This window comes from Pseudomonas sp. NBRC 111123 (assembly GCF_001320205.1).
Classification (GTDB): Bacteria; Pseudomonadota; Gammaproteobacteria; order Pseudomonadales; family Pseudomonadaceae; genus Aquipseudomonas; species Aquipseudomonas putida_J.
On sequence record NZ_BCAZ01000015.1, the window covers coordinates 54,518 to 108,371 of the forward strand.

Here is a 53,854-nt window from a genome sequence, read left to right on the forward strand (position 1 = left end):
GATCGCCATCCCCACCGACACAACGCTCGACGAGGCAGAGGCCGCCAAGATCTTTGCCGCTGTCGGCGCCTGGAACCAGCAGAAAGCAGCATGAAACGCATCACCGCACGCGTCCGGCACGGCCAGCGCCAGCAACACATCAATCTGCCGCCCAGCGGCTTGGGAGGTATCCGCCATGGCGAAGACGCCAGCCCAACACAAGAAGGATCAGCGCGAGCGCGACAAGCTGTCTGCCGAGGAGCGGGAGGCACTGCTTCTGTCACGCCGCATTGTCACGGACCTCTATCACAACACTGACAACGCGCTTATGGGAAGGGAGCGGTGACCGAAACGCCGTACCTATTCCCGCCGTCGAAGAACGCTGAGTATGTAAAACAGACGTCTGACCTGCACAAACAGTGGGTGCCGGTGCTGAACGATTTGGGGATCAGACGTCGCCCCCCATACAACTGCCGCCATACCTATGCGACAATATGCTTAATGTCCGGCCTCAACCCCGCATTTATCGCCCAACAGCTGGGTCACAGCGTTCAGATGCTGCTGTCGACGTATGCCCGTTGGCTCAACTCAAGCTCCGACTGGAGCGAGCTGGAAAAACTCAAGATTGGTATCAAATCGGTATCAGCTGAAAATCCAGCGTCGTAAGTTACTGATAGGTAAGCCCTTTGATCTCCACCGCCAACATCACCATGCAGTTCGGCTCCAAGCCGCTGTTCGAAAACGTTTCGGTCAAATTCAACAACGGCAACCGCTACGGCCTGATCGGTGCCAATGGTTGCGGCAAGTCGACCTTCATGAAGATCCTCGGCGGCGACCTGGAGCCGTCCGGCGGCCAGGTCATGCTCGAGCCGAACACGCGCCTGGGTAAACTGCGCCAGGACCAGTTCGCCTACGAAGAATTCACCGTGATCGACACCGTGATCATGGGCCACGGCCAGCTGTGGAAGGTCAAGGCCGAGCGCGACCGTATCTACTCGCTGCCGGAAATGACCGAGGAAGACGGCATGGCCGTCGCCGAGCTGGAAACCGAGTTCGCCGAAATGGACGGCTATACCGCCGAATCCCGCGCGGGAGAACTGCTGCTGGGCCTGGGTATTCCGCTGGAGCAGCACTTTGGCCCGATGAGCGAAGTGGCGCCGGGCTGGAAGCTGCGGGTGCTGCTGGCCCAGGCGTTGTTCTCGGACCCGGACGTGCTGCTGCTCGACGAACCGACCAACCACCTGGACATCAACACCATCCGCTGGCTGGAAACCATTCTCACGGCGCGTAACAGCACCATGATCATCATTTCCCACGACCGGCACTTCCTCAACAGCGTGTGCACGCACATGGCTGACCTGGACTACGGTGAGCTGCGCCTGTTCCCAGGCAACTACGACGAGTACATGACCGCGGCCACCCAGTCGCGCGAGCAGCTGCTGTCGGACAACGCCAAGAAGAAAGCCCAGATCGCCGAACTGCAGACTTTCGTCAGCCGCTTCTCGGCCAACGCCTCCAAGGCCAAGCAGGCCACTTCGCGCGCCAAGCAGATCGACAAGATCCAGCTGGCCGAGGTCAAGCCTTCGAGCCGTGTCAGCCCGTTCATTCGTTTTGAACAGACCAAGAAGCTGCACCGCCAGGCGGTGGTCGTCGAGAAGATGGCCAAAGCCTTTGATGACAAGGTGCTGTTCAAGAACTTCGACATCACCGTCGAAGCAGGCGAGCGCGTCGCGATCATCGGCCCCAACGGTATCGGCAAGACCACCCTGCTGCGCACCTTGGTCGGCGAGATGACCCCGGATGCAGGTTCGGTGAAGTGGACCGACAGCGCCGAAGTGGGCTACTACGCCCAAGACCACGCCCACGATTTCGAAGACGACATGACCCTGTTCGACTGGATGGGCCAGTGGACCAGCGGTGAACAGGTCATCCGCGGCACCTTGGGGCGCATGCTGTTCTCCAACGACGAGATCCTCAAGTCGGTGAAGGTGATTTCCGGTGGTGAGCAAGGCCGCATGCTGTTCGGCAAGCTGATTCTGCAAAAGCCGAACGTGCTGGTGATGGACGAACCGACCAACCACCTGGACATGGAATCGATCGAAGCGCTTAACCTGGCGCTGGAAAACTACCCGGGCACCCTGCTGTTCGTCAGCCATGACCGCGAGTTCGTGTCGTCGCTGGCAACCCGCATCATCGAGCTGAGCGCTGATGGTGTGGTGGACTTCAGCGGGACGTACGACGATTACCTGCGTAGCCAGGGCGTCGTGGTCTGAGGTAGTTGACCTGGCCTGGCCGCCTTGTGGTGGCTGGGCCGCCCCCTTTGCGGGCAAGCCCGCGAAGAATCCACCGCCCACTCCACGGGCAACCACTCTGCGACGAATGATTCGTTAGCCTGCTTTCAATTCCTTCGCGCAGCGGCCATGATTACGGCACGCCCAACCGCCCGCCCGCGAAAGAGCCCATGACCGCGCAACAGCCCGCCCCCGCCAGCAGTACCTTCAGCATCACCCTGCAGATCCTGTCGATCGTCTTCTACACCTTCATTGCCTTCCTCTGTATCGGCCTGCCGATCGCGGTGCTGCCCAGCTATGTGCACGACCAGCTGGGCTTTGGTGCCGTGATTGCCGGGGTGACCATTGGCCTGCAATACCTCGCCACCCTGCTCAGCCGCCCCTTTGCCGGCCGTGTGGCAGATACCTTGGGGGGCAAGCAGGCGATTCGCTATGGCCTGTTTGGCATCGCCGGTTGCGGGGTGCTGACGCTGCTTTCGGCCTGGTCGCTGCAGGTGCCGCTGCTGAGCCTGGCACTGCTGCTCGGCGGCCGTGTACTGCTGGGGCTGGCCCAGGGGCTGATTGGCGTCGCGACCTTGAGCTGGGGCATCAGCCAGGTCGGCCCTGAACACACGGCACGGGTGATCTCGTGGAATGGCATTGCCTCGTACGGCGCCATCGCCATCGGTGCGCCAGTCGGTGTGCTGGCGGTCGCTGGCCTGGACTTCAGCGTGCTCGGCCCTTCCCTGCTGGTGCTGGCGGTGCTGGCCTTGCTGGTGTTGCGCAAGCGCCCGGATGTGGTGGTGACGCGCGGCGAGCGGCTGCCATTCTGGTCGGCGTTCGGCCGCGTCGCACCTTGTGGTCTGGGGCTGACCCTGGCATCCATCGGCTACGGCACCCTGACCACCTTCGTCACACTTTATTATCTGGAACGCGGCTGGGTCGGTGCAGCGTGGTGCCTGAGTGCCTTCGGCCTGTGCTTCATCATTTCGCGGCTGTTGTTCGTCAACGCGGTCAACCGCTTCGGTGGCTACAACGTGGCCATGGCCTGCATGGCCACCGAAGTACTCGGCCTGAGCCTGCTGTGGCTGGCACCCTCGCCGCCCTGGGCGCTGGTCGGTGCAGGGCTGACGGGCTTTGGCCTGTCGCTGGTGTACCCGGCACTGGGTGTCGAGGCAATCAAGCAGGTGCCAAGCAGCAGCCGCGGCGCGGGGCTGGGGGCTTATGCTGTGTTCTTCGACATGGCGCTGGCCATCGCCGGCCCGGTGATGGGCGCGGTGGCGGTGCATCTGGGCTATGCCTCGATCTTCGGCGTCGCAGCCCTGCTGGCCTTGGCCGGGGTCGGCCTGACGCTGCTAATGGCGCGGCGCGGACGTCGCGGCTGAACGCTCGGCCGGCTCTGGTGCGCCCAGGGCCTGGGTGAAGAAGGCGGCCGTGTCGCGCTGCAGCGAATGGTGGATGTGGCGCCGGTCGACGCCGTCGGCGTCCTTGCACAGGGCCGGCATGCGCGCATGCTGCTCTTCGTCACAGCGGGCCATGAACACGAAGTGCCCTGCCCCGGCCAGCAAACGGTAGTCCGGGGTGATCGGCAGCTTGCGCGCCAACTCCTCGGCGTTGCGGTCCACCGCCACCAGTTGGTCGCTGTCGCCGCTGTAGATCAGCGCGGGCACCTTCACGCCGGCCAGGGCATGGCGGCCGAACATCAGGCTCAGGGGTGCCATCAGCATCACCGCACCTACCCGTGCGTCAGCCTTGGGCGCCAGTTCGCTGCGGTCGGCAATCAGCACGCCGTGGGTCTTGCAGGCATCGGCGTCGCCCGGGCGCTCCAGGCAATAACGGCGCAGGCGATCCAGGTCGGGCTGGGCGCCGGACAAGATGAGTGCGGTTTCACCGCCGGCCGAATAACCGATCACACCGACCTTGCCGTCATTCAGATAAGGGCCAAGCAGCGTGTCCTCTCGGGCGGCGGTAATCGCCTCGCTGACCTGCAAGGGCCGACCATAAAGATTGCTCAGCGTGCCCAGCCGGCTGTGGTCACGGGCGTTGTCGCCCGGGTGCACGACCGCTACCACAACGAAGCCCTGGCGGGCCAGGGAGGTGGCCAGGTAATGCAGTGCCAGCGGGCTGCCGGTGTTGCCGTGGGACAGCACCAACAGCGGAAACTGCCCGAGCGCTACCGGGGCCTCTTCGGCGACGTCGATGGGGTAGCCGTCGATGCGGATATTGCGCGGTGTGCCGTGTGATGGGTAGAACGCCAAAGCCTGCATCGGCCTGGCATCGACCGGGTCGTCGAGGGTCATGTGGTGCAGCCCGGCCACCCAGGGCGCAGCCTCAGCCTGGGCCAACAGGCCGCCGAGCAGCAATGCCAGCAAACAGCGGGGAGTGTTCATCGGTCAGCTATCGCGCAACGAGCACCAGAATAGCGTCAGCATAGAACCGCTGCGGCCGCCGGCAGATGAAAACTGAATGAAAAAACCGGCTGGCGCACGGGGCACCAGCCGGTTTTTTGCCGCCAGGCAATCAGGCCGCAGCGAACAGCTCGTTGGCAATCTGCGCCTGGGCGGCATCGATGGCCTGGGTACGCTGTTCCGGGCCATAGGCCAGGCCGTGGGCGCGGACCACGTCCAGGTCGGTGATGCCGATGAAGCCGAGGAATACCTTGAGGAAGTCCTCATGGCCAACGCCGGTCGGCTGGCCTGCGTGCAGGCCACCGGCGGTAGAAACCAGTACCACTTTCTTGTCGCCGCACAGGCCTTCCGGGCCGGCTTCGGTGTAACGGAAGGTCTTGCCGGCTACGGCAACGCGGTCGATCCAGGCCTTGAGCTGGGTCGGCACGCTGAAGTTGTACATCGGCGCACCAATCACCACGGCGTCGGCGGCGAGGAATTCTTCCAGGGTTTCGGCGCTCAGCTTGGCTTCGAATGCCTGGGCGGCGTCGCGGGCTTCTTCCGGAGTACCGGCTGCCACCAGGGTGGCGGACGAGAAGTGGGCGATGGCGTCGGCGGCCAGGTCACGGTAAACCACTTCGATGCTCGGGTCTGCGGCTTTCCAGGCATCGACCACTTCGCGGCTCAGTTGGCGAGAGGCGGAATTGTCGCCCAGGATGCTCGAATCGATATGCAACAGTTTCATGGGACTCTCCAGTGAGTGAAGACCGCGGCGGTGGGCGATCACGATGGGGTTCATCCTACCGGGGTGTCGAATGGCTGATAAGTCGGTAAAAATGCGTTAGTTCGTCCCACTGGTGGGACAACCGATAAAAATTGATCCGTGTATAGTCACGCCCACAACGCTCTACCTTCCCGGAAATACCCGTCATGGCCGTCGCCACTCCACCTGACCTCGCCAGTGCGCAACACCCGATCCAACCACTGGCCCGTACCTACCCACGAGGCCTGGTAATCGAGCCCCACCTGCATGATTGGGGGCAGTTGCTGTATGCCGAAAGCGGCGTCATGTGGGTCGACACGCCAAGAGCAGCCCTGCTGGTACCGCCCCATCGAGCCGTCTGGATCCCCCCGCAGCTCCATCACGGCATTCGTGTGGTGTCCGACCTCGAGATGCGCAACATCTACCTGCGCGAAGAGCTGGCCATCCGCATCGGCAGCGAGCTCTCGGTCGTGGAAGTCAGCCCATTGCTGCGCGAACTGATCAGGCGCAGGGTCAGCCTGGGGCCTGAAACCGACGAAAGCTACCGGGATGCGCTGGAGGGTTTGCTGGTGATCGAACTGCGGCGCGCCCGCAGCGCATCGCTGCAGGTGCCCATGCCTGCCAATGGCGATCGACGGTTGCGCAGCCTGTGCGAAAACGTCTTGCGCACGCCCTCGCTGGACCTGTCGTTCGAACAGCATGCCCAGGCCATCGGCGCCAGCACCCGAACATTGGCCCGGCTGTTCAACGTGGAACTTGGCCTGGGCTTCACCGAGTGGCGACGCCAGGTACAACTCGCCTACGCGTCTGCGCGGTTGCTCGATGGCGCCGCAGTGAGTGCGGTCGCTGACGAACTGGGCTTCAACCTGGGCAGCTTCAGCGAGATGTTCCGGCGCTCGGTAGGGGTCGCACCTTCCGTCTACGCCACCCACCATCTGCAGCGTTCAAGCCAGACTGTCTGATACGCGTAACTATCTGGCAGGCACGTCAAAACGGCCCACCTTAAGCTGGGACGCATCATCCACTTGAGGTAACGCATCATGAAGGCTCTGCAGTTCACGGCTACCGGCAGCATCGACCACCTGGCGCTGGTCGATCTACCTACCCCCGTTGCCGCTGCCGATGAGGTTCTGGTCCGGGTCAAGGCTGCAGGCCTCAATCCCAGCGATGTGAAGAATGTCCTTGGGCGCTTCCCCTACACCACGCTGCCTCGCGTCCCTGGGCGGGACTTCGCCGGCATTGTCGAGCAGGGCCCGGCTGACATGATCGGCCAGGCCATATGGGGTACGGGCAGAGGCCCTGGCTTCCTGCGCGATGGCTCCCATGCCGAGTTCCTCACCCTGCCGGCAAGCGGCGTGGCATTGAAGCCGAACAGCCTGTCGTTCGCCCAGGCGGCGGCTATCGGCGTACCGTTCACCACCGCCTACGACGCGGTCGAGCGCACCGGCATCAAGGCGGGTACGACCTTCCTCGTCATGGGTGCAAATGGCGCCGTAGGCACGGCGGCGCTGGCCCTGGCGAAAGTCCGTGGGGCACGGGTACTGGCCGCCGTGCGCAGGCCAGAGCAGGCCGCGGCCCTTGAAGCCAAGGGCTACCCGGCGATCGTCCTCGATTCTGCTGAATCGTTGGGCGCACAGGTGGCTGAAGTGTTCCCGGGCGGTGCTCAAGTGGTGTTCGATACCACCGGGTTCTGGCTGCCGGCATCGGTATCCGCGCTGGCCAATTTCGGGCGTATCGCGATCATTGCCGCCCCCGTGGACGGCATGGTCAATTTCCCGGCACTGGCGCTGTACCGCAAGGGTGGCGTACTGGTGGGCGTGAACTCCCTGCTGTATGACACCACCCAGTGCGCGGCAATGCTCAAGGACTTCGGCCATTATTTCGACGAGGGTTCATTGCCGGCACCAGAAGGTGTTCGGGAAGTCGCGCTGGTTGATGGCATCGCCGAATACAAGGCGGTTGAAGGGGGGAGCAGCGACAAGACCGTGCTGATTCCCTGACACCCACTGCAGACCCGCCGGATCACTTCCCGCGGGTCGTTTACCCTTGCACACCAGCACACATCGGACTCAGGCATAATGGCGCCCTATTCCCCTAAGGTCGGTCGAAAGTGCCCATTGGTGATCCCCGCAATTTGAGTGACCTCTTCTATTTCGCAAAGGTCGTGGAAGCCGGTGGTTTCGCTGCGGCAGGTCGCCTGCTCGGCATTCCGAAATCAAGGTTGTCCAGACGTATTGCAGAGCTGGAGGAGCGGCTTGGCGCCCGCCTGCTTCAGCGAACCACGCGTAAGTTGCAACTCACCGCACTGGGCGAACGCTATCTGCGCCACTGCCAGGCGATGCTGCTCGAGGCAGAACAAGCCGATGAAGTGATCGCCAGCGCGACCAGCGAGCCACGCGGCCCACTGCGGGTAAGCAGCCCTATCGGCCTGGCCAATCAGTTTCTCAATCCCCTGGTGCGGGACTTCCTTACGCGATACCCGCACGTCCAGCTTGAGCTGCTGCTGGTCAATCGCCGCGTCGACCTTATCAATGAGGGGATCGATGTCGCACTTCGCGTGCGCGAAGCAGAGGACGAAGAACCCAACCTGGTCACCAAGCGATTGCGCGAGGCCCGCACGGAAGTTGTAGCATCACCCGAATTCAAGGCGTCTCACCTCGTCGCACACCCCAAAGAGCTGACGGCGCTGCCTTTCCTGGGTGCACTGGACGCCGATCGGCTCGCCAGAATGCGCGTGTTCAACGAAGCCGGCGAGCGCTGCGAAATCGCCATGCCGGCCCGCCTGGGTGTGGAAGATTTTGTCATGCGCAAGGAGGCGGCGATGGCCGGCCTGGGCTTCACGGTGTTGCCGTTGATGCATTGTGAAAGCGAGCTTGCCAGCGGGGCGCTGGTGCGCATGCTGCCCGACTGGCGCTGCGCGCCTGCCTGGCTCCAGGCAGTCTACCCGCACCGGCGTGGTGTTTTACCAGCTGTCCGGGCCTGGCTGGATCACCTTGAGCATGCATTCGATCTTTGTGCTGACCGGCCCCTGTAAAGGAGAACGTCATGTCCTGGCAGAAAATGACCGAAGAGCAGGTGGCAGCGTTCTGCCTGAGCCTGCCAGGTGCGCGGGAAGACTACAAATGGGGCGGCATCCGGGTATTTTCCGTGGCCGGCAACAAGATGTTCGCAGTGCTCGACCTGGCTGGGGCGGGGTTGTCGTTCAAGGTCGCCGACGAACTGTTTCTGGGCTACTGCGACCGCCCTGGCGTGCGGCCGGCGCCTTATCTGGCCCGTGCCAAATGGATCAGCATGGAGCCGCCCTACCCCATGGGCCGGGATGAACTGTGCGACCTGCTGCAGCGCTCGCACCAGCTGGTGGTGCGGCGGCTGCCGAAACGGCTGCAGGCAGGCCTGCTGAGCTGATCAGTTGAACGGCAGGAACCGGCTGCCCAGGAACAGGTAGTCGAGCCAGAACACCTGGTGCAGCAGCACGATGCCCCAGAACACCAGCTGGTAAGACAATTTGCGTGTCTTGTGCCGCAACAGCTGCTGAGCGACCAGCGCGCCGGGCCAGCCCCCCAGCAACTCGCTGGCATGCAGCACCTTTTCTGGCGTGCGCCAGGCATTGCCCTGGGCCTGACGCTTGTCGTGCCAGTACAACAGCAGGCTGATCAGGCTGACCAAGGGGTACAACGCCAACGGCACCCAGGTCTGCCCATTCCAGCCCATCTGCGCCGCACCTAGCCCCGGCAACAGGCACAGCACACCCAGCAGAACCAATTTCAGGCGCGCATTGCGCACGCCCTCTGTACGTTCTGCGCCGCGTGGCGCCGCTCCCTGTGCGCGCGCCATGTCAGCTGTGCGCCGTCGACCAGTCGACCCAGCCGAACTGCCAGGTCGCCAGAATCAGCAGACCAAAGACGATGCGGTACCAGGCAAAAGCCGCGTAGCTGTGGTTGGCAATGAACTTCAGCAGCGCGCGCACGGCGATCATGGCGAAGATGAACGAGGTCACGAAACCGATGGCAAATACCGGCAGGTCGCTTGGCTCGAACAGGTGGCGGTACTTGTAGCCCGAATACACCGCCGCACCGACCATGGTCGGCATCGCCAGGAAGAACGAGAACTCGGTGGCTGCCTTGCGCGACAGGCCGAACAGCAGGCCGCCGATGATGGTGGAGCCAGAGCGCGAGGTACCCGGGATCATCGCCAGGCACTGCACGAAACCGATCTTCAGGGCATGGGTCCAGCGCATGTCGTCGACATGGTCGACCGCCACGGTGTGCTGGCGACGCTCGGCCCAGAGCATGATCACGCCACCGATCACCAGCGCCGTGGCCACGGTGATCGGGTTGAACAGGTATTCGTGAATCAAATCGGCGAACAGCACGCCCAGGACCACCGCCGGCATGAACGCCAGCAACAGGTTACCGGTAAAGCGCCGTGCCTTCGGCTGGCTGGCCAGGCCGAACACTACTTCAAGGATCTTGCCGCGAAACTCCCACACGACCGCCAAGATTGCCGCCAGCTGAATGATGATGTTGAACGCCATGGCCCGTTCGCCACCAAAGCCGATCAGGTCGGCAACGATGATCTGGTGGCCGGTACTGGAAATCGGCAGAAACTCTGTGAGCCCCTCGACCACACCTAAGATGATTGCCTGGAAGGCAGTCCAAAAATCCATTATTCCCCCGATGAAGCACTGCTGCTGCAGGCCCCTTATTCTTGGTTTGCTTGTGATTGCCGCACGCGGCGCGGCCTTTTTACAGCGACTTCTGGGACCGGCGCCAGTGGAAAAGTTCAGCCTGGCTAAAGGTTTCATCCAACACGGCCGAGATCCTATCAAAGCGGCATGGCAAAGGCTCGTGCGGCCTGTGGCAGAGTAGCCAATTACTAGCACTTAGCCATTAGTCGAGTGCCTGCCGCCTGCAAAGCGTGCTTGGATGCACGTGAATAAAAAGAACAATGCAGGAGTGGATTCGATGAAGGCATTGCGGTCGATGTCGATCAGCAGGCGTCTGTGGCTGATTCTGGTGGTTGCGGTGGGCATGCTGGTGGTGCTCGGCCTGTTGATGCTGCGCCAGATCCATGGCGACCTGTATCACGCCAAGGCGGAAAAGACCCGCCACGTGGTGCAGACCGCCGCTGGCGTGCTGGCCTACTACCACGGCCTGGAGGCTGCCGGCACGCTCAGCCGCGAGGCCGCGCAGCAGCAGGCGCTGCAAGTGGTGCAGGCGCTGCGCTACGACCAGAACGACTATTTCTGGATCAACGACCTGGGGCCGAAGATGATCATGCATCCGGCCAACCCCAAGCTCGACGGCCAGGACCTTTCCGCGATCCGCGACCCGGACGGCTTCGCCGTGTTCAACGAGATGGTTGCCCTCGCCCGCAGCCAGGGCGCCGGCCCGGTCGACTACCGCTGGCCCAAGCCGGGCGCCAGCGAGCCGGTGGCCAAGACCTCCTATATCCAGCTATTCAAGCCCTGGGGCTGGATCATCGGCTCTGGCGTCTACGTCGACGATGTGCAGGCCGAATTCGCCCGCCAGCTACGTGATGCCTCGCTGCTCGGCCTGGCCATCGCCGTACTGATGGCCCTGGTGGTCATGCTCATCGCCCGCAGCATTGCCCGCCCCCTGCAAGAAGCCGTGCAGGCCATGGGCAACATCGCCAGCGGCGAAAGCGACCTGACCCGTCGCCTGGACACCCACGGCCGCGACGAGATCACCCACCTGGGCCAGCACTTCAACCAGTTCAACGGCAAGCTGCAGGGGGTGGTCGGCCAACTCCAGGGCGCCGCCCATGCCCTGGCGCAGTCGGCCGGGCACGTCGGCGACAATGCTGGCGCCGCACAGCAGCACAGCGCGCGGCAGTCGATGCAGATGGACCAAGTGGCAACAGCCGTCAACGAAGTCACCTATGCCGTGCAGGATGTGGCCAAGACGGCCGAACAGGCCGCCGGTGAGATGCGCGCCGCGCAACAGCAAGTGGAGCATGGCCAGCAGGCCATCCACGGCAGCCTGCAGCAGATCGACCGCCTCTCGGCAACCATCGAGCAGGCCGTGCAGGTGGTCCGTGATCTGGCCGGGCACAGCACGAAGATTGGCGGGGTGCTTGAGGTGATCCGCGCCATCGCCGAGCAGACCAACCTGCTCGCCCTCAACGCCGCCATCGAGGCCGCACGCGCTGGCGAACAGGGCCGTGGCTTTGCTGTCGTCGCCGACGAGGTACGCCTGCTGGCGCAACGCACCGCGCAATCGACTGCCGAAATCAACACCATGATCGAGCACCTGCAAGGCCAGTCCGATGCGGCTGTCAAAGCCATCGACACCAGCAGCGAGGCCTCGCGCCAGACTGTGCAACAAGCCCGCGAGGCCGGTTCCAGCCTGGATGCCATCAGCCAGGCGCTGCACAACCTCACCGCCCTTAACGCCTCGATCGCCAGCGCCACCTTGCAGCAGTCGCACGTGGTCGAGGAAATCAACCGCAATGTGCTGGACACTGCGGGGCTTTCGCAGCAGACCGCCGATGCTGCGCGCCAGTCAAGCGACGCCGGCGTGGCCCTGGGGCAACTGAGCGAGGAGCTGGAACAACTGCTGCGCCAGTTCCGGGTCTGAACCGGGTGTGATCAGCAGCCCGTGCGCCGCCAGCCCGGCGAATGGGCTGGCGCCGCTTGCGCGCTACACCTCCTGCCCCGCACAAGCTACAATCGCCGCCCTTTGCCAACCAAGGATCGCCGATGTCCGGCCTTGAACTCATCGCCGCCGTGCTCGGCGTCACCGCCGTGTGGCTCACCGTCAAACAGAACGCCTGGTGCTGGCCGATCGGCCTGGTCATGGTGCTTATCTATGGCTGGCTGTTCTACGAGGTGAAGCTTTACTCGGGCATGTTGCTGCAGCTGGCCTACGCCGTACTGCAGGTATATGGCTGGTGGCAGTGGAAGCGCCCGGACCGGGTCGAAGACGCTCGCCAGGTCTCACGCCTGCCAACCCGGTCGCTGTTCGGCGGGTTGGCGGCTGGGCTGGTGCTGAGCGCGGCGCTAGGGGCAGCGATGGCCGGCTGGACCGATGCTGCCCTGCCCTGGCTGGATGCCACGTTGACCGGCTTCAGCCTGGTCGCGCAACTGTGGATGGCGCATAAGCGTGTGCAATGCTGGCCGCTCTGGGTCGTGGTGGATGTGGTCTATGTTGGCCAATACCTGCACCAGCAGCTGTATTTCACGGCCGGCTTCTTTGCCGTGTTGACCCTGATCGCGGTGCGCGGCTGGCTGGAATGGCGCCGTGACCCAGCTTTGGTGCAAGCATGAAGGTCCTTGTCCTGTGCGGCCCGGAATCCAGCGGCAAGAGCTGGCTCAGCGGCGAAATCCAGGCGCATTTCGGCGGTATCGTGGTAGGCGAGTACGTGCGCCATTTCATCGACCAGGAATGCCGCGACACCTGCTATGCCGATGTGCCCACCATCGCCCGCGGCCAGCTGGCCTGGGAAGACCAGGCTCGCCAGCAGGCACCTGAACTGCTGATCCTCGATACCCATCTGCTCAGCAACATACTGTGGAGCCGCGCCCTGTTCGACGCTTGCCCGCCCTGGCTGGAACAGGCTTTGCTCGCCCGTCGTTACGACCTGCACCTGCTGCTCAGCCCGCAAGCGGTGGGCTGGGTCGCCGATGGCCAGCGCAGCCAGCCAGATATTGCCGACCGCCAGGTGTTTTTCGACGACAGCCACCAGTGGCTGAAGAGCCATGGGCAAATCATGCGGGTCATCGAGGGTGACTGGCCGCAACGCAGCGCAACCGCCCTGCTTGCGGTACAGCAACTGTTGGAAGGGAAACCCCCCTACTGCCCCACCGAGTGTTAACCCCATGACACACCCGGGTGAAGCCAAGCCCCCGTATCTGCGGGCTTCCAGCCATTTGTGGGGGCAGTGTCAAGATTGTGAGACATTCGTGGAAAAGCCCCTTCGAGCACCGCAAATGCCGGGCCAAACGCCGAATCACTGAAAATTTGTCTCAGCCCTGATACAGCAAATTCACAATTAATTCAGGCAATTCGTTCAACCCTCTGATTTATAACAACTATCAAAAACCGGCACGGCTTTCGCTCTCCTCTTTCGCAACGCTGAACAAGACCAGCGCTCGAAGAAGGAGTAGCCGTCATGGGGAAACTGGATAGAGGCATCTTTAGCCTGCTGCTGGTCGGTTGTGCACTGGGATCGGCGCTACCGGTACAGGCCGACAACGGCATCATCGTGATCACCCGGGATGTTCAGCCAAGAATGGCGATTCGCGCGCCCCTGGCGCCGGACCCCAACCCCACCACCGCCAATGCCAACCCTTCCGCATACGTCATCAAGCAAACCAACGAATTGAGTGATGGCGATTTTGCCAGCATCACCAGCGGCACCGGCATTTCTTCGCTGATCACCCAGCAGACCGACAACCTTGGCGGCGCCATCGGCAACCAGACGCAGCTGGCGAACCAGGCTGCCGGCCGTGGCACAGGTTCGGGCAGCGGCATTGCCAACATGGTCAACTCGAGCGTCCAGCGCGGTCTTGCCCCCCTGCAGATCCTCACGGGAGGCAAATGAGATGAGGCAGACGCTGTTTATCCTGGCGCTGTTGAGCAGTGCCTCGGCGCTGGCGCAATCGCCGGTTCCGGTGATCAACGACGCCAACATCGACAGTTCCGGCGCACAGTACCAAGGCAACTTCAGCGTCAACCAGGCCGCTGGCGATGGCCAGCAACAAGCCAACGCCCGGGCCATCGCCACGGGCCACGAGGCGGCTGCAACCACGCAGATCCGCCAACGCCAGCAATCCATCGTCGACCCCAACATGGGCGCCACTGCCAGTATCCAGGGCAGTGCGTTCAGCCATGGCAGCGGCGCACTGGGCGTCAACCAGAGTGCAGGCGCGGCGACCCAGCAGGCCAACGCCCTGCGCATCAGCATCAGTACACAACCGCAAAGCATCGATGACAGCGTCCTTCTGCAACAGAACGTGGCGCTGATCAACAGCTCCGATCCATCTGATACCTCACCCGGCTATCGCCATGTCACCACTGGTGACCAGGCATTCACCGGTAGCCGCGGGGTCATCCAGCTGAATCAGAGCGCCGGGGTGGGCAACCAGACGGCAAACACCCTGAGCGTACGGGTCGCGAACTGACCCTGCAGGTACCAGGTAAGAACAACACTTAACCTAAAGACGGAGAAACACCATGAAACCCTCGATGGCAATCAAGCCTCTGGTTTTCGCAATTGCTGCGGTCATGGCTGTTGCTGCACAAGCGGATCAGAACAATCGTCGCGGTCACGACAATCACAACAACCACACACCACCGGCACGCGCGGTGATGACCGATGCCACTGCCAACGCAAATGATGGGCAGAGAAGCACGGGTAACACCATCAACAATCAAGGCACCATCAACGAAGCCGAGATGAGCAGCTCCGGCACTGGCGCCAGTGGCAACGTGGGCGTCAACGTGGCGGCAGGTAACGGTAACCAGCAGGCCAACGCCTCGGCTATCGCCAATACCTCGTCCGATAACGCGGCGATCGATAACAGCTTCGTCTTTGGCACCTCCACTGCCACGGCCGAGATTACCCAGCGCAGCAACAACAACAAGGTCAACAACTGGTCGACCCAAAGCTCCGCCGTCATGAGCGGCTCTGCCGAAGGCAGCAGCGGCAACGTGGGTATCAACATTGCTGGCGGCGATCTCAACCAGCAGAAAAACAGCATGGCCATCGCCAACAACGCAGCAGCTATCGGTAATTCCACCGCTACTGCTTCGGCCAATCAGAACGGCCCTGGCCTTGAGGTGAACAACGCTGCCGACCGCACCTACCGGGTCGACACGCTGACCTTCACCACCTCCTCGAGCGGTTCGGCCTCGCGCAGCGGCGCATTCGACGCCAGCGTCGACAAGAGCTCCAGCTCGAGCTACAGCGCATCGGGTAGCAACAGCAGCAGCGCCAGCGGCAGCAAAAGCAGCAGCGCCAGCGGATCGACCAGCATGACCGCCAGCGGCTCCAACAGCAGCAACTCCAGTGGCAGCAACAGCATGAGCGCCAGTGGTTCGAACAACTACGCTGCCAACGGAAACGCCAGCAACAACCACAGCTCCTCGTCCAATACCACGGTTAGCGCATCGCTCGATGCCAGCGCCAATGGCAGCGCATCGTCGTCGCAAACCTTCGGCAACTTCACTCGCTCGCGCAGCAACGACTTCGATGCATCGCTCAGCGCTTCGCTGGATGCATCGGTCGACAAGTCGCATGAGTCGGCCAGCAACTCGTCGTTCGACAAGTCGCTGAGCTCGTCCTTCGACAGGGCCCGTGACTCTTCGTATGACCGTAGCCATGACTCGTCCTATGACAAGGCTCGCGACACGTCCTACGAGAAGGCCAACGAATCGGCATGGGAAAAAGCCAATGCCTCGGCCTACGACAAAGCCGGCGAAAAAGCTTCGCAATCGTCGGACAGCATCTCGAAGAGCTTCAGCGAGTCTAGCGAGTATGCCCTGAGCAACACCGTGTCGTTCCAAGTGCTGACCCCGACCGGCTGGGCCAACCCTGTGACCAACACCGCCACCCTGAGTGGCTCGGTGAACGGTGGCAGCGGCAACCTGGGCGTGAACGTGGCGGCAGGTGTGGGCAACCAGCAAAGCAACTCGCTGGCCATCTCCAACACCTCGATGTAACTGCTGCGCTCTGGAGGCTCCCTGCGGGGAGCCTCTTTCTAACAAGAAAAAGGCAGGGGGCGTCGACCATGCGCATTATCGCCTTAGCATTTCTGCTGTGCATCGCCAGTGTCAGCGAAGCTTCGCAGATGCCGTTGTCCGTGCTGCCAGGTGGTGCAGTGATCTACAAACCGATCCAGAGTATTCGCGAACGCAAGTTCGCCGACCTGGTACAGCAGAAAACCGATTTCAGCTGTGGCGCGGCATCGCTTGCGACCATCCTGCGCCAGGCCTACTGGCTGGACGTGGATGAGCACCAGGTGATCGAAGGCATGCTCGCCCACGCCAACGAGGACCTGGTCCGTACCCAAGGGTTCTCCATGCTCGACATGAAGAAATATGTGGAAAGCCTGGGCATGCGCGCACGCGGTTACAAGGTAGCCCCTGACACACTGCACAGCATCCGCATTCCGGTGGTCGTACTGATGGACATCCGCGGCTACAAACATTTCGTGGTCATGCAGAAAGTCGACAGAGGTTGGGTCTACATCGGCGACCCGGTGCTGGGCCACAAACGCTTCAAACTCGATGACTTCGTCAAAGGCTGGAACGGCATCATCTTCGCCGTGATCGGCCAGGGTTACGACAAGAGCAACATCCTCCTCGACCCGCCGCTGCCGCTGAGCGCCAAGAACCGCGTCAGCAACTTCACCCCGGTTCAGGACGCGGAATTGATGGACTTCGGTTTCATTCAAAGCGACTTCTTCTAATGACCTTCTTTCAGTGAAGCAGGGCGAGACGCTCCGGGAGCACTCCATGAAGACTTCCCTCTGGCTGGCAGTGATTTGCCTCGCCGCCAGCCTGCCAACCCAGGCAGAAACGTTCAAACCAATCGAATTGAAGGACCAGGACCTGGCCAACCTGCGCGGCCGTTACGTGATGCCTGGGCGGATCGTGAGCTTTGGCATCGTCATGACCAGCACCTGGCAGAACGCCAACGGCGAAGTGATTGGCGCAACGTCGGCGATGCAAATCCAGCAATCGACCATCAAGCCGCAGTTCTATGTGTCGATGATCGATGAAAAAGGCTCTGGCAACGCGCAGACCAGTAGCACCGGTACCGGCACCGTCACCGGCGGCAGCGGGCTCAACACCACGCAGGGCGTGACCCAGGTGGTACGTGCGGCTGGCGACTTCAACGCGGCCAACAACAATGTCGACATCAATGTCACCAAGGGCAACGAGGCGCCAGCCAGCCAGCCGCAAGGGCAAGCCCTGGCGGCAGGCTCGACACTGACCGGGAGCAATGGCGCAGGCTCGATGAGCGTGTCGTCGACGAGCGCTGGCGTGCAGATGAATATCGTCGCCAACGGCAACCAGGGCAATTCGGCGCAAAGCCTGGGCCAGGGTGGGCTGATGCAGAACACCACCCTGTTGGGCGTCAGCAACCGCGTCAGCAACCTGACATCGCTGAATGTGGTGCTGCGTGACAATGCGCCGATGACAGGTTCGATGGGCACCAATCTCGACCAGCTGAAAGGCCTTCGCAATCTCGGATACTGATCTACGCTCAAGTCTCATCGTATGTAGTCAGAAGGGACGGCTAATCCATGCACCGTTTGTTGACGTTCAGAGCTATCGTTTGCATTACTTCATTGGCTCCGGCCACTCTGCTACAGGCGGCAACCGACCCTCAGGTCGAAGCACTCAAACAAGAACTGATTGCGCTGAAAGAGCGCTACGAAGCCCAACAGAACGCATTGATGGTGCTGGAACAACGGCTCAAACAGGTCGAAGAAGCACCGGCCCAGCCCGCGCCCAAGCGCCTCACCAAGTCGCCTGCGGAGGGGGTAAAAGGCGGCCAGACCGTGGCCACCGGCACGCCAGGCAGCAGCGGCAGCTCCTATGGGCAGTCGCTGCAGGACAACTCGGAACCGGCGCAGAGCGTGTCCAACCTGTATGACGAAGCGAGCGGCTTCTTCGGTGGCGGCAAGTTCAGCGTCGAAACCGGGGTCACCTACACCCATTACGATACCCGCGCACTGACCCTGAACGGGTTCCTGGCCCTGGACTCGATTTTCCTGGGCAACATCAATATCGACCGCATCAAGGCCGATAACTGGACCCTGGACCTGACCGCGCGCTACAACGTCGACCAACGTTGGCAATTCGACATCAACGTGCCCATCGTCTACCGCGAGTCCACCTACTCTTCCGGTGGCGCAGGCGGGGCCGCCGGGGTCACGTCCGATGCGTCGGTCACGCGTGACCCGACCATCGGCGACGTCAACTTCGGCATTGCCTACAAGTTCCTCGATGAAAACGAAATCTGGCCTGATGCGGTGGCCACGCTGCGCGTCAAGGCGCCCACGGGCAAGGACCCCTATGGCATCAAGCTGATACAAAGCACGGGCAACGACAACCTGGCGGTCCCGGAAGACCTGCCCACCGGCAATGGTGTGTGGTCGATCTCGCCAGGGCTTTCGCTGGTCAAGACGTTCGACCCGGCTGTGTTGTTCGCCAGCCTGCAATACACCTACAACATGCAGGATTCGTTCAGCGACATCAGCCCGCAGGTAAACACCAAGGTGCCGGGCGACGTGAAACTGGGTGATTCCTGGCAGGTCGGCGGCGGTATCGCATTCGCCCTGAACGAGAAGATGAGCATGTCGTTCTCGGTCACCGACCAGTTCTCCAGGAAGAGCAAGATCAAACCTGACGGGGGGGACTGGCAGTCGATTACCAACAGCGACTACAACGCCGCCAACTTCAACGTCGGCCTGACCTTTGCCGCTACCAACAACCTGACAATCGTGCCGAACTTGTCGATTGGCCTGACAGAAGATGCGCCGGACTTTTCCTTCAGCCTGAAATTCCCGTACTACTTCTGACAACCGGGGCGCAGCGCGCCCCCCAATTGGTTACCAACCTTGTAGCCAACGGCTTTCCTGGTATCGGCCTGTTATCATCGCGCACAAATGTGTGACGATTTCATGGCAAAAAGGAAAGTTTTCGTGAAGAACCTGCAAGGCCCACCACGCACCCGGCTTCTCGCCCTGGCAACACTGGTGCTGGTGATCCCCCTGGTCATGCGTGCCCTGTTGGGCTGGTCCAGCCCGTATGGCTACCTGTCTGACCTGGCACTGGGCAGCCTGCTGGTGCTCCTGTTGCAGCGCCGCCCCTGGTGGCTCGCGTTGCCGGTGCTGCTGGCCTGGGCCGCACTGTGGGTGGCGTCGGCCGAACTGGTCAGCGCCGTTGGCAGGTTGCCGAACAGCGCCGACCTGGCCTACCTCTTCGACCCGCAATTCATGGAAAACTCCACTGGCGGCGGCCTGGCCCATGCCTGGCTGCCCGCGTTGCTGGCGGGCGGCCTGCTGGTCTGGCTGGCCACTGCCTGGCGCAGCCGCAGGCAACCCGGCGCGAAACTCGCGCGCAGGGCCTGGGCCATCCCGGCGCTGCTGTTCGCTGCACACTGGGGCAGCCAGCACCTGGCATCCAGCGATGCGGACCAATGGCACCAGTACAACCTGTCCCATCAGTTGCTGTCTGCCGCCGCCGGCGACCTGCAACGTCACGTCCAGCACTGGGCGGGCCAGGCCCCCACGATCACGCCGCTGCCAAGTGCCGGCCTGACCCAGCATGACCTGAGCGGGCAAAAACTGCTGGCGGCACCAGGCCACGCTCGCAACCTGCTGGTCATCACCCTCGAAGGCATTCCTGGCGCCTATGTGCGCCCTAACCGCGAGGCCTTGCACAGCCGTTTCGACGAAGACCTGATGCCAAAGCTCAGCCAATGGGCCGAGCGTGGCATGAACACCCCGGATTACGTGTTGCACACGCACCAGACCATCCGCGGCCTGTACGCGATGCTGTGCGGTGACTACGACAAGCTGGCCAACGGCACGCCAAAGGGTGTCGAGTTGCTCACCCAGCACCAGCGCAATCAGGCGTGCCTGCCGGCACAGCTACGCCAGGCCGGCTTCAGCACCCACTACCTGCAAGGCGCCGGCCTGCGCTTCATGGCCAAGGACCGGATCATGCCGCATATCGGCTTCGACACGGTTAACGGGCTGGAGTGGTTCAGCAACAAGAACTACCTGGAGTTCCCGTGGGGCAAGGATGATCGGGCGTTCTTCGAAGGGGCGCTGGATTATGTCGGGCAGTTGCGCCAGCAGGACCGCCCCTGGATGCTCACCTTGCTGACCGTGGGCACCCACCAGCCCTACTCCGCCCCGGATGACTACCTGCAGCGTTACGACACCGCCAAGCAAGCGGCGGTCGCCTACCTGGATGATGCGATCGGCGCGTTCCTCGACAACCTCGAACGCCAGGGCGTGCTCAAGGACACACTTGTGGTGGTGACCTCGGATGAATCCCACGGTATCGATGGCGTGCGCCTGGCCTCGTCCTGGGGTTTCAACCTGACCCTGGCACCGGAGCAGGCACAACTGCCACGCATCAAGCACGGGACCTACGGCCACATCGACCTGGCCACCTCCCTGCTCGACTACTTTGCCCTGCCAATCCCGGTCGCGCTCGGCGGGCGCTCGCTTTACCGCGATTACGACAGCGGCCGTGAGATGATTTCCTACACCAACGGCATGCTGCGCTACCACGATGGCAAGGGCGTCTTCACCGAATGCGATTTCCAGCAGCGCTGCCGCCGCTACGACAGCCCAGGCTTCATCGCCGACCAGGCCCGGTACCTCGGCACCGGCGACAGCAACCTCGGCGCTCAGATCGGCGCACTGGCCGGCGTGCTTGACCAGTCCCTGCTGCAAACCCCGCTCAACCTGCGCTATCAGTTCGGCGGCCCGTCCGCCATCCAATTGCAGGCACGCATCCGCGACGACTGGGCCGACAACCTGATCGGCGCACAGTACCTGGAAATGCCCGAGGGCTCGCACACGCGTGTACGGGTCAAGGTGCGTGCGCTCGACCCGCAGCACGCCGCCTATATCCAGCTCAAGGCCAAGGAGCTGGAGCAGGATGTGCCACTGGGGTTGCCCGAGGAGATCCAGGTAACAGCCGACAAACCGCTGGAAATGGAATTCGGCTTTGATAACCCGACCATGCGCAAGGCGTTTTCCTTCCACCTGCTCGGTTATGGCGGCGGCGAAGTCGAGGTCAGTGATTTCAGCGTGATTACCGCGCTACCCGGCGAAGAAGAACCGCTGGAAGACTTGTCCGACGGGCATATCGTCCAATCCAGCTGATCAGCGAATCTGGTGCTTGTGCAGCAGCCGGTAGAACGTCGGCCGCGATACCCCAAGCACCTTCGCGGCAATGCTCATGTTGTTGCTGTGCCGGCCCAATACATCGCACAGCGCCTGGCGTTCGGCCCTGTGCTTGTAGTCTTCCAGGGTGCCCAGCGGCTGTTCTTCCTGCTCCAGGCCCTGCAGGCCAAGGTCCTGGGCCTCGATCTGGCGCCCTTCGGCCAGCACCAGCCCGCGCCTTACCCGGTTGGCCAGCTCACGCACATTGCCAGGCCAGTTGTGGCGCCCCATCGCTGCCAGCGCGTTATCACTGAATGACCGCGGTCTGCGGCCTGTTTCAAGGCTATAAAAATGCGAAAAGTGGTTGGCCAGCATCGACAGGTCGCCATGCCGGTCACGCAGTGGCGCAGTGATTACCTGCAGCACGTTGAGCCGGTAGTACAGATCTTCACGGAAACGCCCATGCTCAATGGCCTTCTCCAGGTCCATATGGGTTGCCGCCAGTACCCGCACGTCGACCGGTATCGGCTGGCTCCCACCCACCCGCTCAATGTGCTTTTCTTGCAGGAACCGCAGCAAGTTAGCCTGCAACTCCAGGGGCAGGTCGCCAATTTCGTCGAGGAACAAGGTCCCTCCATGGGCCGCCTCGATACGCCCGACCTTGCGCTGGTGGGCACCGGTAAAGGCACCTTTCTCATGACCAAACAGCTCGGACTGGATCAGGTTTTCAGGTATCGCCCCACAATTGATGGCGACGAACGGCATTTCGCTGCGCTGTGATTGCCGGTGCAACGTGCGCGCCACCAACTCCTTGCCCGTACCGCTCTCACCACGGATGAGCACCGGGGACTCGGTCGGTGCCAGTTTGCCGAGCAATTTACGCAATTCCAGGATCGGGCGGCTGTCACCCAGCAGTTCGTGTTCCAGCCCATCGACCCTCACCGCGCCCTTGCCGCGCAGGCGGGCCATACCAAAAGCCCGCCCAAGCGTCACCAGCACGCGGGAAAAGTCGAACGGCAAGGTATGAAAGTCGAAAAACCACTCGCAGACAAAGTCACCGACATTCTGCATGCGCAACTGCTCGGCATTGAGCACGGCGATCCACTCGGTATTGCTGCGCTTGATCATGTCCTTGACCGCGTCCGGATGCCGCAGGTGGGATGCCTGCAGGCGCAACAGGCCTATATCGCATCGGTGCTCCAGGGCCAGGTCCAGGCTACAGCTGTTAACTTCCCAGCCCGCACTCTCCAGGCCGGGTAACAGACGGTGGCAATCATCGCAGGGGTCGACGATGAGCAAGCGACGAAGAGCGGCAGTCTCGTGCATGACCGTTCCTTGGCGCCAATTGTTGGTTTTTTACGTGAAAACAGTAAGTTGCGGCGCCGAATTAACAGTAGCAACGAACTTGACGCTGCTCACGACCGTCTGTCTGCCGGGTTCTATCCGCCCGAACCCGCTCGGGAATTTTCCAGATTTAATGGCGTCACAGGCGGCGCAGGGAAACAAAAAATCTGTAACCCGCAAAAAATTTACATTATCTGTGTGACTCCACCCCTAACTTGGAGCATCAGTACGAATAACCCCGCGCTGCGGATCGCGATAAGACTTGAAGCGACGTAGCAGTTACGCGGACCTTATTTCGATGTTTGGGACCATAGAGAGACCGAACCATGAATGCCCCGCTCCGTGTCAACGAAGCACTGCTGATTGCCGACCACGCTTTCGAGCCCTTCCAGTGTGTAGCCTGGGATGCGCCCAACGGCACCGGCGAACTGAGCCTGGCGGTCATCGACCGGACCAGCACCCGTATTGGCAGCAAGCAAGTATCGTCGCGTATCTATTCGGACCCTGCGCAATGGGCCAGCCTGATCGAGGAAGTGCGTGCCGAACTGTGCCAGAAAGGGTATGACCTGCAGCCTTGGTCGATGCCGAAGTAATAGTGCAGCTTCCCTGCAAGTGTGTGCCAGGCACGCACTTGCATAACTTTACAATGGCGTTGCCAGGCAACTTTCTTATTGCGACAAAGTGTCGCGCCAGCACTTCCCGCCGCCCTTACTTCTTGACCTTGAATTGCTCAAGATGCTGATACTCGGCCTGTAGCTCCGTGGCCAACTGTTGTGCTCGCCCCAGGCGCACTGGCGCCAATTCCATGTCTAGCAGAACGGTGGCACAGGGCATGGGTTGCACGGCGTGCCAACGTTGCAGGCGACCATCGGTAAACACCAGGCAACGCTGCAACTCGTGAGGATGGGCTTTTTGCCGGGCCTGCAGCCAGCGCCGCGCCTGTTCAAGCGCTGCGATCAAAGGTGTGCCGCCGCCAGCGCCCAAGGCCTGCAACCAAGGCTGCAGGCTTGCCGATGCCTTGAGCCCGTGACGCTGCCATTGCGGTGCGCCACCGCTGGCGGTCAGCAGGGCAAGACGGGCGCGTTGCCGATAGGCCTGGTCGAATAGCTCGGCCAGCAAGCCCTTGCACTGCGCCAAGGCCTGATTGCGCCGCGTCGAGGCCGAGGCGTCGACGATCACCAGCCACAATTCATTGGCCTGGGCCTGGCGCTGTTGCCAGCAAAGGTCCTGGCGCAACGTGGGGCGCCCTTTGAGCAAAGTCGGCAGCCATGCCACCCGGCCAGTGGAGGCCGCACGGGCGCGGCCACGGCTGGCACCCGCCAGTTTTCCGGCACGGGGCATGGCATCCGCCACCCTCAAGACAGGCTGGCGGATGCTCAGGGCTTTTTTGCCCAGTTCGGTACCTCTCGCCGCGCGCCACTGCTCACAGGCTGCGCAGGCAGCGCGCCCCAGTCGCCCTGCCCGCCCTCGCCCTGGCTGTCGCGGCCATCAGCCGCGCCAGGCGGCGCAGTGGCCGGCGCCTCAGGCGCCGTACGCCGGCGATGGCGCAAGGCGAACTCTGCCACGGCGTCGACATCGCCTTCTTCGATCGCCTGCCCACCGCGCCAGGCACAATGGGCTCGGGCGGCGCGCAGCCAGACCAGGTCGGCACGCAAACCATCGACACCGGCAGCAAAGCAACGCTCAGTGATCCAGGCCAGGGCCTGATCGTCCAGTGCGATTGCTGTCAGGCCCTGACGCGCAGCGTGGCAGCGCTCTCGCAGCTGCTCCTGGGCGCTGGCCCACTGTTCACAGAACGCCTGTGGGTCGCTATCGAAGGCCAGCCGTCGGCGAATGATCTGCTGACGCGCCTGCGGAGCCGGCAGGCCTTCAAGCACTACATTCAGGCCAAAGCGGTCGAGCAACTGCGGGCGCAACTCGCCTTCTTCGGGGTTCATGGTGCCGATCAGGACGAAACGGGCACTGTGTCGATGGGAAATGCCGTCACGCTCGATGCGGTTGGTGCCACTGGCGGCCACATCCAGCAGCAGGTCGACCAAGGTGTCTGGCAGCAGGTTGACTTCATCGACATACAGCACGCCGCCGTCGGCGTGGGCCAGCACTCCGGGGGAAAACTGCGCCTTGCCCTGGCCGAGTGCGGCATCCAGGTCCAGCGTGCCGACCAGGCGCTCTTCACTGGCCCCCAGCGGCAACGTCACGAACGGGCCCTCGCCCAGCAGGTCGGCCAGGCCGCGCGCCAGGGTGCTCTTGGCCATGCCGCGCGGGCCCTCGATGAGCACGCCACCGATCTTCGGGTCGATGGCGGTCAGGCACAGGGCCAGCTTGAGGTCCTCGGCACCGACCACGGCAGCCAGCGGAAATTGTACGGGTTCACTCATTTCAAGCCTGTTCCTCGCCGTCGAGCAACTGCTCCTCAAGCGCCTCGCGGTAGTCACCGGGGGCTTCCCAGAGCCCGCGCTGCTGGGCTTCCAGCAAGCGTTCGGTGAGGTCGCGCAGGGCCTCGGGGTTGTGCTCGCGCATGAAGTCGCGGGTCGCTGGGTCGAGCACATAGGCATCGGCCAGCGACTGGTAATGATGGTCGTCGATCAGGTGCGTGGTGGCATCGAAGGCGAACAGGTTGTCGACAGTCGCGGCCAACTCGAAAGCGCCCTTGTAGCCGTGGCGTTTCGCCCCGTCGATCCATTTCGGGTTCAGGGCACGGGCACGTATCACGCGGTTCAGCTCTTCCTTCAAGGTGCGGATACGCGGCCGGTCGACCTGGCTGTGGTCGCCGTGGTAGCTGGCTACCGCGGCACCGGACAAGGTCTCCGAAGCCGCCAGCATACCGCCCTGGAACTGATAGTAATCGTTGGAATCGAGCAGGTCGTGCTCGTGGTTGTCCTGATTCTGCAGCACCGCCTGCACCTGGCCCAGGCGCCGGGCGAACTGGGCGCGTGCCGGGGTACCTTCATCGCTGGCACCGTAGGCGTAGCCACCGTGGTTGAGGTACACCTCGGCAAGGTCGTCGCGGTTGTGCCACAGGCGGCCATCGATGGCGTTCTGCACGCCGGCACCGTAGGCGCCAGGTTTGGCACCGAACACCCGCCAGCCGGCCTGACGCGCCGCCTGATCGGCATCCACGCCCTGTGCCTGCAAGCTGGCGCGTTCGTTACGCACCCGGGCGGCCAAGGGGTTGAGGTCGTCGGGCTCGTCCAGTGCCGCCACCGCCTGCACTGCGGCATCGAACAGGCGGATCAGGTTGCCGAAGGCATCGCGGAAGAAGCCCGATACACGCAGTGTCACGTCCACTCGCGGGCGATCGAGCAGGCTCAACGGCAGGATCTCGAAGTCGTCGACACGCTGACTGCCGGTCGCCCACACCGGGCGCACGCCCATCAATGCCATGGCCTGGGCAATGTCGTCGCCCCCCGTGCGCATGGTCGCTGTGCCCCACACCGACAGGCCCAGCTGGCGCAGATGGTCGCCGTGGTCCTGCAGGTGGCGTTCAAGGATCAGGTTGGCCGAGGCGAAGCCCAGGCGCCAGGCCGTGGTGGTCGGCAGGTTGCGCACATCCACGGTGTAGAAGTTGCGCCCGGTGGGCAACACATCCAGGCGCCCACGGCTGGGTGCCCCGCTGGGGCCGGCCGGCACGAAACGCCCGGCCAGCGCAGCAAGCAGGCCATTGATTTCTGCAGCGCCGCACGCATCCAGGTCCGGTGCGACCTGCTCGCGCAGGGCTTTTATCACGTCGTGCACCGGCTGCCATTCGGGCGCGCCGGGCAACGGCACACGCCCCTGAAGTGCCTGTTCGATGATGCGCAGTGCCAACAACTCAAGGCGCTCGCGGGTATCGCCACAGGTGCGCCAGGCACCTTCGTCCACCGCCTGCAGCAGCGCCGGACGCGGGCCTGACCAGGCCTCGCCGAGGTCGCAATCGAGGGGATCGAAGCCCAGCGCCAGCGCCTTGGCCAGGGTGCGCAACAAGCTCGCGTTGCCACCGCGGCCATCGCCGCGCTCCACCCGCAGCAAGGCCAGCAGGGTATCGATGCGCAGTCGTGCCTGCGGCGACTGGCCAAATACATGCAGGCCATCGCGAATCTGCGATTCCTTGAGGTCGCACAGGTAAGTGTCCAGGCGTGGCAGCCACACCGCAGCATCGTCCAGCTGGCCTTCGAGCTGCAACTCACGGTCGATGTGGTTGGCCTTGACCAGCTCGAGAATGTCGCGTTGCAGTTCACGTGCACGGCGCGGGTCAAGCAGCTGGGCTTCGTAGAATTCGTCCGCCAGCTGTTCCAGATGACGCAGGGGGCCATAGGTTTCGGCGCGGGTCAGCGGCGGCATCAGGTGATCGATGATCACCGCCTGGGTTCGGCGCTTGGCCTGGGCGCCTTCGCCTGGGTCGTTGACGATGAACGGGTAGATATTCGGCAGCGGGCCGAGCAGCGCGTCAGGCCAGCATTGCGCGGACAGGCCGACGCCCTTGCCAGGCAGCCACTCCAGGTTGCCATGCTTGCCGACGTGGATGACGGCATCGGCGGCAAAGGCATGGCGCAGCCAGAAGTGAAACGCCAGGTAGCCATGCGGCGGCACCAGGTCGGGGTCGTGGTACACCGCGCTGGGGTCGACCTGATAGCCACGCGCAGGCTGGATGCCGACGAAGGTCAGGCCAAAGCGCAGCCCGGCCACCATCAGGCGGCCTTGGCGGTACATCGGGTCCTGTTCGGGCGGCCCCCAACGCTCCAGCACAGCTTGGCGGTTGGCCTCGGGCAAGCGTTCGAACGCCGCCTGGTAGTCCGTCAGGCTCAGGCTCTGGGCGCAGGGACGCTGGTCGAGGTGCTCAAGATCGTTGGTGACCCCGCCAAGCAACTGATGAATCAATTGCGTGCCGCTAGCAGGCAGCGCGGCCAGCGGATAGCCCTCGGCCTGCAGTGCCTGAAGAATGTTCAGGGCAGCAGCCGGGGTGTCCAGGCCAACGCCGTTGCCAATGCGGCCATCGCGGGTCGGGTAGTTGGCCAGCACCAGGGCTACACGCTTTTGCCCATTGGGCAGGCGCGCCAGTTCGACCCAGCGGCGCGCCAGTTCGGCGACGAAGTCCATGCGTTCGGGGTGAGCGCGGTAACAGACCACGTCGGACTGGCTGCGCTCGCTGCGCCAGGCCATGTCCTTGAAACTCACTGGGCGGGTGATGATGCGCCCGTCCAGTTCCGGCAAGGCGATGTGCATGGCCAGGTCGCGGGCACCGAGGCCCTGCTCGCTGGCTTCCCAACCGGGTTGGTTGTCCTGCGCGCAAATGGCCTGCAACACCGGGATATCTCGACGGAACGGCCGCAGGTTGGGGCGCTCCGGGCTGGACAAGGCAAAACCTGTGGTGTTGATCAACACCTCGGCGCCTACTTCGTCCAGCCAGGCTTCGACCTGCTCCAGGCAGGCACTTTCCTTGAGGCTGGCCACCGCGATGGGCAGTGGGTTAAGGCCGGCCGCCTGCAAGCGCTCGCAGAACACATCGATGAACGCAGTGTTGGCGGCCTGCAGGTGCGAGCGATAAAACAGCAACGGGGCCACCGGGTATTCGGCGTTCCACTGGCTGTACCAGTCTTCAAGCAACGCGCCAGGTTTGCCCGGGTGGTACACCGAAGTCCGCGGCAAAGGCTGCGGTTCGTCCCAACGGTAATCACGCCCCAGCCACTGGTTGGCCAGGCATTTGAACAGGTTCACGGCATTGCTTTTGCCGCCTTGGCGCAGGTAGTGCCAGAGGCGCTCGGCCGGCTCGCCGATGACCGTGCCCAAGCCGGTCAACTCCGGGTCCGGGCGGTCATCGCCGGGCACCAGGATCAGTTGCACGCCCCTTGCCGCCAGTTCGACCAGCTGCTCGACGCCATAGCGCCAGTAGCCGACGCCGCCGTGCAGCGACACCAGGATCACCTTGGCATGGCGCAGTACCTCGTCGACATACAGGTCGACCGAGGCATGGTTCTGCACCTGCATCGGGTTGGCCAGGCGCAGGCTGGGAAAATCGTCCGGCAGTTGCTCGGCGGTTTCGGCGAGCAATGCCAGGTGCGAGTCGCCGCTGCAGAGAATCACCAGCTCGGCGGGTGTCTGGCCGAGGTCGGCAATGCTGTCGTCCGGCACGAAGCCACCGGGCTGGGTCCGCAGCAGGTGCATCGGTCAGGCGCCCAGGGCCTGGCGCAGGCGCGCTTCCAGTTGCACGGCATCGAGGTCCTGGCCAATCAGCACCAGGCGGGTGATGCGTGGCTCGTCGGCGCGCCAGGCGCGGTCGAAGTGTTTGTCGAAACGGGTGCCCACGCCCTGTACCAACAGGCGCATCGGTTTGCCAGGGATCGCCGCGAAGCCCTTGGCGCGCAGGATGCCGAACTCCACTACCAGCTGGGTCAGGGCATCGAGCAGCAGGCTTTCGTCAGCTTCGGGCAGGTCGATGGAGATCGAGTCGAAGGCGTCGTGGTCATGATCGTCATGATCGTCGCCGTCATGGTGGGAGTCGTGGTGGGTGCGGCGGCCATCAATGTGCACCTCGGACTCTGCGCCCACGCCCAGCAGCACGTCCAGCGGCAGCCGGCCGCTGCTGGCTTCGATCACCTTGACCGCTGGCGGCAACTCCTCAGCCACTTCGGCACGGACCTTGGCCAGGCCTTCGGCGTCGATCAGGTCGGCCTTGTTCAGCACCACCAGGTCGGCGCTGGCCAGCTGATCGGCAAACAGTTCGTGCAGCGGCGATTCGTGGTCCAGGTTGGGGTCGAGCTTGCGTTGCGCGTCGACCTGTTCTGGGTAGGCGGCGAAAGTGCCGGCGGCCACGGCTGGGCTGTCGACCACGGTAATGACCGCGTCAACGGTGCAGGCGTTGCGGATTTCCGGCCACTGGAAGGCTTGCACCAGTGGCTTGGGCAGTGCCAGGCCGCTGGTTTCGATAAGGATGTGATCAAGGTCGCCGCGGCGTGCGACCAGTTCGCGCATTACCGGGAAGAATTCTTCCTGCACGGTGCAGCACAGGCAGCCGTTGGCCAGTTCATAGACGCGGCCGCTGGCTTCTTCCTCGGTGCAACCGATGCTGCATTGCTTGAGGATTTCGCCGTCGATGCCAAGCTCGCCGAATTCGTTGACGATGACCGCGATGCGGCGGCCGTGGGCGTTGTCGAGCATGTGGCGCAGCAAGGTGGTCTTGCCCGAGCCGAGGAAGCCGGTAACGATGGTGACGGGGAGCTTGGCCAGTGTTTTCATGTCGCGTTGCCCTTGGCAAGTTGGCGCGGGCACACGGGACGAAAGCCGCGGGCCAGGCCGGCCGGGCTCGTTCGCCACCGGATCACCCCGCCCGGTTGAAAGTCGAAATCGTCTCGAGGCAGGTCTCCTGGCTTGCACCGTTCCAGTTCTTCTCAGGGAAGAAACCAGGGGGATGACGCCTTCCCGCACGTTGGCGCAGTGGCTGTGTCGATCCATTGTCGGTGCTTACAGTTGCGGGGGCAGCCGCGGCTTGTACCGCGTTCCCGTCTTAGCTTCGGCATGGCCGAAGAACCTCGAAGTCGCAAGGCTACGCGGGGGGTGGCGGGTGGTCAACTGTTGGCGGGCAGGTGGTTGCCCAAAGCGTTGCAGCGCCTAAGCGATCGAGCGCCGCCCGCGCGGCGCATCGCGGATGAATCCGCTCCTACGTCTGTTTCGGGCCAGACGCTTCTGTGAGGTCACCGCCGTCGGCCTTGTTTGTTTCATTCGATATCGGAGATATCGCTGCCGCCACCCTATTGGTCTCCAGCCATTTGCCAAGAGGGCGCGCACCAATGGTGCAGGAATGACTGGCCCGAAACAGACGTAGGAGCGGATTCATCCGCGATGCGCCGCGCGGGCGGCGCTCGATCGCATAGGCGCTGCAACACGCTCGGCGAACACCTGCCAGCCTCTACGCGTACACCTTTGCGCCCCCACTCCAACCGCCGAATGAACCCCCGGCACCCGCTGCTGCCTGATGTGGTACCGATTTTCAGCTTATCTATACGAGACAACCCACGCTGTACAACTGCTGCCCCCTCGAAACGGAGCCGGCATGAAGAAAAACCCGCTGAGTCAACGCAAGGACGATCATCTGGATATCGTTCTGGCCACCAGCAATAGCGCCCACGGCGTCGACCCAGGCTGGTCGGCACTGCGCTTCGAACACTGCGCGTTACCGGAAATGGCCCTGGACGATATCGACCTGAGCACCGAGCTGTTCGGCCACGCCCTGCTCGCCCCGCTGCTTATCAGCTCGATGACCGGTGGCGCCGAACGCGCACGCTTCATCAACCAGCATCTCGCTGAAGCTGCTCAGGCACTCGGCATCGCCATGGGTGTGGGTTCGCAACGCGTCAGCCTGCGCAGTGGCCACGACCAAGGCCTGACCAGCGAGCTGCGACGCCTGGCACCGGATGTGCCGCTACTGGCCAATCTCGGCGCCGCCCAGTTGCGAGAGGCAGATGGCCTGGACCTGGCGCGTCGTGCCGTCGACACCCTGCAAGCCAATGCCCTGATCATCCACCTCAACCCACTGCAGGAAGCCGTACAGCCAGAAGGCGACCGTGACTGGCGCGGCGTGCTCAAACGCATCGAAACCCTGACCACCCAGTTGCCGGCGCCGGTGATCGTCAAGGAAGTCGGTGCAGGCATATCACCCAGCGTGGCGCGCATGCTTTGCGATGCTGGCGTCGCCATGATCGACGTGGCCGGCGCTGGCGGCACCAGCTGGGCAGCGGTGGAAGCCGAACGCGCCGGCAACGCCGCAGAGCGCGAGATCGCCCTGGCGTTTGCCGACTGGGGCATCCCGACCGCACAATGCCTGCTCGCCGTACGCCGCGCCGTGCCGGAAATCGGCCTGATCGCCTCCGGCGGTGTGGCCAACGGCGTCGATGCCGCCAAGGCCATCCGCCTCGGCGCCGACCTGGTAGGCCAGGCCGCCAACGTACTGAATGCAGCCATGATCTCCACCCAGGCCGTGGTGGAGCACTTCGATATTCTCCTGGTCCAGTTGCGCATCGCCTGCTTCTGCACCGGCTCGCGCAACCTTGCGCAACTGCGCCGGGCACGCTTGCTGGCAAACAACCTGCCGCCGCCATGAGGCACGTTGCTGTGGCATGATCATCGCCTCCCTTGCCGCTGGGCCACGCGCATGCTGATCGACGAAGAACTGACCCTGAAAAAGCTCGAGACCTTCCTCGCTTTCATGCGCAGCGGCAACCTCGGCCGCGCCGCCGCCGAACTGTCCACCAGTGCAGTCAGCGTGCACCGCGCCATCCACTCACTGGAAAGCGCCCTGCGCTGCCCGCTTTTCAAGCACGAAGGCCGCCAGCTGATCCCGCTGGAAAGCGCCTACGTGCTGGAAAAGAAAGCCCGCCAGCTGATCCAGGACGCCGAGCAGATGGTGCGCCAGACCCGCGAGGCCGCCGGTTTCTATGCCGAGCGCTTTCGCCTCGGCGCGCTGTATTCGCTGACCGTCAAGACCGTGCCCAAGCTGGTGATGGGCCTGAAGCTGCGGCGCAGCGAACTCAACATCGACCTGACGCTCGGCTCCAACGTCGACCTGTTGCAACGCCTTAAGAACCATGAGCTCGAAGCCATTCTGGTATCACTGGATGAAAGCGCGGCAGACCCGGCTTGCGAACAGCTGCCGCTGTTCTCAGACGACATCTTCCTCGCCGTGCCCACCGATTCACCGTTCGCCGAGCAGCAGGAAGTGGACCTGGCGGACCTCGCCGACTCCACCTTCATCACCCTGACCCAAGGCTTTGCCACCCACCGCGACGGTGCACGGGTGTTCCAGCAGGCGGGGTTCGAGCCGAAGGTGGCGATGCAGGTGAACGACATCTTCACGCTACTGAGCATGGTCAGCTCGGGAGTGGGGTTTGCCCTGCTGCCGGGGCGGATCGCGGCGGTGTACGAGAACCGCGTGAAGTTGATAGCACTGCAGGCACGGTATCGGTTGCAGCAGCATATCGGGGTGGTGTTTCTCAAGGCCCGGGAGCGCGAGCCGAATTTGTTGGCCTTGTTGGCAGAGTGCCGGATGTATAGCCGGGCCAATTGAGCCAGGCTGCTGGGGCCGCTTTGCGGCCCTTTTCGCGACCCAAGGCCGCGCCTACAGTCGGTCGCGATCCCTGTAGGCGCGGCCTTGGGTCGCGAAAGGGCTGCAAAGCAGCCCCAGGATCTCAGCCCACCAACCCTCTGACGCAGAAATACAGAATCGAAGGCCCCATCAAGCACCCAAGCCCGGTATGGAAGGTGGCCGTCAGCGCACCATAGGGCACCAGCCGCCGATCGGTCGCCGCCAGTCCTGCCGTCACGCCCGACACAGTCCCCGCCAACCCACCAAACACCATGGCCGAACGCGGGTTGTCCAGCGCCAGCAACCGCGCCGAAACCGGCGTGAACACCATCACCAGAATCGCCTTGATCAACCCGGTGGCAATCGACAGCGCCACCACATCCGAGCTCGCCCCAAGCGCAGCCCCGGTCACCGGCCCGACGATATACGTCACTGCCCCGGCGCCGATGGTGGTCATACTCACCGCATCGCGGTAGCCGAAGGCATAGGCCACCGCGCAACCAACGATGAACGGCAGCACCGTGCCCAGCAGCAACGATACCGCCCCAATCAACCCGGCCTTGCGTGCTTCGGTGGCCTGCACCTCGAAGGCCGTTGCGACGATGGCGAAGTCGCGCAGCATGGCCCCGCCCATCAAGCCGATGCCGGAGAACAGCGCCATGTCGGCCAGCCCTTTTTGCCCGCCAGTCACGGTACCGCCGACCCAGGCCAGCACCAGGCCGATGACGATGGCGATCGCCGAGCCGTGCACCCGACCAAACGTCAGGTACTTCGACAGCAACACCGACAACCACATGATCCCGCCGACCAGCGCGAAGGCGGTGATCAGGCCGTTGTGTTCCAGGGCATTGTCAATGATCGGCCACATGATCAGCGCCCTCCTGCAGGGGCAACCTGCGCAGTGGCGACTTCAGGCGCCTCAGGCGCCGGCAACGGCTCGCCGCGATGGCTGCGGCTGATCACGGCAATGGTCAGCCCGCACACCAGCACCGCACCGATGGCCGCCAGCAGTGCCACCGGCCCACCGTGCAGGGCGGTGACCACGTTCTGCTGGGCGGCCATGGCCACCACCACCGGGATGTACATCGCGCCCCAGAAGCCGACGCCGAACTCGCATTCCTTGCTCATGCCGCCATTGCGGTGCATGTACAGCCGTGCGCAGATCAGCAGGATCATGGCAATGCCAACCCCGCCCACATTGGATTTGATGCCCAGCAGCACGCCCAGGAAGTCGCCGACGATTACGCCGGCCAGCGTGCATACCGCCAGCAGAGCCACACCATAGATGATCATTGTTGTTGTCCTCAGCTTGAGTCGAAGTTGCTTGTTGTTGTTCTTCGAGTTGCAGCGCCGTCATCGGTTGTCGGCCACCTCCTGACGCAACAGCGCGTCGACGGTGTCCCAGCGGGTGGCTTCGAGGGCCAGCACCCTGCCCTGTTCGAACACGGGACGGGCCAGGCCGCTGAGCACGCTGCCCGGCGGCATTTCCAGGTGCAGACGCACGCCGCGTTCATAGGCGTTGCGCAACGTAGCACGCCAGTCGACCAGCCGCGCCATGTTGCCGGCCAGGTCTTCGCGCAGGCGTTGTGGGTCGAATATCGGCCGCGCACTGCTGCCACTGAGGTAGGTAATGCGTGGGCGGCGCAGCTCGACACCGGCAAAGGCAGCCGCCAGTTCGCGGGCCGGGCCGTCGAGCAACGTGCAGTGGGACGGCACGCTTACCGCCAGGCGCCTGGCAACGCCCTGGCCGCGAGCGCGAGCCCTGGCGGCGACTTCGGCCATGGCCGTATCGCTGCCGGCGATGACGATCTGGTTGTCGCTGTTGAGGTTGGCCAAATACACCTCACCGCCCACTTCAGCCAGCAAGTGTTCGACACTGCTCACGTCAAGGCCGCTGAGGGCGGTCATGCCGTAGCCCTGCGGATAGGCACGCTGCATCAGCTCGCCACGCAGCGCCACCAGCCGCACTGCATCAGCGAACGCCAGGGCGCCGGCCGTCACGGCGGCGGGATAAGCACCGATCGACAACCCGGCAACATACTCCGGTGCCGGGCTGCGCCGCAGCAGCCAGCGTGCCCAAGCCACCCCGGCCAGCAGTAGGCAGAGCTGCACGGCACGGGTCGATTGCAACGCCTGAGTGCTGTCCAGCGCCAATACCTGCTCGCCCAGCACATCACTGGCCTCTTCCAGCAGCAGCGAGGCACCCTCAGGCAGGCGCTGCAACAGGCCTGGCTGTTGCGCGCCCTGGCCTGGGAAGGCGAACAGACTGCTCACGCTGCACACTCCAGCGCGTGCCACGGGTCCGCTACCAGGCGTGCGCCATGGGCTGATTTGAGCAGGACCCGGCGCGCCACCCCCGCCCACTCCCGCAGGGCCACGGCACCTGCAGGCGTTTCCAGTTGCACATCGATCCGGCACGGGCCGCAATCGAGGATGTCCAGCAGCTCCTTTGCCTTGGCCCGCGTCATGAATTGTGGCGTGCGCACCAGCAGGTCGAGGTCACTGGCGCCATGCACGACAGTGCAGCCGGTGGCCAACTGGTAAGCCACACCTCCCGTCGGCCCCCAGGCCAGCCCGCAGGCATCGAGTACGGGCGTCACCGAGGCCAGCGCCTGCATGGCTGGCCAGGGGCTTTCACCCGCCCAGCGCAGTGCCTCTGGGCGCAGTTGCCGCTGCACATCGCTCAAGCGCATCAGCGCACCCAGGCGCTGTTCCCGCCCCTGCCCCCGCACGCCCACTGCCACCCAGCCAAAGGCGCATTCGGCACGCCGTACCACCACCGGCTGCCCGGCGGCCAGAGCCTGCACGGCCCAGGCAGGCGCATCGGCAGGCAAGTCGGCCAGCGGCATGCCCCAGAGCAGGTCATGTGGCTGCGGCAAGCTCATCTCAAGCCTCCTGCCACTGGCTGCGCAAGCGGGCACGTACGTCACGGGAGGCACTGCGGTTTTCACCGTCCAGCCGCGATTTCAGGTCAGTCGAATGGCCAATATCACGTACAGCCGCGGCCAGGCAGGCGCGTACCTGTGCGATATCGGCGGCACTTGGCGCGTCGGCGCTCTCGACCTGCAGGCGCCGCCACAGCAAACCCAGTGACGCATAGCTGGCGAGGTCATAGGCCATCGGCGGCACCTCGGCGGCCAGCGCCTCCAGCTGTTCGACACTGCGCAGGGTAATGCGCGCGGCCGCCGCCTTGCCCATGGCATGTACCATCACCCCGCTGTCATCCAGGGCGATCAGCCGCTGCGCCTGATAGCCGTGGGCCAGGAAGGCGCCGGACATGGCTTTGCCGACCAGCAGGCCGATCACCGGGTGCCCTGCCAGCCGTGCCTGAGCGTAGGCCTGCACGGCGCCGGCCAGTGCCTGGTGGATACCCAGGGCTTCTTCACGGCGGCCGTAAGCCTGGCTCGGCACATCGATGATCGCGACGATGGCCCGCTTCTCGCCTTCGCGGTCCAGCGCGAGCGCATCGCTCACGGCCTTGGCCAGGCCCCAGCCTTCAAGCAGGCCGACTTCGCCAGTGCGTGCCCGTGGGAACGGGTTGTGCGCGTCCGGTACCACGGCAATGAAACGTGCCAGGCGGTTATCCAGTTCGCCGTCGACCACCTGCAGCGAGGCAGGATAGCCCGCCAGTGGTTCGCCACCGGCCAGGCCCGGCAGCCAGTTCAAGGCACGGTTCATTGGGCTTCTCCTTGATAGAGGGCACGCACGGCGGCGGCGTCCAGTTGCGGGCAATCGGCGCCCAGGCTGGCCAGGCGCTCGAGGAACCAGACATGGCGGCCCGCGCGGTTGGAGGGTGGCGTGGCCAGCAGTTGCAGCAATTGCTCGCGGATGCTGTCGACGTCGTCCGCCACATAGGCATCCACCAGGCCGCTGGCGTAGCGTTGTTCGCCACCGGTCAGGCTCCAGATGAACGGGCGGTCCTTGGCGTCGTACTCGGCGATACCGGCCTCCTGCTCGATCACTTGCGGGCCATTGAGGCCCAGGCGTGCTTCGCGGGTGACCAGCAAGTGGCTGCACAGGCCGGCCGCGATGGACATGCCGCCAAAGCAGCCGACCGAGCCTGCGATCAGGCCGATCACCGGTTGATAAGCGCAAAGCTCGACGATCGCTGCCTGGATTTCGGCAATAGCCGCCAGGCCAAGATTGGCCTCTTGCAGGCGCACACCACCGGTTTCCAGCAGCAGCACCGCGCAGGTGGGGAGACCGTTGCGGTTGTCCTCGATGGCCAGTTCCAGGGCACCGGCGATCTTGGCACCGCCCACCTCACCCATGCTGCCACCCTGGAACGCGCCTTCGATGGCGGCGATCACGGTATGGCGGCCATTCAGCAGGCCCTTGGCGATGACCACGCCGTCATCGGCCTGGGGCACGATGCCTTGACGCGGCAGCCACGGCGACATCAGGCGGTCGAACGGGCCGAGCAGTTCGCGGAAGCTGCCAGCGTCGAGCAAGGCGCGGGCACGCTGGCGGGCGCCGAGTTCGACGAAGCTGCGGCTTTGCAGCAGGCGGGCGGTGTCAGTCATGGGCAATCTCCTCGAAACCTTGCTCCAGGCGCAGGCGCACGACCCCGGGGGTGGCGCCGAAGTCGTGGATGTCGATCTTCACGGCAGGTAGCGTGCGGCCATCGAACAGGCGTTGGAACAACTGCTGCCAGCGTGCGCTGCTGCCGTTTACCGAGGTGACCACCTGGATGTCCAGACGGCCGGCGCTGCCGGGCTCGATCAGCACTTCCAGGTCGCCGGAGCTGACGCAGCCGACCAAGGTGCGGCCACGGCCAGGCTCGGCGGCGGGGAATTGAAAGTTCAGGGTTTCCATTTCACAGGCTCCCGGCTTTGTCGAGGAACAGGCAGGCGGCCAGCAGATCGGCAGCGCCGCCCGGTGAGGCGTTCAGTTGCAGCAGTTGCGCATCCAGCAGGCGTAACTGGCGGCGGCCATCCAAGGTGGCGCAGCCACCAGCATCGAGCACCGCACGGGCGCCCGCTTGCAGGGTTTGCAGGCCTTGCGGGCCGGCGCGCCAGAGCACGCAGGTGTCGCTGAGCGCGGCCATGATCGCCAACAAGGCGTCCAGCCGAGCCTGGCTTTCGCTGGCACCGTTGGCGCGGCTGCGGCGCAGTTGTGGCAGGCCGTGTTCGAGCACCGCGGGGAAACCTTGCTGGGCCTGTTCGCGGGCACCGCTTGCGCCGTAGCGCTGGCGCACTGCAGCGCCGTGGCTGGGTTGCTGGGGCGCTGCCGGGTCGTCGATCAGGGCAATACGACCGGCACGGGCCGCCACGGTCATGGGCTCGGCCTGTGGATCCAGCGCTTGAGCAGCCACCAGCAGGCCAAGCGCCCATATGGCGCCGCGGTGGGTGTTGATGCCACCTGTTGTGGCAAGCATGGCGGCTTCGCCTTCGCGGCCAATGCGGCCCAACTCAATGCGCAGGGGCTGGCCGATCTGGCCGTGGTTCTGCGCAGCCTCGGCCATTTGCCGCAGGCAGGGCCACAAGGCCAACGCCGAGGCGTGCATCAGGGCCAGCGTCATGTCGGGGTGGGCACCGCTGCTGCGGCGGTCGACCAAGCCAGGTTTGGGAGACAGGTCAGCTTCGTCGATCAGGGCTTCGGTTGCCAGATCGGCCAGGCGCTCAGCCAGGGAGAGCTGGGTTTGCCGGGCTGGCCTCTTCGCGGCTGAAGCCGCTCCTACAGGGGTTGCGTAAGCCATCATTTACCAACTCCTGAACCGTGCGGGCGGGTTGTAGAGGCCGCCGGACCACTCGACCAGGTCGGCGATGCTGCGCGCGGCAAGCAGCTCGCGGTTGGCATCGGTGCGGCGAATGCCGAGGTCTTCGGGCAAGGCGATCAGGCCTTGCTGGCGCATGCGCAGGGTGTCCTTGGGGTCGTGCCGCAGGCCGATGGCCGTGACACCCGCCACGGCAGCGATCATCTGCTGGCGCTCTTGCAGGCTGCGCGCCTTGTACAGGTAGGCGATGCCTTCTTCAGTGAGCAGGTGGGTGACGTCGTCGCCATAGATCATCACCGGCGCCAGGGGCATGCCGGCTTTCTTTGCCACGTCCACAGCGTCGAGGGTTTCGACGAAGGTAGGTTTGCCGCCTTCCTGATAGGTTTCGACCATCTGCACCACCAGCTTGCGGCCTCGTTCGAGCAGGGTCTCGGGCACGGTCATGTCGAGCCAGGCCGGGGTCGCGTGGCGCCGGCCACGCGGGTCGTGGCCCATGTTCGGTGCCCCGCCAAAGCCGGCCAGGCGGCCGCGGGTGACGGTCGAGGAATGGCCGTCGCCATCAACCTGCAAGGTGGCGCCGATGAACAGGTCGACCGCGTACTGCCCGGCCAGCTGGCACATCATGCGGTTGGAGCGCAGCGAACCGTCGCGGCCCGTGAAGAACACGTCCGGGCGCTGGGCAATGTAGTCTTCCATGCCCAGCTCGGTGCCAAAGCAATGCACGCTCTGGACCCAGCCGGTCTCGATGGCCGGGATCAGGGTCGGGTGCGGGTTGAGGGTCCAGTTGCGGCAGATCTTGCCTTTGAGGCCCAGCGACTCACCATAGGTCGGCAGGATCAACTCGATGGCGGCAGTGTTGAAACCAATGCCGTGGTTCAGCGACTGCACCTGGTGTTTTTCGTAAATGCCGCGGATCGCCATCATCGCCATCAGCACATGCACGGGTTTGATGTGGCGCGGGTCACGGGTGAACAGCGGTTCGATGTAGAACGGCTGGTCGGCGACCACCACGAAGTCGACCCAGGACGCCGGAATGTCCACCCGCGGCAGGTCGTCGACGCGGTCAACCAGCTGGTTGACCTGGGCGATCACCAGGCCGTCGCTGAAGGCGGCAGGCTCGACCAGCGCCGGGGTGTCTTCGGTGCTGGGGCCGGTGTACAGGTTGCCATCGCGGTCGGCCATGAAGCCGGCGACCAGCGTGACATTGGGGATCAGGTCGACCAGCAGCCGCGAGTACAACTCGATGTAAGTGTGGATGGCGCCGACTTCGAGCAGGCCGTCTTCCAGCAGTTGGCCGATACGCAGGCTTTGCGGGCCGGCAAACGAGAAGTCGAGCTTGCGGGCGATGCCGCGTTCGAACAGGTCCAGGTGCTCGGCGCGGCTGACGCTGGGCATGATCATGTGCAGATCGTGCAGGCGCTCGGGGTCGGCCTTGGCCAGCGAGCGCGAGAGGAAGTCGGCCTGCTTCTGGTTGTTGCCTTCGAGCACCACGCGGTCGCCAGGGGCAATCAGCAGTTCCAGGGCTTCGACGATCCGTTCGGTGGGCAGCACCACTCCGTCGGCCAGGTGACGGACGCGGTCCAGGCGGCGCTGCTTCTCGGCGCGTCGCCTGGACCATTGCGGCGGTGGATTCTTCGTTATGGTCATTGGGTGACTCCACGGGTTCGCTGTCGTGGGGGCACATTAGGGCGAGCAGGATTGGGGGATCAATCAAGCTGGGGGGCTGTTCGTTACGCTTGGAGTAATGGTTTGCCGTTAGTGGTGCATGGCGATGGTTTTTCAGGGGGTTCGAGATCGAGCGCCGCCCGCGCGGCGCATCGCGGATAAATCCGCTCCTACATCTGTTGCAACGTGGCCATGCCTGTGTAGCCATGGTTGTCAGCAGTTTGTAAGGGTCAAGTCATGCGCCAGGGCTAGCGACCATGGCGTAACATGTTCAGTACGTTGCAACAAATGTAGGAGCGGATTTATCCGCGATGCGCCGCGCGGGCGGCGCTCGATTTCACAAGCGCTGAAAGGATCAAGGCAAAAACGCACGATGCCCCTGCAGAATTATCGATTGTGCAAGGCAAATTCGCATGCCAGGATCCAGCGATCCTCCAGCGCACTCCAGACTTCACTTGGAAAATCAATAACAAAGCAGGGAGAACGCGATGACCGCGCACGCTCATACCTCGGCAACGGCTCATGTACTGGCCGAGGTCCGCAACCAGATTGGCCACCTCACCCTCAACCGCCCTGGCGGCCTCAACGCCCTGACCCTGGACATGGTGCGCAACCTGCGCCTGCACTTCGACCAATGGGCCGAAGACCCGCAGGTGCAGGCCGTAGTGCTGCGCGGCGAAGGCCCCAAGGGCTTCTGCGCCGGCGGCGATATCCGCTCGCTGCACGATAGTTACAAGGCCGGCGAAACCCTGCACGAAGACTTCTTCGTCGAGGAATATGCCCTGGACCTGGTCATCCACCGCTACCGCAAGCCGGTCCTGGTGCTGATGGACGGTTTCACCCTCGGCGGCGGCATGGGCCTGGCCCAGGGCTGCGACCTGCGCATCGTCACCGAACGCAGCCGCCTGGGCATGCCCGAGGTCGGCATCGGCTACTTCCCGGACGTCGGCGGTAGCTATTTCCTGTCGCGCATCCCGGGCGAACTGGGCACCTACCTGGGCGTCAGCGGCACCCAGATCCAGGCCGCCGACGCCCTGTACTGCGGGCTGGCCGACTGGTACCTGCCAAGCGACAAGCTCGCTGCCCTTGATGAAGGCCTCGACCAGCTGCGCTTCGGCGACCACCCGCTCAAGGACCTGCAGAACCTGCTGGCCAAGCTTGGCAGCCAGGTGCTGGACGACGCACCACTGGAAAAGCTGCGCCCGGTCATCGACCACTTCTTCGCCCAACCCGACCTTGGGGCAATCATCGAGCAATTACGCGCTGTCAGCATCGGCGACACCCACCCCTGGGCGGTAGCCACCGCCGACCAGCTGGAAAGCCGCTCGCCGCTGGCCATGGCGGTTACCCTGGAGATGCTGCGCCGCGGCCGTCACCTGACGCTGGAAGACTGCTTCGCCATGGAGCTGCACATCGACCGCCAGTGGTTCCAGTACGGCGACATCATCGAGGGCGTGCGCGCCCTGATCATCGACAAGGACAAGCAGCCGCGCTGGAACCCGCCAACCCTGGCCGGGCTGTCACGCCAGCGGGTCGACCAATTCTTCGAAGGCCTGTGAGCCCGGGAGTACACAGATGCATGACCTGGAACTGAGCGAAGAGCAGATCATGATCCGCGACATGGCCCGTGATTTCGCCCGCGGCGAAATCGCCCCGCATGCGCAAGCCTGGGAAAAGGCCGGCTGGATCGACGATGGCGTGGTGCGCAAGATGGGCGAGCTCGGCCTGCTCGGCATGGTCGTGCCCGAGGCGTTTGGCGGCAGCTATACCGACTACGTGGCCTACGCCCTGGCAGTCGAGGAAATCGCTGCCGGTTGCGGCGCCACCGGCGCGATGATGAGCATCCACAATTCGGTGGGCTGCGGCCCCCTGCTCGCCTACGGCACCCCTGAACAGCAGCAGGCCTGGCTGCCGCGCCTGGCCACTGGCGAGGTGATCGGCTGCTTCTGCCTGACCGAGCCCCAGGCAGGCTCGGAAGCGCACAACCTGCGCACCCGCGCCGAGCTGGTCAATGGCGAATGGGTGATCAATGGGGCCAAGCAGTTCGTCAGCAATGCCCGCCGCGCCGGCTTGGCCATCGTCTTCGCCGTCACCGACCCGGAGCTGGGCAAGAAAGGCCTTTCAGCATTCCTGGTGCCCACCGACAACCCAGGCTTCAAGGTCGACCGCAGCGAACACAAGATGGGTATCCGCGCCTCCGATACCTGCGCGGTGACCTTCGACAACTGCCGTATTCCAGCAGCCAACATCCTCGGTGAGCGCGGCAAGGGCCTGGCCATCGCCCTGTCCAACCTCGAAGGCGGCCGCATCGGCATCGCCGCCCAGGCCTTGGGCATCGCCCGCGCCGCGTTCGAGGCGGCGCTGGTGTATTCGCGGGATCGCATCCAGTTCGGCAAGCCGATCAACGAGCACCAGAGCATCGCCAACCTGCTGGCGGACATGCAGGTGCAGGTGAACGCTGCGCGCTTGTTGATCCTGCATGCTGCGCGGCTGCGCAGTGCGGGCAAGCCGTGCTTGTCGGAAGCGTCCCAGGCCAAGCTGTTCGCTTCGGAAATGGCCGAGCGGGTCTGCTCGATGGCGATCCAGGTGCACGGCGGTTATGGCTATCTGGAGGACTACCCGGTCGAGCGTTACTACCGCGATGCGCGTATCACGCAAATCTACGAGGGGTCGAGCGAGATCCAGCGCATGCTGATTGCACGCGAACTCAAGCACTACCCCTTGTAGGAGCGGCCTTGCGTCGCGAAAGGGCTGCGCAGCGGCCCCCTGCAATCTTTGCCTTGACGCTGAGACCCTGGGGCCGCTACACGGCCCTTTCGCGACGCAATGCCGCTCCTACAAGGGCGCGTCAGCGCTAGTGGCGCTGCCTGAGGGTTTCCGAGGGCAGCTCGCCAAACCGCTGGCGATACACTTCGGAGAACCGCCCGAGGTGCAGGAAGCCGTAATCCATGGCCAGCTCGGTCACGCTGCGCACCGCGCAGCTGGCATCACTCAGGCACGCATGCACCCGTTCCAGCTTGCGCTGGCGCACGTACTGTTTCGGCGTGGTGCCGAGCTGCCGGTCGAACAGCGCATACAACGAACGCAAGCTCATGCAAGCCTGCTCTGCCAGCACTTCGGCTGGCAGCTCCAGTTTGAGGTTGCGCTCGATGTAGTCGAGGATCCGCTCCAGGCTCGCCCCGGCCGTACCCAGGCTCTCCCGTCGGATATTGGTACTCATCAGGGTTATCAGCTTGCTGGCGACGATCTGGCTGTAGTGCCCCTGCACCCGCGGCAGCGAATCACTGACCTCGGCCTCATGGCAGACCATGGCCAGCAGGTTGACGAAGCCATCGAGCTCTTCCAGCCGGTAGTGGTTGCGCAGGAACCGCACGCCGCCATCCGGCCGTTGCCAGCGCTGCTCGTCGCAGATGGTGTCAAGCAGCCGGGTCGGCACCTTGAGGATGAATTTCTCGCAGTCTTCGGAATAGGTCAGGTCGACCGGGTCGTCCGGGTTGATCAGCAACAGCTCGCCCGGCACCAAGTGGTGCTCGCGCTGGTGCCCGCGCCACAGGCAGTTGCCATTGAGCAGCACTTGCAGGTGATAGATGGATTCCAGCGCCGGCGAGGTAACCCGCACGCTGCCGCCGTAGCTGATGCGGCACAGGTCGAGTTCGGCGAACTTGCGGTGGCTGAGGCTGGCCTGCGGGTGGGTGGTGCGCGCCAGGCCGATGCAGTGCTGGCCGACGTGCTGGTTGACGTAGTCGGACACCGCATAAGGGTCGGCGTGATAGAACACGCTACTGCGCTCGCTCAGCAGGCGGCTTTCCATAGGCAAGGCACTCGGTATCGTTATTGTTCTGGGCGCCGCGCCCTACTGGCCCTGCAGGCCTGTGATTGCGGTCGTTCACGGTCATTCTATCGAGCCGAAGTCAGGTTTCTGAGGGCAGCTGACCAATGGCGTACAGGTGAACACTAAGCAAAAGGCGAGGGTTGGGCAATGAGATGTTCGGATTGGGTGGGCGGATAGCGGACAGTGGGCAGATCAGAAGTGCGCGATAATCGGACATTGCGCTAAGCCGGTGGGTTCGTCGCGAAAGGGCTGCGGAGCAGCCCCAGGATTTCAGCCTTGCTTCCGAATTTTTGGGGCTGCTCTGCCGCCCGTTCGCGACACAAGGCCGCTCCCACAAAAACGCAGCGCCATCCCAGCTTCAATCAGTTCACAGCCACTTCCTGCCGCCCCGCCCAGCCCTGGCTGCGCGCCCGGAACTGGCGCGGTGCGATGGCAAACAGCTCGCGAAAACGCCGATAGAAGTGCGGAAAACTGATAAACCCGCGGGCCACCGCCACCTCGGTCAGCGACTTGCTGGTGTGCTGCAACAACTGCCAAGGTTTGCTGGTACGGCCGGTCGAGCAGGCGCTGGTGCGCAAGGACACTTTCCATTTCCTCGCCTTCAACGAGGAAAAGAGCACGACTCCAGCTGCGGGCGTTTGCGCGAGTGGTTGCTGGAAGAGTTTCAGCCGTGGCTGGAGCAGCTGCGCAACGCCTGACCATCTACCGGTAAGGGCCCTTTCGCGGGTAAACCAGCTCCCACACCCGCGAAGATACCCGACCGAAGAGCACAGAACCTCCAGAAACAGCTTGCAACCAAGCCATAGCGCCGCTCGGTAACTTTTCTGACATCAAGCCCATCGCATCTGTTAAAAACCCAACATGCCTACCCTCCTCCTCACTCACCTGCGCCGGCGCTGGTTGACCTGGTTGTACGCCACCCTGATGGTCATCGGCCTGCCCGCTGGCTGCGCGGTGCTGCAGCACAAGGAGCGCGAGCTGGTGTTTCGCATCGAACCTGGCGAGGCCAGCTGGTTCCACGGCTTGCCCAGCGAGGTGCAGGAACTGGACCTGCGCCCGCGCAGCTTCACCGACCAGCAGAGCCTGCATGCCTGGTGGTGGCCCGCCAAACGCGCCAATGCGCCGGCCATCCTCTATCTGCACGGTGTGCGCTGGAATCTTACCGGCCAGCTGTTTCGCATCGAGCAACTGCATGCCATGGGCTATTCGGTGCTGGCCGTGGACTATCGCGGCTTCGGCCAGAGCCGCGGCGACCTGCCGTCCGAAGCCACGGTCTACGAGGATGCGCGTATCGCCTGGGAGCGCTTCGTGCAGTTGCAGCCTGATGCCGGCAAGCGCCTGATCTTCGGCCATTCGCTCGGCGGCGCCGTGGCTGTCGAGCTGGCCACCGAGCTGGCCCGCCAGGCACAGCAAGCTGGCAGCACAGCACCGGCCCGTGGCCTGATACTGGAGTCGACCTTCACATCACTGGGCGATGCGGCGGCGGCGGTTGCCAATACGTCACTGCCAGTGCACTGGTTGATGTCCCAGAAGTTCGATTCGCTGGACAAGATCAAGGATGTCGGCCTGCCCGTGCTGCTGGTGCACGGCCTGGATGACCGCTTCGTGCCACCCCGCTTCAGCCAGGCGCTGTTCGATGCCGCGCAGCAGCCCAAGACCCTGCTGCTGGTCCCGGGTGCCAGCCACAACAACAGCATGAGCCTCGCTGGGCAACGATACCGTCAAGCTATAGAGAGGCTGCTCTAGGCCAGATTGACAACATCGCTTTTATAACTCCCGCCACCCCTTAATGACACTATGCCTTCTTATATCCTAGAGCAGGAAATCTCACGGAAGATCATTGGCAGCAACGCATTTTCGAACCCGGCAAACGCCTACTGATATCCGGGATGAATGGCAGCGTGATTATGCTCGCCTGATCCATTCCTCGGCATTCAGGCGCTTGCAATCACCTGCTCCAACCCGGAGCAGGCCATTACTGCACAGGCAGGAAGTTCATCAACAGCAAACTCTGCGCATAATTCAGCCCAATCCGCCGATACCGCTCATCCAGCAACTCAGCCAGCAAATCCAGCCGCGCCACGATCTTGCCGAACTCCACGGCGAAACTCAGGTTGCTACCCTCCTCCGAGATCTCGTTGGAAAACAGCAGCAACACCCCGTTGGCATCCTGGCGCTGGCTGAGCATCCAGGTCGCCTTCTCGATATTGCGCGCCGCGTTGTTGACGAACAGCGGGTCGATGGTATCGGTCATGTAGAACTCGGTACGCCCGCCGTGCGCGGTGATCAGCATGCTGCCGATGGCGTAGATGAAGGCACCGACCCGGTCGCCGCGAAACTCCGGGCTCAGGGCATAGCTCAGGGCGGCCAGGTCGCGACGGTTGCCCAGTTGCGGCAAGGGCTGACGCTGCTCGATGGCGATGCGGATCTGCCGCTCGGCTGTGGCGGCGTCCAGGAAACCGGACATCTTCCACTGGTTGGGGTTACGCAGGTACAGCTTGTTCATCAGCAGATACAGGCTCTGCAAGTTGTCGCGCATGGCTAGCGTGGCCATGCGGTCGACACTGGTCTGGAACAGCTCGCTGGGCTTGCCGTTACCGAACTGGTTGACAATGTCGTGGCCTTGCTGCTGGCTGCAGCCGGCCAGGCCAATCAGGGCGCCTGCCAGCAGCAGGCTTGGGAAGAATCGGGAGTTGCTTGCAACCATCGGCACCGGGATCGTATTCGGCGGCTGCACTGGGAGTCGGTGCAGCCTGGCCAAGCATAGAACCCGGAATTCGGAAAAAGTGCGGTGTTAACCTGAACTGGCCTCTTCGCGGGCAAGCCCGCTCCCACAGGAGTATCACTGCCCTTGAAGGCAGTGCAGTTCCTGTGGGAGCGGGCTTGCCCGCGAAGGGGCCAGTTCAGGCGCCCCACCATTCACAGGGCGTGGCGCAGCATCTCCACCACCTGCGCATGAAGCGCCGGGTCACCACAGGCCACCACACACCCGCCATTCTGCGCGCTGCTGCCATCCCAGGCGGTGATCACCCCGCCCGCCCCTTCGATGATCGGCATCAGCGCCTGCACGTCATACGGCTGCAGGCTCGCTTCGACGATCACGTCGACAAAACCCGAAGCCAACATGCAGTAGGCGTAGCAATCACCGCCATAGCGCATCAGCCGCGCCTTGCCGGCCACCGTTTCGAATGCCGCCTTGCGCGAGGGGGTGTCGAACATGTCCGGCGTGGTGCACATCAGCGTGGCCGCAGCCAGGTCGGTGCAGGCACGGGTTTTCAGCGGCGTGCCACTGCGCCAGGCGCCTGCCGGGGTGCCAACGAAACGCTCGCCGGTGAATGGCTGGTTCATCACGCCCACTACCGGGCGGGTGCCGTCATTCAGGGCGATCAGCGTGCCCCACAGCGGCAAGCCGGTGATGAAGGCACGGGTGCCATCGATCGGGTCGAGCACCCAGGTCAGCGGGCTGCTGCCCACCGCCACGCCAGCCTCCTCACCGAGAATGCCGTGCTCCGGGTAGCGCGCCTGAATCAGTTCACGCATGGCATCCTCGGCCGCCTTGTCGGCCACGGTCACCGGGTCGTACAGGCGCCCACCCTTGTCCTCGACCTCCAGGCTGGCACGGAAATACGGCTGGATCGCCAGCGCAGCGGCATCGGCCAGCTGTTCGGCAAAGGCTTGGAATTCGCCGATCTGTTCAGCGCTCAGGGACATGGGGGCAGGCCTCGTGGGAAAATGTCGGGGCTGCATCATACCCGACAACCCGCGTGGCAGTAGACGCCCACAAATGGATGCCATTATTCTGCCATTATCGCCGCTTCATTTAACGGTCACTCAATCGTTGTACTAGGATACCAAGCACCTCCCTTGGCAGGCCCAGGATGCTGGCCGGCAGCCAAGCGGGATTTGCACCAATGGACCTCATGGATGACACAATGAATTCGCACTTGCTCTATCCGCAGATCGGCAAAGTCATTGCCAGCACCGGCAGCCGACAATTCCCGCGCATGCTGCACGACCTGATCCAGGCTCACCTGAGCATCGACGCCATGCAGATTCGCCAGTTGCCTGTGGTGGCTGAACGCAGCGACGATTCGCCCCTGATCAATGAGACCGTGTTCTCGTCGGCCCCCTGCCCTGAAGGGGCCTTCAGCGACCCGTCACGCCTGCACCTGATCCGCCGCAAGGGCGAGTCGCGCTATGAGATCCAGGTGCTGCGCTCGGGCTCGACCTATGGCTTTTCTGCCCACGAACGCAGCCGCCTGGATGACATCTCGCCACTGCTGCTGCCGATGCTGGAAAAACACATCGATGCTTTGCAGCCCACCGCCGAACGCAGTGCACCGGAAAGCCTCGAAGCGCGTTTCCTGGAGCGTATCGGCCAGTCGGGGCTGAAGCTGTCGCAGCGTGAGTGCCAGGTGTGCCTTGGGCTGCTGGCCGGGCACACCGCGCCAGAGCAGGCCGAGCGGTTGGCACTGAAGGTGAATACCGTGGAGAGCTACTTGCGCCGGGCGGCGATCAAGCTGGGGATCAGCGGGCGGCATTCGTTGATGCGCTGGATGTACGCTGAGGCCTGAATCCTCTTTTCCTGTACCGGCCCCTCGCGGGCAAGCCCACTCCCACAGGTGCAGCACAATCCTGATGGGAGCGGGTCCCCCCGCGAAGGGGCCGGCACAGGCAACCCTCAATCCCTGGCCAGGGCCTCGATCGGGTCCAGCCGCGCCGCATTCCTCGCCGGCACAAACCCGAACACCACGCCAATCAAGGTCGAACAGGCAAAAGCCATCACGATCGATGCCGGTGAAAACACCATTTCCCACTGTTTCACGAACAGCTCGAACAGATAGCCTATTCCATACGACAACGCGATCCCGACCACCCCGCCAAACAGGCAGACCATCACCGCCTCTACCAGAAACTGCTGGCGAATGTCCGACTGCCGCGCCCCCACCGCCATGCGAATGCCGATCTCCCGGGTACGCTCGGTCACCGACACCAGCATGATGTTCATCACCCCGATACCGCCCACCACCAGCGAGATCACCGCGATCAGCGACAGCAGCAAGGTCAGCGAGCGGCTCGTCTTCTGCACCGTCTGCATGATGCTGTCGAGGTTGTTGGTGAAGAAGTCCTTGGTGCCATGGCGCTGCAGCATCACCTTGGTCACTTCCTCTTCCACGCGCTTGCTCGGCACGCCGTCCTTGATGCGCACGCTGATGCTGTCCAGGTGGCGCTGGCCGAGCACGCGGCCGGCAGCGGTTTCGTAGGGCACCCAGATGTTCAGCTGGTTGCTGGCGACGAACAGGTTCTTGTTCTCGGCAGCCACGCCGATCACCGTGCACGGCAGGTTGCCAACCAGGATCACCTGCCCCAACGGGTCGACATTGCTGCCGAACAGGCGCTTGCGGGTGTTGTGGTCGATCACCACCACCTGGGCCTGGCGCCGGGCATCGTCGGCGCTGAACACGATGCCGGCGGCCAATGGAATGTTGCGCACCTGGAAGTAGTGCTCGCTGACGCCGTTGAGCTGCACATCGACATCCAGGTTGCGGTAGCGCACCAGGGTGCTCTGGCCGATTACGGGGGTGGCGCTGTCGACGTAGTACAGCGCGTTCAGCGCCGCCACGTCGGCGGGCAGCAGGGTTTCGATGGTCTTGGCCCGGCTGTCGCCGAAGTTGCTGCCTGAATAGATGTCGATGGTATTGCTGCCGATCGCCTGGATGTCCTTCAGCACGTAGCCCTTGGCGCCCTCACCGATGGCCGAGATCGACACCACCGACGTGATGCCGATGATGATCCCGAGCATGGTCAGCAAGGTGCGCATGCGGTGCGAGATCAGCGCGATCCAGGCCATCTTGAACGCTTCGCGGAACATCCCCAGGCTGGCCACCAGGCGCCCTGTGGCATACGCTTTGGGCGCTGGCTCGGCAACGGGCGTGGGCAATACCTCACGGGCGTTGTGCTGGTCGCTGATGATCTGCCCGTCACTGACTTCGATGATGCGTTCGGCATGGGCCGCAACCTTGGGGTCGTGGGTCACCAGGATCACCGTATGCCCAGCGGCATGCAGTTCCAGCAGGATGTTCATCACTTCTTTGCCGCTGGCGGTATCCAGGGCGCCGGTCGGTTCGTCGGCGAGGATCACCTGGCCACCGTTCATCAGCGCCCGGCAGATACTGACCCGTTGCTGCTGGCCACCGGACAGCTGGCTTGGGCGGTGCTCAAGGTGCCCGGCAAGGCCCAGGCGGGTCAGTAGCTCCTGCGCCCGCTGGTGGCGCTGGCCCTGGGGCAGCCCGGCATAAACAGCCGGGATCTCGACGTTGTGCAGTGCATCCAGGTGCGGCAGCAGGTGGTAGCGCTGGAAGATGAACCCGAAGTGGTCGCGGCGCAGTGCGGCCAAGGCATCGTCGTCCAATGCGCGGGTTTCCTGGCCGCCGACCTGGTAGCTGCCACTGCTGGCGTTGTCCAGGCAGCCGAGGATGTTCATCAGCGTCGACTTCCCCGAGCCGGAAGCCCCGATGATCGCCACCAGTTCACCGCTGCGGATCTGCAGGTCGATGCCCTTGAGTGCCAGGAACTCGCGGTCGCCGGCGAGGAAGCTGCGGGTCACACCCTGCAGGCGCAGCAATGGCTCGCCCTGGCCGCTGGCGACGGCCATGTGCGGGGTCAGCTCGACAGTCATGTTCATGCTCACGCCCCTGCTTCGCCAGATACCGGCTCACCGATCACCACCCGGTCGCCTTCGGTCAGGCCATCCTTGATCTGCACCTTGACGTTGTTGTTGATGCCGGTCTGCACATCGCGCACCTGGGCAAACCCCTTGGCATCGAGCACCCGCACCGGGAAGCTGCCGTCAGCGTTGCGCAGGCCCAGCGCCGCCACCGGCACGGTCAGTACCCCGGTGGCGGTATCGAGGACGATGTGCACCTGGGCGGTCATGGAAATACGCAGTCGGTGATCGGGGTTGGGCACCTCGAACAGCGCGTTGTAGAACACGGCGCCTTTGGGCTTGGCGCTACTGCCGTCGCTCTTGTCGGTGCTCTGCGCGTAGTTCTGCGGCGCAGGCTCGGTGCCGCGCAGCTTGGCGTAGTAGCGTTTGTCCTCGCCAAGAATGGTGAAGTACACCGCCTGCCCCGGGGTGATGTGGATCACGTCGGCCTCGGACACCTGCGCCTTGACGGTCATGGTGTCAAGATCGGCCAGCTTGAGCAGGATCGGTGCCAGCTGGTTGGCGATCACGGTCTGCCCTTCCTGGGTGACGATACCCACCACATGGCCCGTGATCGGCGCATTGATGCGGGTGTAGCCGAGGTTGACCCGGGCCGTGTCGATCTCGACCCGGGCGCTCTGAATCTGTGCGTCGAGCGAGCGCACGGCGGCCTGCTGCACCTCGTATTCCGACTCGGCGTTCTCGAAGTCCTGCCGCGACACCGACTCGTCGGCCTGCAGTTCGCGGTAACGTTCGTACACCCGCCTGGCCTGCCTGAGCTGGGCCTGGGTCGACCGTTTTTCGGCCTGCAGTTTTTCTTCATCGACCTCGGCCTGGCGCAAGGTATTGCGCAGCACCAGCGGGTCGATCTCGGCCAGCCACTGGCCCTCGCTGACCTTGTCGCCCAGCTTGACCTTGAGTGACTTCAACTGCCCGGACACCTGCGCGCCCACATCCACCTGCTTGATGCCTTCGAGCATGCCGGTGGCCAGCACCGCGTTCTCGATATCGCCGCGTTCGACCGTGGCGATGATGTACTGCGGCGGCTTGGCCGGAGCCTGCACGGCATACAGGGTGATGCCGGCGACCAGGGCCACGGCGGCGCCGAGGCTGAACCTGCGGAATCTGGACTTATCCATGAACACTCGCTTCCCTTCAAAACACTTCATCAACGGCTTGTCTCTTACCCTGTGGCAGCGGGGCAACCCGCAAATGCGTCGGTAAAGCCACAGACGCATTCGCGGGTAAACCCGCTCCCACAAGGCCCGAGGCGCTTTCTATTGCTGGGTTACCTTGCCATGCTGGAGTGCCTGGCCGTCGTGCCACCAGGCCGCGAGGCTGAACACATCGGGCACCTTGAGGATGCTGAAGTGGTCGCCCGGCCCCTGCCACAGCGCCAGTTGCGGCATCAGCGCCTGCCAGCCGGCATGCATCACCGCCTGCTCGCGGGCGTTGCCGGGCGCGTCCAGGCTCGGGTCGTCCACCAGCACCAGCCCGGCTGGCCCGCTGTAGCTCAGGCTCGGTTGGTAGCGGGTACGCAGCGCCGCGGCAAAGGCCCGCACCGTGCCCTCCAGTGCCCGTGGCGCCGAACGGGCCGGCAGCAGGCCGATGCGCACCATGGCCGCGTGCAACTGGCGTAATTGCTCGTCATCACTGGCCTCAGCGAAGGCCAGCAGCTCGATGCCCAAGGCTTTGCCGGTGGACAACTGCAGTGCATGGATCAGTTTTTCCAACGCCTCGCCGAAGGTGTAAGGCCGGCCACATGAACCACTCACACCCGGCGCCTCGCTGTCGATCAGGGTCAGCGAATGCACTAGGCGCCCCTTGGCCTCCAAGCGTGCAGCCATGGCATGCGCGACCCAGCCGCCGAACGAATGGCCGACCAGGTTGAGCGGCCCTTGCGGGTACAGCGCTTCAATGGCCTGCATGTGGCAGTCGGCGGCGGCCTCCACGCTACTGTGCGGCACCAGGTTGCCATCCAGGCCCCGCGCTTGCAGGCCGTAAAGCGGCCAGTCCGGGCCCAGCGCCTCGGCCAGGCCGATGAAGCTGGTGACGCTATCGCCGGCACCCGGCACACAGATCACCGGCGCGTGGCCTGGTTGCCCGCTCTGAATTGCCACCAATGGCTGATAGGCCGCCTGCTCGGCAGGCACTGGCAGATGCCCGAGCACCCGGACCATTGCCTCGCCCAGCGCCGCAACATGGGGTGCCTGCATCATGCTGCGGTGATCACCGGGCACACCGATGTCGAGCAGCGCCTGGGCCGGCAACGTCTCGCGCCAGCCCAGGCTCGACAGGCTGTCGCTGCCCTGCTCGGCGCGGAACAGATGCACCGGTACATCCAGTGCAGCCAGGCGGTAATGGGCCATGGCGTAACCGTGGGCCAGTTCACGCTGGAAGTAATGGTGCAACTGCGCATTGCTCATGCTCGACCACAGGCCGTAGAGCAGATGGTGTTCGCGACAGCTGGCGAGCAGGCTGGCAAAGTCAGCCTGGCGGGCCTCCAGCCGCTGCAGTTGTTTCAGCGGCGCGATCCCGGCCTCGCCTTGGGTGCGCCAGAAGCTGTTGCAGCTGAGTAGCAGCTGGTTTTCCAAGGCGCGCGGGCCCTGCCAGCGGGCTTTGCCCTGATCGGCCAGGCGTGGCACGTAGGTGTCGATCAGGCCCAGGAATTCGACCACTTCGTCCACACCCCGCAGCTGGTTGGCAATCTCGAAGGCCAGCACGCCACCGAACGACCAGCCCACCAGACGATAAGGGCCGCGGGGCTGGACCTTGCGCATCTGCGCGATCTGGTAACGTGCCAGGCACTCCAGCGTGCGCGGTTGTGCCTCACCGCACGGGATGCCCGGCAGGCCGTAAATAGGGAAGTCACCTGGCAGGTGCTGGCCCAGCACCGGGAAGTAGAAATCCAGGCCGGTGAATTCGTGGACGAGGAACAACGGCACCTGCGAACCGCTGGCTCGCACGGTAACGACCGTTTGAGCCTGGCCGCTGCGGCTGGCATCCAGGTGCCGGGCCAGCGCCGCTACGCTGGGCTGCTGGAACACGTCGTTGATCGCGGCTGCAAGGCCGGCCTTGCCCAGTTTGTCGATCAGGCGAATCGCCGCCAGGGAATGGCCGCCCAGTTCGAAGAAGTTGTCGTGGCGACCTACGCGCTCTACGCCCAGCAGCTCGCACCAGATGCCGGCCAGCAGGGTTTCGGTTTCGCCCTGCGGCGCTTCGTAGGGGCGATCCTGGATGGCGTCGGGCGCCGGCAGT

50 protein-coding genes, 2 pseudogenes and 1 riboswitch (1 of these 53 only partly in view) are annotated in these 53,854 nt (G+C 63.9%); of the genes and pseudogenes, 27 read left to right on the forward strand and 25 right to left on the reverse strand.

What is annotated here, in order from left to right; genetic code table 11:
- The 5 genes and pseudogenes from APH27_RS10320 to APH27_RS10330 all read left to right on the forward strand — a co-directional run.
- A pseudogene (locus APH27_RS10320) lies at positions 1-94 on the forward strand (hypothetical protein) (its annotated part extends 224 nt beyond the left edge of the window); the annotation flags it as partial.
- 81 nt (positions 95-175) lie between these two features.
- A complete protein-coding gene (locus APH27_RS26380; protein WP_156335870.1) occupies positions 176-325 on the forward strand; it encodes a hypothetical protein in 150 nt (49 codons plus the stop codon).
- Positions 298-645, forward strand: a pseudogene (locus APH27_RS25825) (site-specific integrase); the annotation flags it as partial. The gene APH27_RS26380 and the pseudogene APH27_RS25825, both read left to right, overlap by 28 nt.
- A 20-nt stretch (positions 646-665) precedes the next feature.
- Positions 666-2,252 carry an ABC-F family ATPase gene (locus tag APH27_RS10325; protein WP_027919182.1) on the forward strand — a complete coding sequence of 529 codons (1,587 nt, stop codon included), beginning with the start codon at positions 666-668 and terminating at the stop codon, positions 2,250-2,252.
- Positions 2,253-2,440: 188 nt separating this feature from the next.
- The gene (locus APH27_RS10330) at positions 2,441-3,634 is read left to right on the forward strand and encodes an MFS transporter (protein ID WP_060484725.1); all 1,194 of its coding nucleotides are present in this window, start codon (positions 2,441-2,443) and stop codon (positions 3,632-3,634) included.
- On the opposite strand, the gene APH27_RS10335 is transcribed toward APH27_RS10330, so the two are convergent.
- Both APH27_RS10335 and APH27_RS10340 read right to left on the reverse strand, forming a co-directional pair.
- Positions 3,605-4,639 (reverse strand): dienelactone hydrolase, encoded by a 1,035-nt coding sequence (locus APH27_RS10335; RefSeq protein ID WP_060484726.1) that lies wholly within the window; start codon positions 4,637-4,639, stop codon positions 3,605-3,607. The two genes, APH27_RS10330 and APH27_RS10335, sit on opposite strands and share 30 nt — an antisense overlap.
- Before the next feature lie 130 nt (positions 4,640-4,769).
- Positions 4,770-5,381, reverse strand: coding sequence for an FMN-dependent NADH-azoreductase (locus APH27_RS10340; protein ID WP_027919179.1), 612 nt, complete (start codon positions 5,379-5,381; stop codon positions 4,770-4,772).
- A 185-nt stretch (positions 5,382-5,566) separates the two neighbouring features.
- On the opposite strand from APH27_RS10340, the gene APH27_RS10345 reads away from it, so the two are divergent.
- From APH27_RS10345 to APH27_RS10360, 4 genes are all read left to right on the forward strand, one after another.
- Positions 5,567-6,361, forward strand: coding sequence for a helix-turn-helix transcriptional regulator (locus APH27_RS10345; protein WP_060484727.1), 795 nt, complete (start codon positions 5,567-5,569; stop codon positions 6,359-6,361).
- A gap of 78 nt (positions 6,362-6,439) precedes the next feature.
- A complete protein-coding gene (locus APH27_RS10350) occupies positions 6,440-7,399 on the forward strand; it encodes a zinc-binding alcohol dehydrogenase family protein (protein WP_060484728.1) in 960 nt (319 codons plus the stop codon).
- Positions 7,400-7,509: 110 nt separating this feature from the next.
- On the forward strand, positions 7,510-8,433 hold the full coding sequence (locus APH27_RS10355; protein ID WP_060484729.1) for a LysR substrate-binding domain-containing protein: 924 nt from the start codon (positions 7,510-7,512) through the stop codon (positions 8,431-8,433).
- Between the two features lie 11 nt (positions 8,434-8,444).
- Positions 8,445-8,804 carry an MmcQ/YjbR family DNA-binding protein gene (locus APH27_RS10360; RefSeq protein ID WP_060484730.1) on the forward strand — a complete coding sequence of 120 codons (360 nt, stop codon included), beginning with the start codon at positions 8,445-8,447 and terminating at the stop codon, positions 8,802-8,804.
- Here APH27_RS10360 and APH27_RS10365 read toward each other — a convergent pair whose 3' ends face one another.
- Positions 8,805-9,233 carry a DUF1294 domain-containing protein gene (locus tag APH27_RS10365; RefSeq protein WP_060484731.1) on the reverse strand — a complete coding sequence of 143 codons (429 nt, stop codon included), beginning with the start codon at positions 9,231-9,233 and terminating at the stop codon, positions 8,805-8,807. It lies immediately after the preceding gene.
- A gap of 1 nt (position 9,234) precedes the next feature.
- Complete coding sequence (locus APH27_RS10370; RefSeq protein ID WP_060484732.1) at positions 9,235-10,065, reverse strand: undecaprenyl-diphosphate phosphatase; 831 nt, start codon at positions 10,063-10,065, stop codon at positions 9,235-9,237.
- Between the two features lie 298 nt (positions 10,066-10,363).
- Here APH27_RS10370 and APH27_RS10375 point away from each other — a divergent pair, with 298 nt between their 5' ends.
- From APH27_RS10375 to APH27_RS10420, 10 genes are all read left to right on the forward strand, one after another.
- Positions 10,364-11,998 carry a methyl-accepting chemotaxis protein gene (locus tag APH27_RS10375; RefSeq protein ID WP_060484733.1) on the forward strand — a complete coding sequence of 545 codons (1,635 nt, stop codon included), beginning with the start codon at positions 10,364-10,366 and terminating at the stop codon, positions 11,996-11,998.
- Between the two features lie 122 nt (positions 11,999-12,120).
- Complete coding sequence (gene pnuC / locus APH27_RS10380) at positions 12,121-12,687, forward strand: nicotinamide riboside transporter PnuC (RefSeq protein ID WP_060484734.1); 567 nt, start codon at positions 12,121-12,123, stop codon at positions 12,685-12,687.
- Positions 12,684-13,235: an AAA family ATPase gene (locus APH27_RS10385; RefSeq protein ID WP_060484735.1), complete on the forward strand. Its 552-nt coding sequence runs from the start codon at positions 12,684-12,686 to the stop codon at positions 13,233-13,235. The genes pnuC and APH27_RS10385 overlap by 4 nt, the downstream gene beginning before the upstream one ends.
- A 297-nt stretch (positions 13,236-13,532) precedes the next feature.
- A complete protein-coding gene (locus APH27_RS10390) occupies positions 13,533-13,964 on the forward strand; it encodes a hypothetical protein (protein ID WP_027919320.1) in 432 nt (143 codons plus the stop codon).
- 1 nt (position 13,965) lies between these two features.
- Entirely contained in the window at positions 13,966-14,544 is a 579-nt protein-coding gene (locus APH27_RS10395; RefSeq protein ID WP_027919319.1) for a hypothetical protein, read from the forward strand.
- A 52-nt stretch (positions 14,545-14,596) separates the two neighbouring features.
- Positions 14,597-16,084, forward strand: coding sequence for a hypothetical protein (locus APH27_RS10400; protein ID WP_060484736.1), 1,488 nt, complete (start codon positions 14,597-14,599; stop codon positions 16,082-16,084).
- 68 nt (positions 16,085-16,152) lie between these two features.
- Positions 16,153-16,833 (forward strand): C39 family peptidase, encoded by a 681-nt coding sequence (locus tag APH27_RS10405; protein ID WP_027919317.1) that lies wholly within the window; start codon positions 16,153-16,155, stop codon positions 16,831-16,833.
- Between the two features lie 46 nt (positions 16,834-16,879).
- The gene (locus tag APH27_RS10410) at positions 16,880-17,626 is read left to right on the forward strand and encodes a hypothetical protein (RefSeq protein WP_060484737.1); all 747 of its coding nucleotides are present in this window, start codon (positions 16,880-16,882) and stop codon (positions 17,624-17,626) included.
- Between the two features lie 47 nt (positions 17,627-17,673).
- Complete coding sequence (locus tag APH27_RS10415; protein WP_060484738.1) at positions 17,674-18,954, forward strand: transporter; 1,281 nt, start codon at positions 17,674-17,676, stop codon at positions 18,952-18,954.
- Between the two features lie 123 nt (positions 18,955-19,077).
- On the forward strand, positions 19,078-21,279 hold the full coding sequence (locus APH27_RS10420) for an LTA synthase family protein (RefSeq protein WP_060484739.1): 2,202 nt from the start codon (positions 19,078-19,080) through the stop codon (positions 21,277-21,279).
- On the opposite strand, the gene APH27_RS10425 is transcribed toward APH27_RS10420, so the two are convergent.
- Positions 21,280-22,605 (reverse strand): sigma-54 dependent transcriptional regulator, encoded by a 1,326-nt coding sequence (locus tag APH27_RS10425; protein ID WP_060484740.1) that lies wholly within the window; start codon positions 22,603-22,605, stop codon positions 21,280-21,282. It abuts the gene before it with no gap.
- Here APH27_RS10425 and APH27_RS26385 point away from each other — a divergent pair.
- Positions 22,604-22,825, forward strand: coding sequence for a hypothetical protein (locus APH27_RS26385; RefSeq protein WP_156335871.1), 222 nt, complete (start codon positions 22,604-22,606; stop codon positions 22,823-22,825). The two genes, APH27_RS10425 and APH27_RS26385, sit on opposite strands and share 2 nt — an antisense overlap.
- A 124-nt stretch (positions 22,826-22,949) precedes the next feature.
- Positions 22,950-23,216, forward strand: a complete 267-nt coding sequence (locus APH27_RS10430; protein ID WP_027919312.1) for a hypothetical protein — start codon at positions 22,950-22,952, stop codon at positions 23,214-23,216.
- 115 nt (positions 23,217-23,331) lie between these two features.
- Here APH27_RS10430 and APH27_RS10435 read toward each other — a convergent pair whose 3' ends face one another.
- Genes APH27_RS10435 through cobW form a run of 4 tightly spaced genes read right to left on the reverse strand, consistent with a single transcriptional unit; the run spans position 23,332 to position 29,835 of the window.
- Positions 23,332-23,964: a VWA domain-containing protein gene (locus APH27_RS10435; RefSeq protein WP_060484741.1), complete on the reverse strand. Its 633-nt coding sequence runs from the start codon at positions 23,962-23,964 to the stop codon at positions 23,332-23,334.
- A 35-nt stretch (positions 23,965-23,999) separates the two neighbouring features.
- Positions 24,000-25,001, reverse strand: coding sequence for an ATP-binding protein (locus APH27_RS10440; protein WP_027919310.1), 1,002 nt, complete (start codon positions 24,999-25,001; stop codon positions 24,000-24,002).
- A 1-nt stretch (position 25,002) separates the two neighbouring features.
- Positions 25,003-28,764, reverse strand: a complete 3,762-nt coding sequence (cobN, locus tag APH27_RS10445) for a cobaltochelatase subunit CobN (RefSeq protein ID WP_060484742.1) — start codon at positions 28,762-28,764, stop codon at positions 25,003-25,005.
- 3 nt (positions 28,765-28,767) lie between these two features.
- A complete protein-coding gene (gene cobW, locus APH27_RS10450; protein ID WP_060484743.1) occupies positions 28,768-29,835 on the reverse strand; it encodes a cobalamin biosynthesis protein CobW in 1,068 nt (355 codons plus the stop codon).
- A gap of 99 nt (positions 29,836-29,934) precedes the next feature.
- A riboswitch (cobalamin riboswitch) is annotated at positions 29,935-30,146 on the reverse strand.
- 503 nt (positions 30,147-30,649) lie between these two features.
- Between cobW and fni the strand changes: the two genes are divergently transcribed.
- Positions 30,650-31,696, forward strand: coding sequence for a type 2 isopentenyl-diphosphate Delta-isomerase (fni, locus tag APH27_RS10455; protein ID WP_060484744.1), 1,047 nt, complete (start codon positions 30,650-30,652; stop codon positions 31,694-31,696).
- 51 nt (positions 31,697-31,747) lie between these two features.
- Entirely contained in the window at positions 31,748-32,659 is a 912-nt protein-coding gene (locus APH27_RS10460) for a LysR substrate-binding domain-containing protein (protein WP_060484745.1), read from the forward strand.
- Between the two features lie 121 nt (positions 32,660-32,780).
- Here the strand turns inward: APH27_RS10460 and madM are convergent, their stop codons facing one another.
- The 9 genes from madM to mdcA are packed head-to-tail and all read right to left on the reverse strand — an operon-like array spanning position 32,781 to position 40,040.
- The gene (gene madM, locus APH27_RS10465) at positions 32,781-33,545 is read right to left on the reverse strand and encodes a malonate transporter subunit MadM (protein WP_027919305.1); all 765 of its coding nucleotides are present in this window, start codon (positions 33,543-33,545) and stop codon (positions 32,781-32,783) included.
- Between the two features lie 2 nt (positions 33,546-33,547).
- Positions 33,548-33,970 carry a malonate transporter subunit MadL gene (gene madL / locus APH27_RS10470; RefSeq protein ID WP_060484746.1) on the reverse strand — a complete coding sequence of 141 codons (423 nt, stop codon included), beginning with the start codon at positions 33,968-33,970 and terminating at the stop codon, positions 33,548-33,550.
- Positions 33,971-34,030: 60 nt separating this feature from the next.
- On the reverse strand, positions 34,031-34,951 hold the full coding sequence (mdcH, locus tag APH27_RS10475; protein ID WP_060484747.1) for a malonate decarboxylase subunit epsilon: 921 nt from the start codon (positions 34,949-34,951) through the stop codon (positions 34,031-34,033).
- On the reverse strand, positions 34,948-35,562 hold the full coding sequence (locus tag APH27_RS10480; protein ID WP_060484748.1) for a malonate decarboxylase holo-ACP synthase: 615 nt from the start codon (positions 35,560-35,562) through the stop codon (positions 34,948-34,950). The genes mdcH and APH27_RS10480 overlap by 4 nt, the downstream gene beginning before the upstream one ends.
- A 1-nt stretch (position 35,563) precedes the next feature.
- Positions 35,564-36,355 carry a biotin-independent malonate decarboxylase subunit gamma gene (gene mdcE / locus APH27_RS10485; protein ID WP_060484749.1) on the reverse strand — a complete coding sequence of 264 codons (792 nt, stop codon included), beginning with the start codon at positions 36,353-36,355 and terminating at the stop codon, positions 35,564-35,566.
- Complete coding sequence (locus tag APH27_RS10490) at positions 36,352-37,200, reverse strand: biotin-independent malonate decarboxylase subunit beta (protein WP_060484750.1); 849 nt, start codon at positions 37,198-37,200, stop codon at positions 36,352-36,354. Before APH27_RS10490 ends, mdcE begins: the two co-directional genes overlap by 4 nt.
- Complete coding sequence (locus tag APH27_RS10495; protein WP_060484751.1) at positions 37,193-37,492, reverse strand: malonate decarboxylase subunit delta; 300 nt, start codon at positions 37,490-37,492, stop codon at positions 37,193-37,195. The genes APH27_RS10490 and APH27_RS10495 overlap by 8 nt, the downstream gene beginning before the upstream one ends.
- 1 nt (position 37,493) lies before the next feature.
- Positions 37,494-38,378, reverse strand: coding sequence for a triphosphoribosyl-dephospho-CoA synthase (locus tag APH27_RS10500; RefSeq protein WP_060484752.1), 885 nt, complete (start codon positions 38,376-38,378; stop codon positions 37,494-37,496).
- Positions 38,379-40,040 (reverse strand): malonate decarboxylase subunit alpha, encoded by a 1,662-nt coding sequence (mdcA, locus tag APH27_RS10505; RefSeq protein WP_027919297.1) that lies wholly within the window; start codon positions 40,038-40,040, stop codon positions 38,379-38,381. It abuts the gene before it with no gap.
- Between the two features lie 506 nt (positions 40,041-40,546).
- On the opposite strand from mdcA, the gene APH27_RS10510 reads away from it, so the two are divergent.
- Both APH27_RS10510 and APH27_RS10515 read left to right on the forward strand, forming a co-directional pair.
- Positions 40,547-41,617, forward strand: a complete 1,071-nt coding sequence (locus APH27_RS10510) for an enoyl-CoA hydratase/isomerase family protein (protein ID WP_060484753.1) — start codon at positions 40,547-40,549, stop codon at positions 41,615-41,617.
- Positions 41,618-41,633: 16 nt separating this feature from the next.
- Positions 41,634-42,785, forward strand: coding sequence for an acyl-CoA dehydrogenase family protein (locus APH27_RS10515; RefSeq protein ID WP_060484754.1), 1,152 nt, complete (start codon positions 41,634-41,636; stop codon positions 42,783-42,785).
- A gap of 127 nt (positions 42,786-42,912) precedes the next feature.
- Here APH27_RS10515 and APH27_RS10520 read toward each other — a convergent pair whose 3' ends face one another.
- Positions 42,913-43,869 carry an AraC family transcriptional regulator gene (locus APH27_RS10520; protein WP_060484755.1) on the reverse strand — a complete coding sequence of 319 codons (957 nt, stop codon included), beginning with the start codon at positions 43,867-43,869 and terminating at the stop codon, positions 42,913-42,915.
- Between the two features lie 383 nt (positions 43,870-44,252).
- Positions 44,253-44,474: a helix-turn-helix domain-containing protein gene (locus APH27_RS10525; RefSeq protein WP_256250575.1), complete on the reverse strand. Its 222-nt coding sequence runs from the start codon at positions 44,472-44,474 to the stop codon at positions 44,253-44,255.
- A 277-nt stretch (positions 44,475-44,751) separates the two neighbouring features.
- Between APH27_RS10525 and APH27_RS10530 the strand changes: the two genes are divergently transcribed.
- Entirely contained in the window at positions 44,752-45,636 is an 885-nt protein-coding gene (locus tag APH27_RS10530; RefSeq protein ID WP_060484757.1) for an alpha/beta hydrolase, read from the forward strand.
- A 229-nt stretch (positions 45,637-45,865) separates the two neighbouring features.
- Here the strand turns inward: APH27_RS10530 and APH27_RS10535 are convergent, their stop codons facing one another.
- The gene (locus APH27_RS10535; protein WP_060484761.1) at positions 45,866-46,597 is read right to left on the reverse strand and encodes a hypothetical protein; all 732 of its coding nucleotides are present in this window, start codon (positions 46,595-46,597) and stop codon (positions 45,866-45,868) included.
- 212 nt (positions 46,598-46,809) lie between these two features.
- Positions 46,810-47,601, reverse strand: a complete 792-nt coding sequence (gene hisN / locus APH27_RS10540) for a histidinol-phosphatase (protein ID WP_060484758.1) — start codon at positions 47,599-47,601, stop codon at positions 46,810-46,812.
- A gap of 221 nt (positions 47,602-47,822) precedes the next feature.
- On the opposite strand from hisN, the gene APH27_RS10545 reads away from it, so the two are divergent.
- Positions 47,823-48,464 carry a helix-turn-helix transcriptional regulator gene (locus APH27_RS10545; RefSeq protein ID WP_027919289.1) on the forward strand — a complete coding sequence of 214 codons (642 nt, stop codon included), beginning with the start codon at positions 47,823-47,825 and terminating at the stop codon, positions 48,462-48,464.
- A 107-nt stretch (positions 48,465-48,571) separates the two neighbouring features.
- Here APH27_RS10545 and APH27_RS10550 read toward each other — a convergent pair whose 3' ends face one another.
- The 3 genes from APH27_RS10550 to APH27_RS10560 form a co-directional block, all read right to left on the reverse strand.
- The gene (locus tag APH27_RS10550) at positions 48,572-50,575 is read right to left on the reverse strand and encodes a MacB family efflux pump subunit (RefSeq protein WP_060484759.1); all 2,004 of its coding nucleotides are present in this window, start codon (positions 50,573-50,575) and stop codon (positions 48,572-48,574) included.
- Positions 50,576-50,577: 2 nt separating this feature from the next.
- The gene (gene macA / locus APH27_RS10555) at positions 50,578-51,735 is read right to left on the reverse strand and encodes a macrolide transporter subunit MacA (protein ID WP_060484760.1); all 1,158 of its coding nucleotides are present in this window, start codon (positions 51,733-51,735) and stop codon (positions 50,578-50,580) included.
- 138 nt (positions 51,736-51,873) lie between these two features.
- Positions 51,874-53,854: alpha/beta fold hydrolase (locus tag APH27_RS10560; protein ID WP_156335872.1), on the reverse strand; the 1,981-nt coding region annotated here is incomplete at its 5' end.

Coding starts and splice junctions, on each gene's coding strand:
- mdcE (WP_060484749.1), bottom strand. CDS start 36,355: ATGAACCGTGCCTTGAACTGGCTGCCGGGCCTGGCCGGTGGCGAACCA.
- cobN (WP_060484742.1), bottom strand. CDS start 28,764: ATGCACCTGCTGCGGACCCAGCCCGGTGGCTTCGTGCCGGACGACAGC.
- madM (WP_027919305.1), bottom strand. CDS start 33,545: ATGTGGCCGATCATTGACAATGCCCTGGAACACAACGGCCTGATCACC.
- APH27_RS10400 (WP_060484736.1), top strand. CDS start 14,597: ATGAAACCCTCGATGGCAATCAAGCCTCTGGTTTTCGCAATTGCTGCG.
- APH27_RS10345 (WP_060484727.1), top strand. CDS start 5,567: ATGGCCGTCGCCACTCCACCTGACCTCGCCAGTGCGCAACACCCGATC.
- APH27_RS10495 (WP_060484751.1), bottom strand. CDS start 37,492: ATGGAAACCCTGAACTTTCAATTCCCCGCCGCCGAGCCTGGCCGTGGC.
- APH27_RS10480 (WP_060484748.1), bottom strand. CDS start 35,562: ATGAGCTTGCCGCAGCCACATGACCTGCTCTGGGGCATGCCGCTGGCC.
- APH27_RS26385 (WP_156335871.1), top strand. CDS start 22,604: ATGACCGTTCCTTGGCGCCAATTGTTGGTTTTTTACGTGAAAACAGTA.
- hisN (WP_060484758.1), bottom strand. CDS start 47,601: ATGTCCCTGAGCGCTGAACAGATCGGCGAATTCCAAGCCTTTGCCGAA.
- pnuC (WP_060484734.1), top strand. CDS start 12,121: ATGTCCGGCCTTGAACTCATCGCCGCCGTGCTCGGCGTCACCGCCGTG.
- fni (WP_060484744.1), top strand. CDS start 30,650: ATGAAGAAAAACCCGCTGAGTCAACGCAAGGACGATCATCTGGATATC.
- APH27_RS10335 (WP_060484726.1), bottom strand. CDS start 4,639: ATGAACACTCCCCGCTGTTTGCTGGCATTGCTGCTCGGCGGCCTGTTG.
- APH27_RS26380 (WP_156335870.1), top strand. CDS start 176: ATGGCGAAGACGCCAGCCCAACACAAGAAGGATCAGCGCGAGCGCGAC.
- APH27_RS10425 (WP_060484740.1), bottom strand. CDS start 22,605: ATGCACGAGACTGCCGCTCTTCGTCGCTTGCTCATCGTCGACCCCTGC.
- APH27_RS10375 (WP_060484733.1), top strand. CDS start 10,364: ATGAAGGCATTGCGGTCGATGTCGATCAGCAGGCGTCTGTGGCTGATT.
- cobW (WP_060484743.1), bottom strand. CDS start 29,835: ATGAAAACACTGGCCAAGCTCCCCGTCACCATCGTTACCGGCTTCCTC.
- macA (WP_060484760.1), bottom strand. CDS start 51,735: ATGGATAAGTCCAGATTCCGCAGGTTCAGCCTCGGCGCCGCCGTGGCC.
- APH27_RS10385 (WP_060484735.1), top strand. CDS start 12,684: ATGAAGGTCCTTGTCCTGTGCGGCCCGGAATCCAGCGGCAAGAGCTGG.
- madL (WP_060484746.1), bottom strand. CDS start 33,970: ATGATCATCTATGGTGTGGCTCTGCTGGCGGTATGCACGCTGGCCGGC.
- mdcA (WP_027919297.1), bottom strand. CDS start 40,040: ATGACCATAACGAAGAATCCACCGCCGCAATGGTCCAGGCGACGCGCC.
- APH27_RS10370 (WP_060484732.1), bottom strand. CDS start 10,065: ATGGATTTTTGGACTGCCTTCCAGGCAATCATCTTAGGTGTGGTCGAG.
- APH27_RS10390 (WP_027919320.1), top strand. CDS start 13,533: ATGGGGAAACTGGATAGAGGCATCTTTAGCCTGCTGCTGGTCGGTTGT.
- APH27_RS10535 (WP_060484761.1), bottom strand. CDS start 46,597: ATGGTTGCAAGCAACTCCCGATTCTTCCCAAGCCTGCTGCTGGCAGGC.
- APH27_RS10510 (WP_060484753.1), top strand. CDS start 40,547: ATGACCGCGCACGCTCATACCTCGGCAACGGCTCATGTACTGGCCGAG.
- APH27_RS10550 (WP_060484759.1), bottom strand. CDS start 50,575: ATGAACATGACTGTCGAGCTGACCCCGCACATGGCCGTCGCCAGCGGC.
- APH27_RS10430 (WP_027919312.1), top strand. CDS start 22,950: ATGAATGCCCCGCTCCGTGTCAACGAAGCACTGCTGATTGCCGACCAC.
- APH27_RS10415 (WP_060484738.1), top strand. CDS start 17,674: ATGCACCGTTTGTTGACGTTCAGAGCTATCGTTTGCATTACTTCATTG.
- APH27_RS10395 (WP_027919319.1), top strand. CDS start 13,966: ATGAGGCAGACGCTGTTTATCCTGGCGCTGTTGAGCAGTGCCTCGGCG.
- APH27_RS10500 (WP_060484752.1), bottom strand. CDS start 38,378: ATGATGGCTTACGCAACCCCTGTAGGAGCGGCTTCAGCCGCGAAGAGG.
- APH27_RS10360 (WP_060484730.1), top strand. CDS start 8,445: ATGTCCTGGCAGAAAATGACCGAAGAGCAGGTGGCAGCGTTCTGCCTG.
- APH27_RS10330 (WP_060484725.1), top strand. CDS start 2,441: ATGACCGCGCAACAGCCCGCCCCCGCCAGCAGTACCTTCAGCATCACC.
- APH27_RS10440 (WP_027919310.1), bottom strand. CDS start 25,001: ATGAGTGAACCCGTACAATTTCCGCTGGCTGCCGTGGTCGGTGCCGAG.
- APH27_RS10520 (WP_060484755.1), bottom strand. CDS start 43,869: ATGGAAAGCCGCCTGCTGAGCGAGCGCAGTAGCGTGTTCTATCACGCC.
- APH27_RS10350 (WP_060484728.1), top strand. CDS start 6,440: ATGAAGGCTCTGCAGTTCACGGCTACCGGCAGCATCGACCACCTGGCG.
- APH27_RS10460 (WP_060484745.1), top strand. CDS start 31,748: ATGCTGATCGACGAAGAACTGACCCTGAAAAAGCTCGAGACCTTCCTC.
- APH27_RS10530 (WP_060484757.1), top strand. CDS start 44,752: ATGCCTACCCTCCTCCTCACTCACCTGCGCCGGCGCTGGTTGACCTGG.
- APH27_RS10365 (WP_060484731.1), bottom strand. CDS start 9,233: ATGGCGCGCGCACAGGGAGCGGCGCCACGCGGCGCAGAACGTACAGAG.
- APH27_RS10435 (WP_060484741.1), bottom strand. CDS start 23,964: ATGCCCCGTGCCGGAAAACTGGCGGGTGCCAGCCGTGGCCGCGCCCGT.
- APH27_RS10340 (WP_027919179.1), bottom strand. CDS start 5,381: ATGAAACTGTTGCATATCGATTCGAGCATCCTGGGCGACAATTCCGCC.
- APH27_RS10490 (WP_060484750.1), bottom strand. CDS start 37,200: ATGACTGACACCGCCCGCCTGCTGCAAAGCCGCAGCTTCGTCGAACTC.
- APH27_RS10545 (WP_027919289.1), top strand. CDS start 47,823: ATGAATTCGCACTTGCTCTATCCGCAGATCGGCAAAGTCATTGCCAGC.
- APH27_RS10405 (WP_027919317.1), top strand. CDS start 16,153: ATGCGCATTATCGCCTTAGCATTTCTGCTGTGCATCGCCAGTGTCAGC.
- APH27_RS10515 (WP_060484754.1), top strand. CDS start 41,634: ATGCATGACCTGGAACTGAGCGAAGAGCAGATCATGATCCGCGACATG.
- APH27_RS10410 (WP_060484737.1), top strand. CDS start 16,880: ATGAAGACTTCCCTCTGGCTGGCAGTGATTTGCCTCGCCGCCAGCCTG.